This window comes from Leifsonia sp. NPDC056665 (assembly GCF_042791795.1).
Lineage (GTDB): Bacteria > Actinomycetota > Actinomycetes > Actinomycetales > Microbacteriaceae > Leifsonia.
In genome coordinates, this window is sequence record NZ_JBHTXK010000002.1 from 311,812 (window position 1) to 366,130 (window position 54,319).

At 70.3% G+C, this 54,319-nt stretch carries 66 protein-coding genes (1 of these 66 cut by a window edge); 53 read left to right on the forward strand and 13 right to left on the reverse strand.

The window, feature by feature from the left end:
- Positions 1-627 precede the first annotated feature (627 nt).
- Positions 628-2,001 (forward strand): replicative DNA helicase, encoded by a 1,374-nt coding sequence (gene dnaB, locus ACFQ9V_RS03815; RefSeq protein ID WP_370055388.1) that lies wholly within the window; start codon positions 628-630, stop codon positions 1,999-2,001.
- 36 nt (positions 2,002-2,037) lie between these two features.
- On the opposite strand, the gene ACFQ9V_RS03820 is transcribed toward dnaB, so the two are convergent.
- Complete coding sequence (locus ACFQ9V_RS03820) at positions 2,038-2,325, reverse strand: hypothetical protein (protein WP_382457836.1); 288 nt, start codon at positions 2,323-2,325, stop codon at positions 2,038-2,040.
- Positions 2,326-2,449: 124 nt separating this feature from the next.
- Positions 2,450-3,280 (reverse strand): type II CAAX prenyl endopeptidase Rce1 family protein, encoded by an 831-nt coding sequence (locus ACFQ9V_RS03825; protein ID WP_382457837.1) that lies wholly within the window; start codon positions 3,278-3,280, stop codon positions 2,450-2,452.
- A gap of 66 nt (positions 3,281-3,346) precedes the next feature.
- Here ACFQ9V_RS03825 and ACFQ9V_RS03830 point away from each other — a divergent pair, with 66 nt between their 5' ends.
- Both ACFQ9V_RS03830 and ACFQ9V_RS03835 read left to right on the forward strand, forming a co-directional pair.
- Positions 3,347-3,604 (forward strand): DUF4287 domain-containing protein, encoded by a 258-nt coding sequence (locus tag ACFQ9V_RS03830; RefSeq protein WP_382457838.1) that lies wholly within the window; start codon positions 3,347-3,349, stop codon positions 3,602-3,604.
- A gap of 108 nt (positions 3,605-3,712) precedes the next feature.
- Positions 3,713-4,219 carry a hypothetical protein gene (locus ACFQ9V_RS03835; RefSeq protein ID WP_382457839.1) on the forward strand — a complete coding sequence of 169 codons (507 nt, stop codon included), beginning with the start codon at positions 3,713-3,715 and terminating at the stop codon, positions 4,217-4,219.
- A gap of 24 nt (positions 4,220-4,243) precedes the next feature.
- On the opposite strand, the gene ACFQ9V_RS03840 is transcribed toward ACFQ9V_RS03835, so the two are convergent.
- The gene (locus ACFQ9V_RS03840; protein WP_382457840.1) at positions 4,244-4,942 is read right to left on the reverse strand and encodes a Pr6Pr family membrane protein; all 699 of its coding nucleotides are present in this window, start codon (positions 4,940-4,942) and stop codon (positions 4,244-4,246) included.
- A gap of 98 nt (positions 4,943-5,040) precedes the next feature.
- Here ACFQ9V_RS03840 and ACFQ9V_RS03845 point away from each other — a divergent pair, with 98 nt between their 5' ends.
- A complete protein-coding gene (locus ACFQ9V_RS03845; protein ID WP_382457841.1) occupies positions 5,041-5,640 on the forward strand; it encodes an HdeD family acid-resistance protein in 600 nt (199 codons plus the stop codon).
- A 26-nt stretch (positions 5,641-5,666) separates the two neighbouring features.
- Entirely contained in the window at positions 5,667-6,002 is a 336-nt protein-coding gene (locus ACFQ9V_RS03850; RefSeq protein ID WP_382457842.1) for a hypothetical protein, read from the forward strand.
- Positions 6,003-6,029: 27 nt separating this feature from the next.
- Here the strand turns inward: ACFQ9V_RS03850 and purB are convergent, their stop codons facing one another.
- Together purB and ACFQ9V_RS03860 are read right to left on the reverse strand one after the other, a co-directional pair.
- The gene (gene purB / locus ACFQ9V_RS03855; protein WP_382457843.1) at positions 6,030-7,409 is read right to left on the reverse strand and encodes an adenylosuccinate lyase; all 1,380 of its coding nucleotides are present in this window, start codon (positions 7,407-7,409) and stop codon (positions 6,030-6,032) included.
- A gap of 61 nt (positions 7,410-7,470) precedes the next feature.
- The gene (locus ACFQ9V_RS03860) at positions 7,471-7,860 is read right to left on the reverse strand and encodes a phage holin family protein (RefSeq protein WP_382457844.1); all 390 of its coding nucleotides are present in this window, start codon (positions 7,858-7,860) and stop codon (positions 7,471-7,473) included.
- A gap of 60 nt (positions 7,861-7,920) precedes the next feature.
- Here ACFQ9V_RS03860 and ACFQ9V_RS03865 point away from each other — a divergent pair, with 60 nt between their 5' ends.
- The 15 genes from ACFQ9V_RS03865 to ACFQ9V_RS03935 all read left to right on the forward strand — a co-directional run bounded on the left by ACFQ9V_RS03865 (position 7,921) and on the right by ACFQ9V_RS03935 (position 20,944).
- On the forward strand, positions 7,921-8,397 hold the full coding sequence (locus ACFQ9V_RS03865; RefSeq protein ID WP_382457845.1) for a hypothetical protein: 477 nt from the start codon (positions 7,921-7,923) through the stop codon (positions 8,395-8,397).
- Positions 8,398-8,445: 48 nt separating this feature from the next.
- On the forward strand, positions 8,446-9,555 hold the full coding sequence (locus ACFQ9V_RS03870; RefSeq protein WP_382457846.1) for a histidinol-phosphate transaminase: 1,110 nt from the start codon (positions 8,446-8,448) through the stop codon (positions 9,553-9,555).
- A gap of 4 nt (positions 9,556-9,559) precedes the next feature.
- On the forward strand, positions 9,560-10,699 hold the full coding sequence (locus tag ACFQ9V_RS03875) for a thiamine pyrophosphate-dependent dehydrogenase E1 component subunit alpha (protein WP_382457847.1): 1,140 nt from the start codon (positions 9,560-9,562) through the stop codon (positions 10,697-10,699).
- A gap of 326 nt (positions 10,700-11,025) precedes the next feature.
- Entirely contained in the window at positions 11,026-11,991 is a 966-nt protein-coding gene (locus tag ACFQ9V_RS03880; protein ID WP_382457932.1) for an alpha-ketoacid dehydrogenase subunit beta, read from the forward strand.
- Between the two features lie 26 nt (positions 11,992-12,017).
- Entirely contained in the window at positions 12,018-13,409 is a 1,392-nt protein-coding gene (locus tag ACFQ9V_RS03885) for a dihydrolipoamide acetyltransferase family protein (RefSeq protein WP_382457848.1), read from the forward strand.
- 145 nt (positions 13,410-13,554) lie between these two features.
- Positions 13,555-14,454: a metal ABC transporter solute-binding protein, Zn/Mn family gene (locus ACFQ9V_RS03890; RefSeq protein WP_382457849.1), complete on the forward strand. Its 900-nt coding sequence runs from the start codon at positions 13,555-13,557 to the stop codon at positions 14,452-14,454.
- Complete coding sequence (locus ACFQ9V_RS03895; protein WP_382457850.1) at positions 14,451-15,311, forward strand: metal ABC transporter ATP-binding protein; 861 nt, start codon at positions 14,451-14,453, stop codon at positions 15,309-15,311. The genes ACFQ9V_RS03890 and ACFQ9V_RS03895 overlap by 4 nt, the downstream gene beginning before the upstream one ends.
- A complete protein-coding gene (locus ACFQ9V_RS03900; protein ID WP_382457851.1) occupies positions 15,308-16,165 on the forward strand; it encodes a metal ABC transporter permease in 858 nt (285 codons plus the stop codon). Before ACFQ9V_RS03895 ends, ACFQ9V_RS03900 begins: the two co-directional genes overlap by 4 nt.
- A 9-nt stretch (positions 16,166-16,174) precedes the next feature.
- A complete protein-coding gene (locus ACFQ9V_RS03905) occupies positions 16,175-16,576 on the forward strand; it encodes a Fur family transcriptional regulator (RefSeq protein WP_382457852.1) in 402 nt (133 codons plus the stop codon).
- Positions 16,577-16,602: 26 nt separating this feature from the next.
- Positions 16,603-17,334, forward strand: a complete 732-nt coding sequence (locus tag ACFQ9V_RS03910; protein ID WP_382457853.1) for an NYN domain-containing protein — start codon at positions 16,603-16,605, stop codon at positions 17,332-17,334.
- Positions 17,335-17,588: 254 nt separating this feature from the next.
- Positions 17,589-17,825: a 50S ribosomal protein L28 gene (gene rpmB, locus ACFQ9V_RS03915; RefSeq protein ID WP_382457854.1), complete on the forward strand. Its 237-nt coding sequence runs from the start codon at positions 17,589-17,591 to the stop codon at positions 17,823-17,825.
- A complete protein-coding gene (rpmG, locus tag ACFQ9V_RS03920) occupies positions 17,825-17,992 on the forward strand; it encodes a 50S ribosomal protein L33 (protein ID WP_090039571.1) in 168 nt (55 codons plus the stop codon). The genes rpmB and rpmG overlap by 1 nt, the downstream gene beginning before the upstream one ends.
- Before the next feature lie 2 nt (positions 17,993-17,994).
- Positions 17,995-18,300 (forward strand): 30S ribosomal protein S14, encoded by a 306-nt coding sequence (rpsN, locus tag ACFQ9V_RS03925; RefSeq protein WP_382457855.1) that lies wholly within the window; start codon positions 17,995-17,997, stop codon positions 18,298-18,300.
- A gap of 258 nt (positions 18,301-18,558) precedes the next feature.
- A complete protein-coding gene (locus ACFQ9V_RS03930) occupies positions 18,559-18,843 on the forward strand; it encodes an HU family DNA-binding protein (RefSeq protein ID WP_308457987.1) in 285 nt (94 codons plus the stop codon).
- A 127-nt stretch (positions 18,844-18,970) separates the two neighbouring features.
- Positions 18,971-20,944, forward strand: coding sequence for a cytochrome c oxidase assembly protein (locus ACFQ9V_RS03935; RefSeq protein ID WP_382457856.1), 1,974 nt, complete (start codon positions 18,971-18,973; stop codon positions 20,942-20,944).
- A 3-nt stretch (positions 20,945-20,947) separates the two neighbouring features.
- Here the strand turns inward: ACFQ9V_RS03935 and ACFQ9V_RS03940 are convergent, their stop codons facing one another.
- Positions 20,948-21,988 (reverse strand): hypothetical protein, encoded by a 1,041-nt coding sequence (locus ACFQ9V_RS03940; protein ID WP_382457857.1) that lies wholly within the window; start codon positions 21,986-21,988, stop codon positions 20,948-20,950.
- A gap of 92 nt (positions 21,989-22,080) precedes the next feature.
- Between ACFQ9V_RS03940 and ACFQ9V_RS03945 the strand changes: the two genes are divergently transcribed.
- Together ACFQ9V_RS03945 and ACFQ9V_RS03950 are read left to right on the forward strand one after the other, a co-directional pair.
- Entirely contained in the window at positions 22,081-23,385 is a 1,305-nt protein-coding gene (locus tag ACFQ9V_RS03945) for an ATP-dependent RecD-like DNA helicase (protein ID WP_382457858.1), read from the forward strand.
- A 95-nt stretch (positions 23,386-23,480) separates the two neighbouring features.
- Entirely contained in the window at positions 23,481-23,837 is a 357-nt protein-coding gene (locus ACFQ9V_RS03950) for an FHA domain-containing protein (RefSeq protein WP_382457859.1), read from the forward strand.
- 41 nt (positions 23,838-23,878) lie between these two features.
- Here the strand turns inward: ACFQ9V_RS03950 and ACFQ9V_RS03955 are convergent, their stop codons facing one another.
- Both ACFQ9V_RS03955 and ACFQ9V_RS03960 read right to left on the reverse strand, forming a co-directional pair.
- Positions 23,879-24,388: a hypothetical protein gene (locus tag ACFQ9V_RS03955; RefSeq protein ID WP_382457860.1), complete on the reverse strand. Its 510-nt coding sequence runs from the start codon at positions 24,386-24,388 to the stop codon at positions 23,879-23,881.
- A 32-nt stretch (positions 24,389-24,420) separates the two neighbouring features.
- A complete protein-coding gene (locus ACFQ9V_RS03960) occupies positions 24,421-24,834 on the reverse strand; it encodes a DUF4383 domain-containing protein (protein WP_382457861.1) in 414 nt (137 codons plus the stop codon).
- A 181-nt stretch (positions 24,835-25,015) separates the two neighbouring features.
- Between ACFQ9V_RS03960 and ACFQ9V_RS03965 the strand changes: the two genes are divergently transcribed.
- Positions 25,016-26,263 (forward strand): serine hydrolase domain-containing protein, encoded by a 1,248-nt coding sequence (locus ACFQ9V_RS03965; RefSeq protein WP_382457862.1) that lies wholly within the window; start codon positions 25,016-25,018, stop codon positions 26,261-26,263.
- A 215-nt stretch (positions 26,264-26,478) separates the two neighbouring features.
- Entirely contained in the window at positions 26,479-27,270 is a 792-nt protein-coding gene (locus ACFQ9V_RS03970; RefSeq protein ID WP_382457863.1) for a sigma-70 family RNA polymerase sigma factor, read from the forward strand.
- 7 nt (positions 27,271-27,277) lie between these two features.
- Here the strand turns inward: ACFQ9V_RS03970 and ACFQ9V_RS03975 are convergent, their stop codons facing one another.
- The 5 genes from ACFQ9V_RS03975 to flgN all read right to left on the reverse strand — a co-directional run bounded on the left by ACFQ9V_RS03975 (position 27,278) and on the right by flgN (position 30,992).
- Entirely contained in the window at positions 27,278-27,709 is a 432-nt protein-coding gene (locus tag ACFQ9V_RS03975; RefSeq protein WP_382457864.1) for a flagellar protein FlgN, read from the reverse strand.
- 94 nt (positions 27,710-27,803) lie between these two features.
- Positions 27,804-28,160 carry a flagellar assembly protein FliW gene (locus tag ACFQ9V_RS03980; RefSeq protein ID WP_382457865.1) on the reverse strand — a complete coding sequence of 119 codons (357 nt, stop codon included), beginning with the start codon at positions 28,158-28,160 and terminating at the stop codon, positions 27,804-27,806.
- Complete coding sequence (gene flgL, locus ACFQ9V_RS03985) at positions 28,157-29,041, reverse strand: flagellar hook-associated protein FlgL (protein ID WP_382457866.1); 885 nt, start codon at positions 29,039-29,041, stop codon at positions 28,157-28,159. Before flgL ends, ACFQ9V_RS03980 begins: the two co-directional genes overlap by 4 nt.
- A gap of 7 nt (positions 29,042-29,048) precedes the next feature.
- Positions 29,049-30,479, reverse strand: coding sequence for a flagellar hook-associated protein FlgK (gene flgK, locus ACFQ9V_RS03990; protein WP_382457867.1), 1,431 nt, complete (start codon positions 30,477-30,479; stop codon positions 29,049-29,051).
- A 9-nt stretch (positions 30,480-30,488) separates the two neighbouring features.
- The gene (gene flgN, locus ACFQ9V_RS03995; RefSeq protein ID WP_382457868.1) at positions 30,489-30,992 is read right to left on the reverse strand and encodes a flagellar export chaperone FlgN; all 504 of its coding nucleotides are present in this window, start codon (positions 30,990-30,992) and stop codon (positions 30,489-30,491) included.
- A gap of 206 nt (positions 30,993-31,198) precedes the next feature.
- Between flgN and ACFQ9V_RS04000 the strand changes: the two genes are divergently transcribed.
- The 29 genes from ACFQ9V_RS04000 to ACFQ9V_RS04140 form a co-directional block, all read left to right on the forward strand.
- Positions 31,199-32,029, forward strand: a complete 831-nt coding sequence (locus ACFQ9V_RS04000; protein WP_382457869.1) for a flagellin — start codon at positions 31,199-31,201, stop codon at positions 32,027-32,029.
- An 82-nt stretch (positions 32,030-32,111) separates the two neighbouring features.
- Entirely contained in the window at positions 32,112-33,557 is a 1,446-nt protein-coding gene (gene fliD, locus ACFQ9V_RS04005; protein ID WP_382457870.1) for a flagellar filament capping protein FliD, read from the forward strand.
- A 31-nt stretch (positions 33,558-33,588) separates the two neighbouring features.
- Entirely contained in the window at positions 33,589-34,017 is a 429-nt protein-coding gene (gene fliS / locus ACFQ9V_RS04010; protein ID WP_370055349.1) for a flagellar export chaperone FliS, read from the forward strand.
- On the forward strand, positions 34,010-34,315 hold the full coding sequence (locus ACFQ9V_RS04015; RefSeq protein ID WP_382457871.1) for a hypothetical protein: 306 nt from the start codon (positions 34,010-34,012) through the stop codon (positions 34,313-34,315). The genes fliS and ACFQ9V_RS04015 overlap by 8 nt, the downstream gene beginning before the upstream one ends.
- Positions 34,316-34,446: 131 nt before the next feature.
- On the forward strand, positions 34,447-34,779 hold the full coding sequence (gene flgB / locus ACFQ9V_RS04020) for a flagellar basal body rod protein FlgB (protein ID WP_382457872.1): 333 nt from the start codon (positions 34,447-34,449) through the stop codon (positions 34,777-34,779).
- Positions 34,780-34,781: 2 nt separating this feature from the next.
- Positions 34,782-35,174, forward strand: a complete 393-nt coding sequence (locus ACFQ9V_RS04025; RefSeq protein ID WP_382457873.1) for a flagellar basal body rod protein FlgC — start codon at positions 34,782-34,784, stop codon at positions 35,172-35,174.
- A complete protein-coding gene (locus tag ACFQ9V_RS04030) occupies positions 35,174-35,482 on the forward strand; it encodes a flagellar hook-basal body complex protein FliE (RefSeq protein WP_382457874.1) in 309 nt (102 codons plus the stop codon). The genes ACFQ9V_RS04025 and ACFQ9V_RS04030 overlap by 1 nt, the downstream gene beginning before the upstream one ends.
- Entirely contained in the window at positions 35,483-37,081 is a 1,599-nt protein-coding gene (gene fliF / locus ACFQ9V_RS04035; protein WP_382457875.1) for a flagellar basal-body MS-ring/collar protein FliF, read from the forward strand. It abuts the gene before it with no gap.
- The gene (gene fliG, locus ACFQ9V_RS04040; RefSeq protein WP_382457876.1) at positions 37,078-38,103 is read left to right on the forward strand and encodes a flagellar motor switch protein FliG; all 1,026 of its coding nucleotides are present in this window, start codon (positions 37,078-37,080) and stop codon (positions 38,101-38,103) included. The genes fliF and fliG overlap by 4 nt, the downstream gene beginning before the upstream one ends.
- Positions 38,093-38,707 (forward strand): FliH/SctL family protein, encoded by a 615-nt coding sequence (locus ACFQ9V_RS04045; RefSeq protein ID WP_382457877.1) that lies wholly within the window; start codon positions 38,093-38,095, stop codon positions 38,705-38,707. The genes fliG and ACFQ9V_RS04045 overlap by 11 nt, the downstream gene beginning before the upstream one ends.
- On the forward strand, positions 38,704-40,032 hold the full coding sequence (locus ACFQ9V_RS04050) for a FliI/YscN family ATPase (RefSeq protein ID WP_382457878.1): 1,329 nt from the start codon (positions 38,704-38,706) through the stop codon (positions 40,030-40,032). The genes ACFQ9V_RS04045 and ACFQ9V_RS04050 overlap by 4 nt, the downstream gene beginning before the upstream one ends.
- On the forward strand, positions 40,029-40,457 hold the full coding sequence (locus ACFQ9V_RS04055; protein ID WP_382457879.1) for a flagellar export protein FliJ: 429 nt from the start codon (positions 40,029-40,031) through the stop codon (positions 40,455-40,457). The genes ACFQ9V_RS04050 and ACFQ9V_RS04055 overlap by 4 nt, the downstream gene beginning before the upstream one ends.
- On the forward strand, positions 40,454-41,311 hold the full coding sequence (locus ACFQ9V_RS04060) for a C40 family peptidase (protein ID WP_382457880.1): 858 nt from the start codon (positions 40,454-40,456) through the stop codon (positions 41,309-41,311). Before ACFQ9V_RS04055 ends, ACFQ9V_RS04060 begins: the two co-directional genes overlap by 4 nt.
- Positions 41,308-42,573, forward strand: coding sequence for a flagellar hook-length control protein FliK (locus ACFQ9V_RS04065; RefSeq protein ID WP_382457881.1), 1,266 nt, complete (start codon positions 41,308-41,310; stop codon positions 42,571-42,573). Before ACFQ9V_RS04060 ends, ACFQ9V_RS04065 begins: the two co-directional genes overlap by 4 nt.
- A 16-nt stretch (positions 42,574-42,589) precedes the next feature.
- Positions 42,590-43,027, forward strand: a complete 438-nt coding sequence (locus ACFQ9V_RS04070; protein ID WP_382457882.1) for a flagellar hook capping FlgD N-terminal domain-containing protein — start codon at positions 42,590-42,592, stop codon at positions 43,025-43,027.
- 26 nt (positions 43,028-43,053) lie between these two features.
- Positions 43,054-44,229 carry a flagellar hook protein FlgE gene (locus ACFQ9V_RS04075; protein ID WP_382457883.1) on the forward strand — a complete coding sequence of 392 codons (1,176 nt, stop codon included), beginning with the start codon at positions 43,054-43,056 and terminating at the stop codon, positions 44,227-44,229.
- A 113-nt stretch (positions 44,230-44,342) separates the two neighbouring features.
- On the forward strand, positions 44,343-44,570 hold the full coding sequence (locus ACFQ9V_RS04080) for a flagellar FlbD family protein (RefSeq protein WP_370055335.1): 228 nt from the start codon (positions 44,343-44,345) through the stop codon (positions 44,568-44,570).
- A 2-nt stretch (positions 44,571-44,572) separates the two neighbouring features.
- A complete protein-coding gene (locus ACFQ9V_RS04085; protein ID WP_382457884.1) occupies positions 44,573-45,394 on the forward strand; it encodes a motility protein A in 822 nt (273 codons plus the stop codon).
- Entirely contained in the window at positions 45,391-46,227 is an 837-nt protein-coding gene (locus ACFQ9V_RS04090; RefSeq protein ID WP_382457885.1) for a flagellar motor protein MotB, read from the forward strand. The genes ACFQ9V_RS04085 and ACFQ9V_RS04090 overlap by 4 nt, the downstream gene beginning before the upstream one ends.
- A complete protein-coding gene (locus ACFQ9V_RS04095; RefSeq protein WP_382457886.1) occupies positions 46,224-47,111 on the forward strand; it encodes a flagellar motor switch protein FliM in 888 nt (295 codons plus the stop codon). The genes ACFQ9V_RS04090 and ACFQ9V_RS04095 overlap by 4 nt, the downstream gene beginning before the upstream one ends.
- 14 nt (positions 47,112-47,125) lie before the next feature.
- The gene (gene fliN, locus ACFQ9V_RS04100; RefSeq protein WP_382457887.1) at positions 47,126-47,818 is read left to right on the forward strand and encodes a flagellar motor switch protein FliN; all 693 of its coding nucleotides are present in this window, start codon (positions 47,126-47,128) and stop codon (positions 47,816-47,818) included.
- A 3-nt stretch (positions 47,819-47,821) separates the two neighbouring features.
- Positions 47,822-48,256, forward strand: coding sequence for a FliO/MopB family protein (locus ACFQ9V_RS04105; RefSeq protein WP_382457888.1), 435 nt, complete (start codon positions 47,822-47,824; stop codon positions 48,254-48,256).
- Positions 48,253-49,098: a flagellar type III secretion system pore protein FliP gene (fliP, locus tag ACFQ9V_RS04110; protein WP_382457889.1), complete on the forward strand. Its 846-nt coding sequence runs from the start codon at positions 48,253-48,255 to the stop codon at positions 49,096-49,098. Before ACFQ9V_RS04105 ends, fliP begins: the two co-directional genes overlap by 4 nt.
- A gap of 9 nt (positions 49,099-49,107) precedes the next feature.
- On the forward strand, positions 49,108-49,380 hold the full coding sequence (locus ACFQ9V_RS04115; protein ID WP_185275712.1) for a flagellar biosynthetic protein FliQ: 273 nt from the start codon (positions 49,108-49,110) through the stop codon (positions 49,378-49,380).
- A 2-nt stretch (positions 49,381-49,382) separates the two neighbouring features.
- Positions 49,383-50,138 carry a flagellar biosynthetic protein FliR gene (locus ACFQ9V_RS04120; protein WP_382457890.1) on the forward strand — a complete coding sequence of 252 codons (756 nt, stop codon included), beginning with the start codon at positions 49,383-49,385 and terminating at the stop codon, positions 50,136-50,138.
- Positions 50,138-51,259, forward strand: coding sequence for a flagellar biosynthesis protein FlhB (locus ACFQ9V_RS04125; RefSeq protein WP_382457891.1), 1,122 nt, complete (start codon positions 50,138-50,140; stop codon positions 51,257-51,259). The genes ACFQ9V_RS04120 and ACFQ9V_RS04125 overlap by 1 nt, the downstream gene beginning before the upstream one ends.
- Positions 51,256-53,301, forward strand: a complete 2,046-nt coding sequence (locus ACFQ9V_RS04130) for a flagellar biosynthesis protein FlhA (RefSeq protein ID WP_382457892.1) — start codon at positions 51,256-51,258, stop codon at positions 53,299-53,301. The genes ACFQ9V_RS04125 and ACFQ9V_RS04130 overlap by 4 nt, the downstream gene beginning before the upstream one ends.
- Positions 53,276-54,058: a hypothetical protein gene (locus tag ACFQ9V_RS04135; protein WP_382457893.1), complete on the forward strand. Its 783-nt coding sequence runs from the start codon at positions 53,276-53,278 to the stop codon at positions 54,056-54,058. The genes ACFQ9V_RS04130 and ACFQ9V_RS04135 overlap by 26 nt, the downstream gene beginning before the upstream one ends.
- Before the next feature lie 242 nt (positions 54,059-54,300).
- A protein-coding gene (locus ACFQ9V_RS04140) for an ABC transporter permease (RefSeq protein ID WP_382457894.1) crosses the window boundary here: on the forward strand, positions 54,301-54,319 show its start. The gene runs 734 nt beyond the window's last position; only the first 19 of its 753 coding nucleotides appear in the window; its start codon is at positions 54,301-54,303; its stop codon lies off the right edge, out of view.

Genomic DNA, 54,319 nt, shown 5'->3' on the forward strand with positions numbered 1-54,319 from the left:
TCACCCCGCCCCCCCGAGCCCCCCCCCGACCCCCGGCGCGGCACACCTCGACTTGCTGGGGCCCCCCCCCCCGGCCCCGCCGACTTGCCCGGGGGGGGGGGGGGGGCCCCCCCCCCCCGCTACACCTCGTTAAGCGGAGTTTTCCCCGGCTCCATCCACAGTGCACAGGCCCCGCCCGACCGCGTCGACCACAGGCCGCAGGGAACTTTTTACACACAGCCTGTGGAAACAAAAAGCCCTGATCAAACCAGCGTTTCGTCGCAAAGAATTTCGGTTTTCCACAGCGTATCCCACACCTTCTGCACAGCCGCGTCGGCGTTTCGCCCAGATTCTCCCCAGAGTTATCCACAGGTGGAGTTGTGGGCGCGGCGAGCGGTTCGTAGGGTGGAGCGACATCGACGGAAGACCGCCGAGGATCGGCTCGCAGAAGGCTGCGGGGCGTTGTCGGTGGCCGTCCGTAGTCTGCGAGCGGACGCGCTTCGGCGCGGTCTCTCCGGCACGGTCGCGACGGCTGTGCGGGAGCGGCCGCGCTCGGCGTGCCCGCGTGCCGTCCGGACGTGGGCGGCGCAGGCTTGAGGGGGAGCATCGACCGGTGCGCGCCCGATGCAGGAGAACTGAGGAGAGCACGTGTCGATCGCCCATATCGGTCTCGCCGACAGCCGCGAGCCGGGCGAGGCCCGCTCCCCCGAGCGCACCCCTCCACACGACCTCCTCGCCGAGCAGAGCGCCCTCGGCGGCATGCTGCTCAGCAAGGACGCCGTCGCCGACGTCGTCGAGGTCGTGCGCGGCACGGACTTCTACATCCCGAAGCACGAGATCATCTACGACGCGATCCTCTCGCTGTACTCGCACGGCGAGCCGACCGACGTCATCACCGTCACCGACGAGCTGACCAAGCTGGGCGAGCTGTCCCGCGCCGGTGGCGCCGAGTACCTCCACACGCTCACGAGCCTCGTCCCCACGGCCGCGAACGCCGGCTACTACGCCAACATCGTCACCGAGAAGGCACTGCTGCGCCGCCTCGTGGAGGCCGGCACCCGCATCACGCAGATGGGCTACAAGGCGGAGGGCGAGGTCCTCGACCTCGTCAACAACGCGCAGGCCGAGATCTACTCCGTCACCGGCCACCAGGAGGTCGAGGACTACGTCCCCCTCACCGAGGCCGTGACGGTCGCCATCGACGAGATCGAGGCGGCCAAGCACAAGGACGGCTCGATGACCGGCGTGCCGACCGGCTTCGCCGAGCTCGACGAGCTGACCAACGGCCTCCACCCCGGTCAGATGGTCATCGTCGCCGCGCGCCCCGCCCTCGGCAAGTCGACGCTGGCGCTCGACTTCGCGCGCGCCGCCGCCATCAAGCACGACATGCCGACCATCTTCTTCTCGCTCGAGATGGGGCGCAGCGAGATCGCGATGCGCCTCCTCTCCGCTGAGGCCACCGTCCCGCTGCAGCACATGCGCAAGGGCACCGTCGACAACCGCGACTGGACGACCATCGCCTCCACACGCGGGCGCATCAACGACGCCCCGCTCTACATCGACGACAGCCCGAACATGACGCTGGTCGAGATCCGCGCCAAGTGCCGCCGCCTCAAGCAGCGCGTCGGCCTCAAGATGGTGATCATCGACTACCTCCAGCTCATGACGAGCGGCAAGCGCGTCGAGAGCCGCCAGCAGGAGGTCAGCGAGTTCTCCCGTGCGCTGAAGCTGCTCGCCAAGGAGCTGCAGGTCCCCGTGATCGCCCTCTCCCAGCTCAACCGTGGCCCGGAGCAGCGCGCCGACAAGCTCCCCGCCCTGAGCGACCTCCGCGAGTCGGGCTCGATCGAGCAGGACGCGGACGTCGTCATCCTCCTCCACCGCGAGTCCGCCTACGAGAAGGACAACCCCCGCGCGGGCGAGGCCGACCTGATCGTCGCCAAGCACCGCAACGGCCCGACCAAGACCGTCACGGTGGCGTTCCAGGGCATGTACTCCCGGTTCGCGGACATGGCGCCGATGTGATGCTGGTTCGGCTGTGGAAGTCGACGCCGCGCTGGTCTACATCGGGATGACTTCGCCCACCTCGACGCTGCCCCCGTAGGAGAGGCCGGGGCATCCTTCGGCCAGCGCGGTCGCCGCAGTCAGGTCAGCTGCATCGACAAGCGCGTAGCCGGACAATGCGTTGGCTCCGGCGGACGTTCCGAGCAGCTTGGTCGCCCCGACGCGGCTGCCCATGTCGGTCAGCGCCGAGTCGAGGTTCTGGAACCAGGCGCCCCAGGCAGCGACCTGCTCCTCGGTGGCGTTCACGGCGGGGTCGTTGCGGAAAGCAAAAACGAAAGCAGACATGGTGGACTCCTTCTGATTCTGGTCGACGTCAGATGTCGACTCAGCAGTACGACGGGCGAGCGCGTACAAAATCGACACGTCTCAGAAATGGTTCTGCTGCACGGAGAGGTGACACGCGGCCGGGTCAGACGCGTGACCCTCGGGCCGGCGCTTCGAGTCCTTCTGCGGTGCTCTGCGAGACCCTGCCGCGGATGAAGATGAGCAGGATGAGCCCTGTGACGATCACAGCGGGGTTTCCGAGCCCGGCGAAGGCGGCCACCGGGCCCTGTGTCGGATACAGCGTGGAGAGGAACGTCGATGGGTCGGTCGACGCGTGCAGGAGGATCGGCCAGACCAGGTTGCCGGTGACGCGCAGTGCCAGGTACATGAGGATGCCGAACGCGAAGGTGTAGAGCAACTGGAGCGCGGTGGCGAACACCGACTGGCCCGTCAGGAGGTTGCCCGCGTGGAGGGCGGCGAAGAGGGCGGCCGAGACGGAGGCTACGGCGATCTCGCGGTACCCGTGCTTGCGCATCAGGTTCACGACGAAGCCGCGGGTCAACGTCTCTTCGGCGAAGCCGACGCACAGTCCCGCCACCAGCCAGGCGACGACCACACCGGCCCCGGCCTTGGCGTAGTCCACGGCGGCGAATCGCAGGACGTTGAAGAGCAGGACCACAGCGACGGCGATCCACATCCAGCCGCGACCGCGGATCGGTTGAGGGCCGAACAGCTCGCGCAACCAGCCGAGCGACCACGCGAAGGCGACCAGCACGAGACCGCCGAAGGTGATCGGGATGATCGTGAAGAGCCAGATCGCGGCCGCAGGCCCGGGTGCGGTCGGGAAGAGTGGAGCGAACAGCAGCGGGACGCCCTGGTAGATGACGAAGTAGGCGACGACCACGAGCAGCGAGCGCCACCAGCCGCCTTTCTCCCAGAAGCGCCGCCAGGGCGAGGACGTCTCGTGTTCTGACATGGCCCGAACCTATTGGGGCGGGAGGCACCCGGTCGAGACCGCACTTTTCGGCGCTAGGATTCCCGCATGACCCAGCACCGCGTCGTCGCTCCCGTGATCGCACCCGGCGAGAAGGTCATGGGGCCGCCGTCGTACTTCCCGAGCATCGAGAAGAACTACGGGCGGCCGGTCCAGGAGTGGCTGGACCTCGTCGTCGAGCGGCTGGACACCGGGGCCACGCACATGGAGGCCGTCGGCTGGCTGAAGTCCGAGTACGGGATGGGGCACGGGCACGCCAACGCCCTCGTCGGCTACGCGAAGGGCAAGCTGGCCGAGCAGGCGTGACCGGCTCGCCGACGCTGGGCCACCCGAAAGCGTGCGCATAGCGTTCTCCAAGCGCGGATCATCCTCAGGGAGGACGCGCGGCTCCGCCCGGCGGAGTCGAATGCGAGAGTGAACACCATCCTCATCCCGTTGCTGCAAGGCGCAGGCGCCGTCGCCCTCGCTGTGGTGTCGTTCGCGCTCGCCTTCACCTGGCCCTCCCTGATCGAGCCGATCGCGCGGCTGCGGTCCGAGCGCGGGCGGCTGGTCGGCTTCGCGGCGGTCGGCGCCCTCCTCCTGCTCGCGGCGAGCATCGTCTACGTCGTGCCGGGCGTCCTGCTGAGCGACGACTTCGGCGCGGTCGTGGTGGCGCCGCTCGCCGTCACCTGGACCATCCTGGCCGCGGCGCTCGGCCTCCGCTCGCTCTTCCAGACCGGTCTCGCTCGCGTGGTCTCGGCGACGTTCTCGATCGTGACGGTCTTCGGGGCCGCGGCCGGCGTGCTCATCGCGCTGAGCTGGCACCACCCGATCAGCGCCACCGTCCTGCCGACCGGGGCGTTCGTGCTCATCGTCGGAGCCATCGCCGGGATCGTCGCCTGGGCACGTCCGGACGGCGACGAGCTCCCCGTCGTCGCCTAGCGGCCGGCCGACCGCGTCGAGCGATCAGGCCGTTGTGGCGTCGCCCGGGAGGGCGCGGTCGGCTCGCCAGCGTCGGGACACCCAGACCACGCCGTAGCCCGCGCACAGGATCACAGCAGCGATCAGCACGATGTAGAACGCGACAGACAGGTAGCCGTTCGCCGATGTCTGAGGGTTCAGGAAGGGATACGGGTACCACGGTTGCTTCCCGGTGACGGGGTCGGCCGCGAAGGGGCCGCGCAGCAGCGTGTAGCCGGCCCAGACGATCGGGAACGCCGCGATCCCCCACACCGTGCGGCGGCGCAGCGGGATCCGGCCGGGCGCGAGCAGCCAGTCCAGCACCAGATACAGCGGCGCAACGACATGCAGCACCTCGTTCGACCACGGGACGGTCGTGCCCTGCGGGAGCGGGATGTTCCGCAGCAGGAGGTTGTAGACGACCCCGGTGGTCAGCATGTACGTGACGACGGCGGCGCGCAGCCCGGCGAACCAGCTGGGATCGTCGGCTCGACGGGTGAGCAGCAGCACCGCGCCGATCCCGAGGACGACGACCGAGGCGACGTTGGACTCGATGGTGAAGAAGCTGAAGAAGTTCACGACGAAGCCTGCGACGTTGCCGCCCGTGTCCGCGATCAGCCGGACGCTCGTCGCGAACTGGGCCACGATCGCTGCGAGGACGAGTAGCGCGACGAGTGCGCGGAGCACCCCGAAACCGATCCGCATGGCGCGATCGTAGCGGCGGCGGGAGGCTGCCGCCCGGCAAACGCGCAGGTATCCCGCGACTAGACTGAGACCGAATCCTGACTGAGAGAGGTCGCCGAGTGGCACCCGCCGTTCCCCAGAATCAGGGCGATCCGAACTCGAGCCGTTATTGGGTCGTCCCCGCCGTGCGCGCGATCGTCGCGCTCGCCGCGGCCGCCGTCATCACCTTCACCCGCGACGCGCACACTCCGCAGTTCGGCCTCATCGTCTTCGGCGTCTTCGCGGTGGCCGACGGGCTCGCGACCAGCGTCCTCAGCCTCCTGTTCGCCCCGAAGCGCCTCAGCCGGACCCTCTTCGCCGTGCAGGGCTGCATCGGCATCCTCGCCGGAGTGTTCGCCATCGCCCTCAACACCAGCGGGATGGGCCTCTACCTCTACGTCGTGACCGTGTGGGCGGCGCTCACCGGCATCCTTGAGCTCTACAGCGGCGTGCGCGAGCGCCGGAACGACGCGGCCGCGCGCGACTGGCTCATCACCGGGGCGCTCACCGCGATCCTGGCCCTGGTGCTCGTCTTCGTGCCGGCCGACGCGGTGCTCGCCATCGGCCTGTTCGGGGCCTGGGCGGTGATCGTCGGCGTCTTCCAGGGCATCGGCGCGGCCTCCCTGCGATCGGCGGCCCGCTCCGCCACGGCTGCCCGCCGGACGGAGAGCGGAACGTGACGAAGCGCGACAAGAAAGACCCCAGCGTGACCAACAGTCTCCAGCCGACCCGCCGCGACCGCTTCCTGCCCGCCGAGCTGCTCGGCATCTCCGCGGGCCTCGGCGTCTTCGTCGGACTCATCGTCCTGATCGCGACGCGCGAGTTCATCCTCGCCGGCGTCGCCCTCGGGATCGCTTTCATCCTGTCGCTCGTGCTGATGGCACTGTTCGCCCTCGCGTTCAAGCCGACCGCGGCCGAAGTGGAGGACATCCACGAGCAGGACGTGGAGGCGGAGGAGAAGGCCGCCGGTCACGCTCCGCACGGTGACGCCGTGAAGCCGGACCAGACCGACGGCGACGACCGGGAGCCCCGGGGACACTGAGCCCCCTGGCGCCCGCCGTCTGCGTCCTCAGAGCCGGTCGACCAGCTCCGACGCCAGCCCCACGTACCCGGCCGGCGTGAGCGCCAGCAGGCGGTTCTTCGCCGCCTGACCGATCTCGAGGCCATCGACGAACGCCGTGAGAGCCTCGTGGTCGACGCGCTTGCCGCGGGTCAGCTCCTTGAGCAGCGCGTACGGGTCGGAGATCGTGGAGCGGCCGGCGGTGACCTCCGCGCGGATCACGGTCTGGATGGCCTCCGCCAGTACCTCCCAGTTGAGGTCGAGGTCGGTCGCCAGCGCCGTGCGGTCGAGCGAGATCTGGGCGAGGCCGCGCTGGATGTTGTCGAGCGCCAGGAGCGAGTGGCCGAGGCCCACGCCGATGTTGCGCTGCGTGGTCGAGTCGGTGAGGTCGCGCTGCAGGCGGCTGGTCACCAGCGTGGCGGCGAGCGAGTCGAGGACGGCGCTGGAGAGCTCGAGGTTGGCCTCCGCGTTCTCGAAGCGGATCGGGTTGACCTTGTGCGGCATGGTCGAGGAGCCGGTCGCGCCGGGCTCCGGGGTCTGCCGGAAGTAGCCGAGCGAGATGTACGTCCAGACGTCCGTGCACAGGTTGTGCAGGACGCGGTTGGCGTGCGAGATGCGGGAGTACAGCTCCGCCTGCCAGTCGTGCGACTCGATCTGCGTGGTGAGCGGGTTCCAGTCGAGGCCGAGGCTCTCCACGAACTCCTGCGAGATGCGCGGCCAGTCGGCGTCGGGGTCCGCGACGAGGTGCGCGGCGAAGGTGCCGGTCGCGCCGCTGAACTTGCCCAGGTACTCGGTGGCCTCCACCTGCGTGCGGATGCGGTCGAGGCGGTGCACGAAGACGGCGAGCTCCTTGCCCATCGTCGTCGGCGTCGCGGGCTGGCCGTGCGTGCGGGCGAGCATGGCGTCGTCGCGGTACTGGATCGCCTGCGCGCGCAGTTCGCCGATGACGGCGCGGAACGCGGGCAGCCACACCTGGGCGACGGCGGCGCTGACGGTGAGCGCGTAGGAGAGGTTGTTGATGTCCTCGCTGGTGGCGGCGAAGTGGGTGAGCTCGGCGATGTGGTCGAGGCCGAGGGCGTGCAGGCGCTCGCGGACCAGGTACTCGACGGCCTTCACGTCGTGCTTGGTGGTGGCCTCCAGCTCGGCGAGCCGGTCGATCTCGGGCTGGCCGAACCCGTCGGCGAGGGCGCGGAGCTGGCCGACCTGCTCGTCGGTGAGCGGGGAGGAGTCGAACATCCGGTGGCTCGTCAGGTAGATGAGCCACTCCACCTCGACCTGGACGCGCGCCCGGTTGAGGCCCGCCTCCGACAGGTGGTCGCCGAGGCCGAGAACCGCGGACCGGTAGCGGCCGTCCAGGGGGCTGAGCGGCTGGGGAGGCAGGGCGGTCATGAGGCTCCTCGCGGAATCGGCGTGGTGGGATCGCCTCTATTCTCCCGCACTCGCGAGGGGCTCAGCGCTCGCGCGTGAAGGGCCGGAAGATCAGGCCGATCAGCCAGGCGATGATCCCGAGCACCAGAGCGCCGAGGACGCCCCACCAGAAGCCGGCGACGTGGAGGCCGAACCCCATCAGACCGCTGATCCACGACACCAGGAGCAGCAGCAGGCCGTTCACGATGAACGAGATGAGCCCGAGCGTCAGGATGTAGATCGGGAAGGCGACGATGCGGATCGCCGTGCCGACGATCGCGTTGACCACGCCGAAGATGAGCGCGACGAGCAGGTAGGTCAGGACGGTCGCCGTGGTGCCGGGGGCGTAGGGGACGACGGTGATGCCGCTGACGAGGAGGGTCGTCAGCCACAGGGCCACCGCGTTGATGATCACCTTGAGCAGGAATCGCATGGGCACATCCTCCCAAACGGGAGGCGCGGGGGACAGGGGCTCGCCGCTAGAGTCGCGAGCGTGCCCAATGGAGACGGCCTTGTGGAGCCGCAGCCCTACCCTGCCCAACGCGCGAAGAAGGCGTACCCGCCGCTGCAGTGGTGGCCGCTGCGGGTGATGAATCCGTGGCACAAGTTCGGGGTGTTCGTCGTGTACGTGGTGGCGAGCAATGTCGTCACCCGTTCGGCCGAACTGCTGATCCCGAAAACGGCGGTGGATAACGCCTGGGCGGTCCTGGGTACTGCGCTCATCGTCGCGATCGCCCGGTCATTCCGGGGATGGGACGAGCCTGTTGTCGCACCGCGCGCCTGGTGGAGGCTCACAGCCAGACCGCGCGCCGGGTGGTGGTTGGCAGCGATGTATCTGCTCGCGGCGTTCGTGCCTGTCGACCGTGGATGGCATCCGGAACTGCTGGTCGAGGGTGTCACCTCGCTCCTCCTCGGCCTCGCCTTCCTCAACTCCTCGATCCGCCTCACCATCCTGCGTCGTCGCCCCTAATAAAGAGGAATGCTCCCGCGGGTATGCGCCCGCGACTAAGTTGGGTCTGTGACTGACGAAGACGCGCTTGGCGTGCGGCTGCGGCCCGAGATCGTGGCGGTCCCCGCCTACAAGCAGGGGCGGCCCGCGCCGGCGGACGGCTTCAAGCTGTCCAGCAACGAGAACCCCTATCCCCCGCTCCCCTCGGTCGTGGAGGCCGTGGCCGGCACCCTGGCCGAGCTCAACCGGTACCCGAACGCGGGCGGCGCCGACCTCCGCGAGCGGCTCGCCGAGCGGCACGGCGTGGAGGTCGACCAGGTCCACCTCGGCAGCGGGTCGGTCGCGCTGCTCGCGCAGCTCATCTCCGCCGCCGCGGGCACGGGCGACGAGGTCGTCTACTCGTGGCGGTCGTTCGAGGCCTACCCGGGCCTGGTCACCGTCGCGGGCGCGACAAGTGTGCAGGTGCCGAACCGGGCGGACGGCGGACACGACCTGCCGGCGATGGCCGCGGCGATCACCGACCGCACGCGCGTCGTCATCGTCTGCACGCCCAACAACCCGACCGGCCCGGTCGTCTCGGCCGCCGAGTTCGAGGCGTTCATGGCCTCCGTGCCGCGCGACCTGCTGGTGCTGCTCGACGAGGCATACTACGAGTTCGTCACCGACGACGCCTCGGTGGACGGCATCCCGCTGCTCCCCCGCTACCCGAACCTCGTCGTGCTGCGCACGTTCTCGAAGGCCTACGGGCTCGCCGCGCTCCGGATCGGCTACGCGGTCGGGCCGGCGGCGGTGCTGAACGCGGCGCGGTCGGCGGCCATCCCGCTGTCGGTGACCGACGCCTCCCGGGTCGCAGCGCTCGCGTCGATCGACGCGGAGGACGAGCTCATGGAGCGCGTGGCGCGCATCGCCATGCGCCGCGACAAGCTGCGCAATGCCCTGGTCGACCAGGGCTGGAACGTCCCGCAGGCCAACGGCAACTTCGTCTGGCTGGTCACCGGCGAGGACACCGCCGCGGCCAACGACGCGTTCTTCGACGCGGGGCTCACGGTGCGGGCGTTCCCGCCGGAGGGCATCCGGATCAGCGTCGGGGAGCAGGAATCTGTGGAGAAACTCCTGGAGGTCACCGCCGATCTTGTGCGGAACCTACCAAATGGGCACCCCGGCAAGCGGTTAGGTTAGAACGGTGGTTGCGACGAACGATACCCCGCGCCCGGCGAACACCGTCCAGCTGCTGACCGCAGACGGCCGGTTCCAGCCGAGCGATCCGGCCGGAGAGTACCTCCCCTACCTCGAGCGACTCGGGGAGGAGGACTACCGCACCTTCTACCGCGACATGGTCCGCGTGCGGGCGGTCGACAACGAGGGGGCCAACCTCCAGCGCCAGGGCCAGCTCGGCCTGTGGGTGCCGAGCCGCGGCCAGGAGGGCGCCCAGGTGGGCTCCGCCCGGGCGGCCAAGCCGCAGGACAACCTCTTCCCGTCGTACCGGGAGCATGTGGTCGGCATGATTCGCGGCATCGACCCGGTCGGCATCATGGGCCTGCTGCGCGGCACCACGCACGGCGGCTGGGACCCGACCGACCCGGCGATCCACGGCTTCCACCTCTACACGCTCGTGATCGGCTCGCACACGCTGCACGCCACCGGCTACGCGATGGGCGTCAAGCTCGACGGCAAGGTCGGCACCGGCGACCCGGACGTGGATGAGGCGGTGATCGCCTACTTCGGCGACGGCGCGACCAGCCAGGGCGACGTCAGCGAGGCGTTCGTCTTCGCGGCCAGCTACCAGACTCCGCAGGTGTTCTTCCTGCAGAACAACCACTGGGCCATCTCGGTGCCGGTGAAGACGCAGTCGCGCACTCCGCTCTACCTGCGGTCGAGCGGCTTCGGGATCCCGGGCGTGCAGCTCGACGGCAACGACGTGCTCGCCGCCTACGCGGTGACCGCGAAGCACCTCGACGACGCGCGCAACGGCGAGGGCCCGAGCATGATCGAGGCGCTCACGTACCGGATGGGCGCGCACACGTCGAGCGACGACCCGACGAAGTACCGCACCGACGACGAGGTGGCGTACTGGGCCGAGCGCGACCCGATCCTGCGGTTCCGGGCGTTCTTGGAGAACCAGGGCGTCGGCCAGGCGTTCTTCGACGCGGCGGAGGAGGAGGCGGCCGATCTGGCCGCCGACGTCCGCCGGCGCACGCTCGCCCTCGAGGTTCCCCCAATCGAGAGCATGTTCGACAACGTCTACAGTGAGCCGCATCCCGTGATGGACGAGCAGCGACGCTGGCTGCAGGAGTACGAAGCGTCGTTCGGAGGTGACGCATGAGCGACCTGAGAGGCGAGACCGGATACGTGGAGGCCGAGCTGGTGGAGGACGAGACGCCGGACGGTGACAGCGCCGTGCACGACGAGCCGTTCGACGACACGCAGGCCATCGATGTGGTCGAGATCGTGGAGAGCGAGCCCGGCTCACTCGTGCTCGAAGAGCACGTGGCCGAGCAGGAGTGGACGCGCGAGTTCGTGGTCGAGGACGAGACGGTTCCGGAGCAGGCTGCCGCGATCGACGCGGAGTCGGAGGTCGGGGAGCCGCAGGAGCCCGCCGCCGCCGATACGGAGACCCCCGCCGAGCCCGAAGGCCCGCGCATCCAGTCGATGCCGATGGTGAAGGCGCTCAACGCCGGCCTCCGGCGCGCGCTCGCCGAGGACCCGAAGGTCCTGCTCATGGGCGAGGACATCGGCCCGCTGGGCGGCGTCTTCCGCGTCACCGAGGGCCTCCAGGCCGAGTTCGGCGCCAAGCGCGTGCTCGACACGCCCCTCGCGGAGGCGGGCATCATCGGCTCGGCCATCGGCCTGGCGATGCGCGGCTACCGTCCGGTGGTGGAGATTCAGTTCAACGGCTTCGTCTTCCCCGGCTTCGACCAGATCACGACGCAGCTCGCCAAGCTGACCAACCGGCACAGCGGCGCCGTCTCGATGCCGGTCGTCATCCGCATCCCGCACGGCGGCCACATCGGCGCCGTCGAGCACCACCAGGAGTCGCCGGAGGCGTACTTCGCGCACACCCCCGGCCTGCGGATCGTCGCGCCGTCGACGCCGAACGACGCCTACTGGATGATCCAGGAGGCCATCGCCTCCGACGACCCGGTGATCTTCTTCGAGCCGATGAGCCGCTACTGGCCGAAGGGCGACGTGGACACCGAGGAGAACCCGGTGCCGCTGCACTCCAGCCGTGTGGTCCGCACCGGCACGGACGCGACGATCGTCGCGTGGGCGGGCATGGTCCCGGTCGCGCTGCGCGCCGCCGAGGTCGCCGCCGAGGAGGGCCGCAGCCTGGAGGTCGTCGACCTGCGCTCGCTCGCGCCCATCGACTACGCGCCCGTGCTGCAGTCCGTACAGAAGACCGGCCGGCTCATCGTGGCGCAGGAGGCCCCCGGCACCGTGTCCGTCGCCTCCGAGGTCGCCGCGGTGGTCGCCGAGAAGGCCTTCTACTCGCTGGAGTCGCCCGTGCTCCGCGTCGCCGGCTTCGACACCCCCTTCCCGCCGGCCAAGCTGGAGGGCGTCTACCTGCCCGACGCCGACCGCATCCTCGAAGCCGTCGACCGCGCGCTCGCGTACTGAGCCCCGCCGAACGAAAGAAGCCGTACATGAGCGAGTCCCAGTTCCTGCTGCCCGACGTCGGCGAGGGTCTGACCGAGGCCGAGATCGTCTCGTGGAAGGTCGCGCCGGGTGAGCCTGTCGCGGTCAACCAGGTGATCGTGGAGATCGAGACGGCCAAGTCGCTCGTGGAGCTGCCGTCGCCGTTCGAGGGGACAGTCAGCGAGCTGCTCGTGTCCGAGGGCCAGACCGTGGAGGTCGGCACGCCGATCATCACCGTCACCGCCGGTTCAGCGCCCGCCGCCCCGGCCGAGCCGGTCGGCGAGGTCGAGGAGGCCGAGGCCGACGCCGCGCAGAGCGTCTCGCACGAGGTGGACGAGCCGAAGCCGGGCGCCGTGCTCGTCGGGTACGGCGCGGCCGGCCACGGGACCAGCCGCCGGCGCCGGGTGACGCACCCGGGCACCGCCTCCATCCCGGTGACGTTCACGCCGGCGCCCGCCGCGCCCGCGCCTTCGCAGGCTGCTGCGCCTGCCGCCGCTCCCGCACCGTCCGCCCCGGCCGGCGCCTCCCCCATCGGCAGCGCCCCCGTGATCGCCAAGCCGCCGATCCGCAAGCTGGCGAAGGACCTCGGCGTCGACCTCTCGCTGGTCACCCCGACCGGACCGATCGGCGACATCACCCGGGAGGACGTGCTCCGCGAGGCGACCCAGGCGAGCGTGTTCCGCAACATCCAGACGCCGGCCTGGCCGGACGACCGCGAGGACCGCATCCCGGTCAAGGGCGTGCGCAAGGCGATCGCCAACGCGATGACCACCAGCGCCTTCAGCGCCCCGCACGTCAGCCTGTTCGTCGACATCGACGCCACGCGCACGATGGAGTTCGTCAAGCGCCTCAAGACGTCGCCCGACTTCGTCGGGGTCAAGGTCTCGCCGCTGCTCATCGTCGCGAAGGCGATCATCTGGGCCGTGCGCCGCAACCCGACCGTGAACTCCACGTGGACCGACGAGGAGATCATCGTCCGGCACTACGTGAACCTCGGCATCGCCGCCGCGACGCCGCGCGGGCTGATCGTTCCGAACGTCAAGGAGGCGCAGGGGATGACGCTGCTCGAGCTCGCCAAGGCGCTCGAGGAGCTGACGCTGATCGCGCGCGAGGGCAAGACTCCCCCGGCCGACATGGCGGGCGGCACGATCACCATCACGAACATCGGCGTGTTCGGGATGGACACCGGAACGCCCATCCTGAACCCGGGCGAGGTCGGCATCGTCGCGCTGGGCACCATCAAGCAGAAGCCGTGGGTCGTGGACGGCGAGGTGCGCCCGCGCTACGTCACGACCGTGGGCGCCTCGTTCGACCACCGGGTGGTGGACGGGGATGTCGCCTCGCGGTTCCTGGCGGACGTGGCCTCCATCATCGAGGAGCCCGCGCTGCTGCTGGACTGAGCGCCGCACATTCGTGCCGAATGCAGCGTTTGACCGCGCCATTCGCGACATTCGGCACGAATCTGGGTCGCGGGCTTAGTGATTTTGACAATCGTTCTCAATTAGGGATAGATTCGTGGGACACCCACGAATTAGACAGGCCCCTATGTTGAAGCGCTCCGTCTTCACCCTCGCCCTCGCCGCCGCGACCGTCGCCGCCCTCACCGGCTGCTCGGCCGGCTCTGCCGCCGACGACGGGAAGGTCCGCGTCGTCGCCAGCACCAACGTCTACGGCGACATCGCCTCCACCATCGCCGGGAACGCCGTCGATGTGACCGCCCTGATGTCTGACCCGGCCCAAGACCCGCACTCGTTCGAGGCAAGCGCCCAGAGCCAGCTCGCCGTCTCGAAGGCCGACATCCTCATCGAGAACGGCGGCGGCTACGACGACTTCATGAACACCCTCCGCACCGGGTCGAAGAACACGAAGGCCACTGTGCTGAACGTGGTCGACCTCTCGGGCAAGAACGCCGCAGGAGGGGAGCTCAACGAGCACGTCTGGTACGACTTCCCGACCATCCAGAAGTTCACGAGCGCCCTGACCGACGCGCTGTCGAAGGCCGACCCGGCGCAGAAGGCGACCTTCGCGAAGAACGCCGCGGCCTTCTCCGGAAAGCTGGCCGCACTCCAGGCCCGGGAGGCCGAGCTGAAGTCGAAGTACGCCGGAGAAGGGGTCGCGATCACCGAGCCCGTTCCGCTCTACCTGCTGGAGTCCGCCGGGCTCGTGAACAAGACGCCGGAGAAGTTCAGTGCGGCCATCGAGGCGGGCACCGACGTGTCGCCGCTCGTGCTGCAGCAGACGCTCGCGCTGTTCAGCGGCCACCGCGTGAGGCTGCTCGCCTACAACGAGCAGACCAGCGGACCCGAGACCGACCGCGTGAGGGCGGCGGCCACAGCGGCGGACATCCCCGTCGTCCCCGTCACCGAGACGCTGCCGAAGGGCAAGGACTACGTGAGCTGGATGAACGCCAACCTCGACGCCGTGGGAGCGGCGCTGGCCAAGTGAGCGAGCCGATCGAACGCGTGGCCGCGCCGGCGGAGCGCGACGTCGTGCTCAGCCTGCGCGACGCGGCCCTCGGCTTCGGGGACCGCACGCTGTGGAGCGGGCTCGACCTGGATGTGCACGCCGGCGAGTTCGTCGCCGTGCTCGGGCCGAACGGCTCGGGCAAGACCAGCCTGCTCAAGACGATCCTCGGCCAGCAGTCGCTGGACTCCGGGAGCATCGTGCTCGACGGCCGCGCGGTGCGGCGCGGCGACCGGCGCATCGGCTACATCCCGCAGCAGAAGCTCATCCCGGCCGGCACCCCGATGCGCGCACGCGACCTCGTCGCGCTCGGCGTCAACGGGCACCGCTGGGGCCTCCCGATCCCGAACCGCGCCGACCGCGCGCAGGTGGATCAGCTCATCGACTCCGTCGGGGCGCGCCGCTATGCGGACACCCCGGTCGGATCGCTGTCCGGCGGCGAGCAGCAGCGTCTGCGTGTCGCGCAGGCGCTCGCCGGGGACCCGGCACTGCTGCTCTGCGACGAGCCGCTGCTGTCGCTCGACCTCCAGCACCAGCGCGGGGTCAGCGAGCTCATCGACCGCCGCAGGCGCGACCACGGCAGTGCGGTGGTCTTCGTCACGCACGACGTGAACCCGGTGCTCGGGATGGTCGACCGCGTGCTCTACCTGGCCGGCGGCCGGTTCCGCACCGGCACCCCCGACGAGGTGCTGCGCAGCGAGGTGCTCACCGACCTGTACGGGACTCCCGTGGACGTCATCCGCAGCCGCGGGCGTATCGTCGTCGTCGGCATCCCGGACGCCGAGACCCACGAGCACCACGACCACACCCGCACCTCGCACCCGGAGCCGGCCGCATGAACGATCTCTGGTCGCAGCTCTTCAACTTCACCGACTACGGCGAGCTGCTCGCGCTGGTGCGCAACTCGATCTTCGCGGGCGCGGTGCTCGGCGTCGTCGGCGGCCTGATCGGCGTCTTCGTGATGCAGCGGGACATGGCGTTCGCCGTGCACGGGATCAGCGAGCTCTCGTTCGCGGGGGCGGCCGTCGCGCTGCTGTTCGGCGTGAACGTCGTCGCCGGGTCGCTCGTCGGATCGCTGATCGCCGCCATCCTGATCGGCCTCCTCGGCGCCAAGGCGCGGGACCGCAACTCGATCATCGCGGTGTTGATGCCCTTCGGGCTGGGGCTCGGGATCCTCGCGCTTGCGCTCTATCCCGGCCGCAGCGCCAACAAGTTCGGCCTGCTGACCGGCCAGATCGTGTCGGTCGACGACCCGCAGCTCGGATCGCTGCTCGTCATCGGGGCGCTGGTGCTGATCGGCCTCCTGCTGATGTGGCGCCCGCTCATGTTCGACAGCCTGGACGCCGACGTCGCCGCCTCCCGCGGCGTCCCGACGCGCTTCGTCGCGCTCGCCTTCATGGTGCTGCTCGGCCTCGCGGTCGCGGTGTCGGTGCAGATCGTCGGCGCACTCCTGGTGCTGTCGCTGCTCGTGACGCCCGCGGCCGCGGCGATGCGCATCTCGTCGTCGCCGCTGCTGGTGCCGCTGCTGAGCGTGGGCTTCGCCCTTCTCTCGATCGTGGGCGGCATCCTGCTGGCGCTCGGCAGCTCCCTGCCGATCAGCCCGTACGTGACGACGATCTCGTTCCTGATCTACGTGGTCTGCCGGCTCGTGGGCGCCCGGAGTTCCCGGCGACTCGTGAGCCAGAGAGGCTAGCCTGGAACCGTGAAGCGCAACACCTGGCAGCGGGAGGCCGTCCGAGAGGCCCTGTCCTCGACGGAGGGCTTCATCAGCGCGCAGGGGCTCCACCTGACGCTGCACGAGACGGGCTCCCCGATCGGCCTGGCGACCGTGTACCGGGCGCTCGCCGACCTCGCGGCGGAAGGCGACGCGGACTCTCTGCAGTCGCCGGAGGGCGAGAGCCTCTACCGCGCGTGCACGACGGGACACCATCACCACCTGATCTGCCGCAAGTGCGGGCTGACGGTGGAGATCGAGGCCGACGAGGTCGAGCAGTGGGCGCGCGCGGCGGCGGCGTCGCACGGGTTCACGCAGGCGCAGCACGTGGTGGATGTGTTCGGGTTGTGCGCGGGGTGCACGGCGAAGGCTGCGGAATCTAACGCCTGACATACGTGTTTCGCTAGAGTGGGTCGATGCGGATCGGGGTCTACGTCGACGGGTACAACCTCTACTACGGCGCGAGGAAGCACTGCGGTCGTTCGACCGCGGGCTGGCGATGGCTGGATGTGCGCGCCCTCGTGGAGCCGCTCGCCGGCTGGCCCGATGCGCGGATCTCGCGGGTGGTCTACTGCACCGCTCGTGTCGATCCCCTGGACAGCCCGGATGCACGGCTCGACCAGTCCATCTACCTCGATGCCCTGCTGGCGTCGCAGTCGGTCGATCTGATCGCCGAGGGGCGCTATGTCTCGTGGGCGAAGGCCGAACCGCTGGTGGCCGAACCGCCGGGCACCTATCGCCCGAGCGTGTACCGGCACGACGATGAGTCGTGGGACAGTCGCCTGCCATTGCGTGCGATCCCGTCCGGCGACGATCGGCTCGTAATGGCGACGGTCAGGAAGCGCGAAGAGAAGGGGTCCGACGTGAATGTCGCATCCCATCTGCTCTTCGATGTGCTCACGGCTGCGGTGGATGGGGCCATCGTCGTGTCGAACGACTCGGACCTGGAGTTGCCGCTGCGGCTCGCGCGCGAACGCGTGCCCGTCGGAACGGTCAACCCATCGACGAATCCGACGGCCGGCGCATTGAAAGGCGAGCCGGAGGACGGTGTGGGCCGGCACTGGTGGCGACGACTCACGGCGGCGGACTACCGGCGGAGCCAGCTACCTGACCCCGTTGAGAACCTACGGAAGCCGACCGGGTGGTGACAAAGAAAAGACCCGCTCTCACGTGGAGGAGCGGGTTGGTGGTTAAAGCATACACAAAAACGTGGTTGTTGTCCCACGAATCGCGATTTGGCTGCGCGCGGCCCCATGCCGTAGCATGGATGTTTGGCTGAGTGGGCTCCTCCCGCTCTGCAGCCGTGTACGAAACCCCACCCCATAAAACGGATGGGAAGTCGTGCGCCGACAAGTGACCTTGGGTGGTGCCGGATGGCATCACGGTATTGGAGAAGAAAGCAATGGCAGCAGTGTGCCAGGTGACTGGAGCCGTTCCCGGCTTCGGTCACAACATCTCGCACTCGCACCGTCGCACGAAGCGCCGGTTCGACCCGAACATCCAGAAGAAGACGTACTACGTCCCGTCTCTTCGTCGTAACGTCACCCTGACGCTGAGCGCCAAGGGCATCAAGGTCATCGACGCCCGTGGCATCGAGTCCGTGGTCAAGGACATCCTGGCCCGTGGGGAGAAGATCTAATGGCGAAGCAGCAGGACATCCGTCCGATCATCAAGCTCCGTTCGACGGCGGGCACCGGTTACACCTACGTGACCAAGAAGAACCGTCGCAACGACCCCGACCGCCTCGTGCTCAAGAAGTACGACCCTGTCGTGCGCAAGCACGTCGACTTCCGAGAGGAGCGCTAAACATGGCCAAGACGTCCAAGATCGCCAAGAACGAGCAGCGTAAGGTCATCGTCGAGCGCTGGGCCGCGAAGCGTGCCGAGCTGAAGAAGCAGCTCGTCGACCCGAACGGCACCGACGAGTCCCGTGAGGCCGCTCGCCTGGGCCTCCAGAAGCTCCCCCGTGACGCCTCCCCCATCCGCGTGCGCAACCGCGACGCGGTGGACGGCCGTCCCCGTGGAAACCTCAGCAAGTTCGGCATCTCGCGTGTCCGCTTCCGCGACATGGCGCACCGAGGCGAGCTGCCCGGCATCACCAAGTCGAGCTGGTAACACCCAGCGTCGGCTGCTGAGAAAGCAGCGAACGACACCCTTTGGAGGGGCGTCCGGCATCCGCCGGGCGCCCCTTCGTCGTCCCCGGGGCTGAACACGCCCTGGCAACAGGCGAAAAATCCGCGAGAATCCGCGTAATTCCGCGGGATTCTGATACATTCGAGGCGGTCAACCGACCAAAACGTTATGGCCCACTGTGGCCTCAACCGTTCCACAAGACAGCTGAACTACCAGCACAAGGTCCGAGGAGGACACTCAATGGCTGACAACCTGAACAAGACCGAGCTCGTTGCTGCCGTCGCCGCGGCGTCGGGTCAGAGCCAGGCCACCGTCTCGAGCGTCGTCGACGCGTTCTTCGCCACGATCAGCGAGACCGTCAAGGGTGGCGGCAAGGTCACCATCCCGGGCTGGCTCGCCGCCGAGCGCACCGAGACTGCCGCTCGCACCGGCCGCAACCCGCAGACGGGCGCCGAGATCTCGATCCCGGCCGGCCACCGCGTCAAGCTGACCGCGGGCTCCAAGCTCAAGGCTGCCGTCAAGTAACAGCCTGAACAGGCTCCACGGGGGCGGCGTCGCGACTGCGGCGCCGCCCCCGTTCCGTTGTGCCGACAGGGATCCGCGCCGCTGTGCTGTGGGCAGGCGCACAGCAGCGGAGACGTAGGCTTGACGGGTGCCCAGACTTCTCCGTGTGATCGGTCCCGCCGTGCTCCTGGCGGCCGCTCTGGTGTCGGTCGTCGCGGCGCTCTCCTTCGGCGGAGGGGCAGCCGCGCCCCTGCTGCTCGACCCCGGCGCGCTGGTGCGCTGGGGCCTCCCGATCTCGACGCTCGTCGTCAACCTCAGCCTCTCCGGGACGGTCGGCGCGCTGGTCCTGGCCTGCTTCGCGTTCAAGGCGGACAGGGACGAGTACGGCACGGCCCTCGACTTCGCCGCCGCCTGCGCCGCGATCATGACGGTGGCCTCCGCAGTGTCCGGCCTGTTCACGTTCGTCAGCGTCGCCAACGTGCCCTGGTCGTTCGACCAGACCTTCACCAACGGGCTGAGCTCGTTCGTCACCAGCGTGTCGCTCGGTCAGGCCTGGCTGGGCATCACGCTGATCGCCGCCGCCGTCACGGTGCTCTGCTTCGCGGTGCGCAACCAGACGGCGATCGTCTTCGTCACGCTGCTGGCGATGGCCGCGGTCGTGCCGATGGCGCAGCAGGGGCACAGCTCGGAGGCCGCCGGCCACGACGCCGCGGTGACCTCCTTCGGGCTGCACGTGCTGTTCGCCGCGATCTGGCTGGGCGGCCTCCTGACCCTCATCGTCATCAAGCGCACGCTGGGCGACGGGCGGCTGGTGACGGTGCTGGAGCGGTACTCCAGCATCGCGCTCATCTGCTTCATCGTGGTGGCCCTGTCGGGGTACGTGAACGCCGAGCTGCGCGTCGGGACACTGGCCGAGCTGGCGACGCCGTACGGCATCCTGGTGCTCGTCAAGGTCGCTGCGCTCGTCGTCCTCGGGCTGTTCGGGCTCATGCAGCGCCGCGTCCTCATCGAACGGCTGAAGCGGCTGGGCGAGGGCCGGACGTTCTGGTGGATCGTCACCGCCGAGCTGGCCTTCATGGGCATCGCGTCGGGCGTGGCCGCTGCGCTCGCCCGCACCGTGACGCCGGTGCCGCAGACGCGGGCGGCGGTGCCGACGCCCGCGGAGATCCTCACCGGCGAGAAGCTCCCGCCGGAGCTCACCTGGGGCCGGCTCTTCACGACGTGGAACTTCGACCTGCTCTGGGTGCTCGCCTGCGGCTTCGCCCTGTTCTTCTACCTGGCCGGCGTGTGGAGGCTGCACAAGCGCGGCGACAAGTGGCCGATCTACCGCACGGTGCTCTGGACGCTCGGCATCGTCCTGCTCTTCTACATCACCAATGGCGGCGTGAACGTCTACGAGAAGTACCTGTTCTCGGCGCACATGTCGGCGCACATGGTCCTCACGATGGCGGTCCCGCTGCTGCTGGTTCCCGGCGCGCCGGTGACGCTCGCCGTCCGGGCGATCCGCAAACGCCAGGACGGCACGCGCGGCGGCCGCGAGTGGATCCTGCTCGCGGTGCACTCCCGGTTCGCGGGGATCATCTCGCATCCGCTGGTCGCGGCAGGGCTGTTCGCCGGGTCGCTCTGGGCGTTCTACTACACGCCGCTCATCCGCTGGGCGACGACCGACCACATCGGGCACGAGTGGATGGTCGTGCACTTCGTGATCACGGGCTACCTGTTCGTGCAATCGCTGATCGGCATCGACCCGGTCAAGTACCGGCTCCCGTACCCGTTCCGGTTGCTGCTGCTGCTCGGCACGATGGCGTTCCACGCGTTCTTCGGGCTGTCCATCATGCAGATGCACGGCCTCCTGCTGGCCGACTGGTTCGGCGCGATGGGCCGGACCTGGGGCGCGACGCCGCTGGTCGACCAGCAGACGGGCGGCGGGATCGCGTGGAGCATCGGCGAGATCCCGACGGTGATCCTGGCGATCGTGGTGGCCATCCAGTGGAGCCGCAGCGACGAGCGCGATTCGAAGCGGCAGGACAGGAACGCCGACCGCACGAACGACGCGGAGCTGAGGGCGTACAACGAGCAGCTCGCCCGGCTGGCGGCGCGGGACGGCACGGTGCAGCGGTAGCCGCTACTCCCCCACGACGATGTCGAGGGATCCGTCCGGCCGGATGACGACGCTGGTCAGCGAGACGGCGAACTTCTCGTCGGACTCCCGGTGCTCGATGCTGCCGTCGAAGATGGACTGCACGGTCACGGAGAGGTGCGCGATCCCGACCGCCTGCAACATGGTCCAGGAGGTGTCGCCCGGCACGAGGTGGACCGCGGGGTACTGCGTGATCTTCCAGGTGGGCGCACCCTGCACGCGGTCGTCGATCACCACGCCGAACGGGCATCCCGCCGGCTGGAGGACCTGCTGCTTCGCGCACTCGTCGAGGAAGCCGTTCAGCTCCTTCTGCACGGCCGCCGTGAAGGCGTCGTTCGGCTGTGCGTCGACCGTCGCCGCCACGGTGGCGGCCGGCGCGGTCGCCACGTTCACCGGAGCGGCGTGCGTGTACCTGTCGGAGTGGCCCAGCACGTAGAGCGACGGCGCGGGGACCAGATACCCGGCGCTCACGCTGAACGCGGTCGCCGGCTGCGACGGGGCGGCGGCGCGCGGGCTCACGGTGTGGCCGCCGACGGTGAAGTTCTGCGCGTGGGCGACGGTGATGTGCGCGACGCCGACGGGCGTGCGCGCGAACTCCCAGGTCCGCAGGAGGCCGAGGACGGCGCCGGTCTGGCGGAGCTCGAACGCGGCGGTGACCGGGTGGCCGTCGACGACGACGTGCACCGTGACCGTGCGGCGCCCGTCAGGGCCGGCCGTGTCGGAGACGACGCGGGTGTCGGTGTAGTCCGGGAGCAGGTCGGAGCGCAGCAGCTCGCTGGAGGCGTCCCCCTGCAGTCCCGCGGCGGCCAGGGCCTGCTTCGTCGGCGCCGCGCCCGGCATGGCGAGCGCGCTGGTCAGGTCGTGCGAGGCGAGCGCGCCGACGTAGGCGGAGACGAACCCCTCCGGGCTGTAGAAGGCCCGCTGGACGGCGCCGAGCGCGGCGATGAACGCGGCGACGAGGAGGACGCCGACGCCCGCCCAGAGCAGCACCGGCCGGAGTCCGCCGACCCTGCCGTCCCCACCCATAGCTGCCATCCTATGGGCCTGTGGATAAGCCGCCCTGGCGCTGCGCGCGGGGTTAGAGTAGTTCGGCAGGTCGCGCGAGGGAAGGGATCCGGATGGGCGGACTCTCGCTCTCGTCCGAGCAGCGGGCGGTGTTCGAGCTGATCGAGCACACGCGCGACCATGTGTTCGTGACGGGCAGAGCCGGAACCGGCAAGTCCACGCTGCTGAACCACCTGTCGTGGAACACCGAGAAGTCGATCGTCATCGCCGCGCCGACCGGCGTCGCCGCGCTGAACGTCGGCGGCCAGACCATCCACTCGCTGTTCAAGCTGCCGATCGGGGTCATCGCGGACCACGACATCGACCAGACCAGCGAGCTGCGCAAGCTGCTGAACAGCATCGACACCTTGGTGATCGACGAGGTCTCGATGGTGAACGCCGACCTGATGGACGCGGTCGACCGGAGCCTCCGTCAGGCCAGGCAGCGGCCGAAGGAGGTGTTCGGTGGCGTCCAGATCGTGCTGTTCGGCGACCCGTACCAGCTCGCCCCCGTGCCCGGCGACCACGAGGAGCGCGCCTACTTCGCCGACACCTACCGCTCGATGTGGTTCTTCGACGCGAAGGTGTGGCGGGAGGCGGACCTCCAGATCGTCGAGCTGCTGCAGGTGCACCGGCAGCACGAGTCCGACTTCCGCTACATGCTCAACGCGGTGCGGCACGGGCAGGTGACGAAGGAGATCGCCGACCGACTGAACGAGGTCGGCGCGCGCCCGGCGCCGCGGGACGGCACGATCACGCTCGCGACGCGCAACGACACGGTGAACCGCATCAACGCGCAGGCGCTGGAACAGCTGCCCGGCCGGCCGCTGACGGCCAAGGCCGAGGTCAGCGGCGACTTCGGCGGCCGCAACTACCCGGCCGACGAGGTGCTGGAGCTGAAGGTCGGCGCGCAGGTGATGTTCCTGCGCAACGACGTCGGCCAGGGCGACGGGCCGCGCTGGGTGAACGGCACCATCGGCACCGTGACCCGCATCGACTCCAACGTCTACGTGGACGTCGACGGCGAGGTGCACGAGGTCGAGCCGGCGATCTGGGAGAAGTACCGCTACAACTACTCCCCCGAGACCAAGAAGCTCACCAAGGACGTGGTCGCGGAGTTCACGCAGTTCCCGCTGCGGCTCGCGTGGGCGGTCACCATCCACAAGTCGCAGGGCAAGACGTACGACGCGGCGATCGTCGACCTCGGCGCCCGCGCGTTCACCTCGGGCCAGACCTACGTCGCGCTGAGCCGGATCACCAGCCTGGAGGGTCTCTACCTGACCCGCCCGCTGCGCCCGAGCGACATCACGGTGGACCCGGACGTGGAGCGCTTCATGCGCGACGCCCGGTCGATGCGGGTGCCGATCGCGGCGGAATGACCGGGCGGGCTCCGACCTGATCCCTAGGGAGCGCAGCCTTCGTCATGGCATGCTGGGCGGGGCGCTTTCGGGTGCGCCGACGAGAGGAGACACCGATGGCGGTCATGTTCGCACTGGATCTGAGTGACGGGCAGCACGTCGAGACGGCGGGCAACGGCGTGATCGGGCGCAACCCGGCCTCCTACACGCCGGGCACGGAGTTCGACGACACCGCGAACGTCGAGATGGTGACGGTGGCGGACGACGCCAAGTCGGTCTCCCGCGCGCACCTCGCGTTCGGGCAGTACGACGGGATCTTCTGGGTGATGGACCTCGGCTCCGCCAACGGGACGACGATCACCTACCCGGGCGAGGGCACCTTCGCGTGCGACCCGAACACGCGGCACGAGGTCGATCCCGGATCGATCGTGCGGTTCGGGAACGCGTCGTTCGCGCTGAGCCGCCGGAGCTGAGCCGGCGCGGCTGAGCAGCCGGAGCGGAGCAGAGCCCGCACTCAGTGGTGGTGGTGCACCGTCACCGCCGCGACCCCGGCGTCGGTGGCCCCGAGCGCGGGAATGGTCACCGCGCAGACCGCGCACGCGCTGACCAGGAGCGCCGAGACGAACCGCAGTGCGCTGGCCGCGTGCCGCACAGGCCGGCCGCGCCGCAGGATGACCGCGGCGACCCCCGCAACAGCGACGTCGAGCAGCGATGCCGCGCCCATCGGCAGGAGAGGGAGCGTGAGCACCGTGCCCGACGTCGCCGTGGCGCCGGCCGTGGCGAGCGCGGCCCAGATCCCGAGCGGCGCCAGCGCCAGTGCCGGGATCAGGCCGAACAGGGGAGGTCGCTCGCGGGCCAGCGTGAGGACTGCCCAGGTCAGCTCCGCGGCGGCGACCGCCACGAAGAGCGCGAGCAGCGGGAGAGGTGCGCTGGGGGCGAGGGCGGCGTGAAGCAGCCCTGCCCCCAGCGCGGCCACGGCGAGGAAGGCCCTGGTCGCCGGGGCGACCGGGGCTGACCCCTTCATCCTGCTCATGGGAAGCGCCGTGGCCTGGTCGGTCAGGCGGCGACCGAAGAGGAGCGCACAGTCCGCTCGGCGCCGAGACCGACACCGAGGAGCACGATGGCGCTCACCAAGTGGAGGAAGTGGTCGGGGGTGTTCAGGGCGAGGATGTTCGCCCCGGTCCCGACCAGGAAGAAGCCGACGATGCCCAGGAGCAGGTAGACCGCTCCCACGGTGGTGTTGACGGCCTTCGCCGCGGCTGCCCTGGTGAGGCCGGCGATGAGCAGCGCCGCGCCGATGAGCAGGTGGGCGATGTTGTGCAGCGGGTTGACCTCGAAGATGCCGAGGATCAGGCCACCCTTGGTGGCGACGAAGCCGACGCCGCCGGTGAAGGCGAAGCCGAGCAGGCCGACGAGCAGGTAGACGGCGCCGAAGATAGTGGCGACGAGGCGGTTCGGTGATGTGCGCATGTGTCGTTCCTCCTTGGAAGACGGCGCGCGGCGTGCGCGCCTCATCCAGGAATTCGGCGCAGTGGGCCGATCGGATTGGACACGGGATCGCGGGACTCCGCGCGGACGTCGCCGCAGGCTACAATCGCTGCCACAGGAGCGTCGGGGGGATGCGATGGGACGAGGGACGAGTCTCCGCAGAATGGTACTCGCGGCGTCCGCCGCCACGCTCGCCCTCACCCTCGTCGCGTGCGGCAACACCGGCGCGAACCCCGACTTCCCGCCGCAGCAGCAGGGCGCCCTCCCGGCCGCCACGGTGACGCAGCTCACCACGGCGGTGACGGACGCGATCCAGCTCTCCGGAGGGTCGGCCGCCCTCGTCGGAGTCTGGGCGCCGTGGGCGGGGAGCTGGACGACCGCGATCGGGACCACGAGACGCGGCGGGTCCGTGCCGGTCACTCCCGCCATGACGTTCCGCGCGGGCCAGGTCACCACCGCGATGACGTGCACCGTGCTCCTCGAACTGGTCGACGAGGGCACGGTGAAGCTCGACGACCCGGTCGCCCAGTGGATCCCGGGTCTCGTGGGCGTCGGAGGGGTGACACTGCGCGAGCTGTGCCAGGACACCTCCGGCTTCGGCGACTACGCGACGGTCCTGCACCGCGAGTTCCTGGCCAACCCGGAGCGCTACTGGCCGCCGCTCGAGCTCGTGAGCGACGGCGTCGCGATGGCGCGCACCGGGAACCCTGGCGAGAAGTACAGCCCGTCGCAGACGAACGCGCTGCTGCTCGGGATGGCGCTCCAGAACGCGGCCGGCCGCAACTGGGAGCAGCTCTACCAGAGCTACGTGTTCGGCCGGCTCGGGATGTCGGCGAGCGCCCTCCCCGACGACGGCGTCTTCACCGTCCCCGGCCCGCATCCCGCGGGTTACGTCGCGCCGCTCGACGCCAGCGGCGCTCCCGTGTGCGACAAGCCGCAGGACATCACCGCGCTGTCGCCGTCGCTGGGCTGGACGGCGGCGGGAGTGGTCTCGAACGTCGCGGACCTGAAGGTGTTCGCGCAGGCGCTCGCCAGCGGCTCGCTGCTGAGCAGCAGCTCGGCGGACGCGCAGGCGAAGACGGTCGGCGCCGGCGCGTCCTGGCTGGGCTACGGGCTCGGCGTGCAGGTCGTCGGGCCGCTCCGCGGCGCGTCGGGGGCCGTCCCAGGCTACCTGTCGGCGGCGTACGCCGACCCGTCGTCCGGGCTGACCGTCGTCGTGGCGCTCAACGACTCGACGCCGGGCGCGGGGTTCGCGCAGGCGCTGGCCGAGCGGCTGGCGTCGATCGCGTCGAAGGTGCCGGCGGTGCAGAAGGGCGCGAAGGTCGTGGCGACGCTCCCTTGGTCGGAGGACCAGGCCGCGGCCGCCATGAAGGCCGCGGCGCCCTGCCCGGCGAAGCCCGCTGCGGGTTGACGGCCGGAGCATAGCGGATGGCTCCGCGATTGCAATGCATTCATTTGTCACCCGACTTGGGTCGTTACAGGATGCAGGTCAGCCCGCTAATTTCAAGAGTGCCGAAGCGTCTACCCCTAATCGGGCGCGGAGGCGAAGTGCGCACCCGAGCGTGATTTACACCCACCGAAACCCGCCGTGGTCCTGCCCTAAGACCGCGAACGACAGAGGAACACGTGAACACACACTCGCGCGATCAGCTCGTCATCGAGCATCTGCCGCTCGTCGGCTACATCGTCTCCGACCTGTGCAACCGCGGCACCCATCTCGACAGGGATGAGCTGGCCTCCGCAGGCCAGTTCGCTCTGTTCCAGGCGTCCCGCTCCTTCGACCCCGACCGCGGCGTGCCGTTCGGCGCCTACGCCCGCACCCGCATCTCCGGCGCGCTGGCGGACGAGCTGCGCTCGCAGGACTGGGTCTCCCGCGGGACCCGCAAGACGATCAAGGAGACGCTGGCGATCCGGGACGGGCTCTACCAGACGCTCGGCCGGACGCCCACCATCGACGAGATGGCCGTCTCCCTCGGCGTCGACCGCGCGACGGTCGTCGCCACCCTCCGCGAGTCCGCGACCGGACCGGTCGCGATCGAGGAGCGCTCCGAGGAGCTGGTCTCGGCGATCCTCGGCCCGGAGGAGTCCGCCGAGACGTCGGAGCGCGAGACGTTCCTCCGCGCGGCCGTCGAGGCGCTCCCCGAGCGGTTGCACCTGATCGTCACCCGGCTCTTCTTCGAAGACCGGCAGGTCAAGGACGTGGCCGCCGAGCTCGGCGTCACGCACGCGGCCGTGTCGCTGGCGCGGAGCGAGGCGATGAAGCTGCTGCACGAGGGCTGGCTCCTGCACTTCGACCGGGACTCCGGAGTGCTCCCGCTGCCCGACAGGAACCCCCGCACGAAGCGGTCGGCCTACCTCGCCAAGCTCGCGGAGTTCACCGCGCACCCGGCCGCGGTCACCCAGCGGGTCACCGCCTGACCGATCGTCAGAGGACCGTGTCGATCAGGCGCGCGCTCTGCTCGGTGTGGTCGATCTCGCCGTTCGCGCGGTAGGTCGCGGTCGTCTGCGCCCGCACCTCGCGGATCTCGGTGATGACCTCCACCAGGGCACGCAGGTGGTCGGTGAAGATCTCGGCCCACATCGGGCTCGGCGCGCCCTCGGCGAGGTCGCGCAGGAGGGCGCCGTGCGTCAGTCCCCAGGACTCGCCAAGGCTCGAGATGGCGACGGCGGTCGAGAGGCTGGACTTTCCGAGGCGTCCGGTGACGACGTCGATCTCGCGGGAGGCGTGCGCGAGCCACCGGGTCATCCCGGCCGTGCGCAGCAGCCGCTCCTCCTCGTACTTGAAGAGCAGCATCTCCAGGAGCTCCCGCTGCCGCCAGAGCTGTGCCGTCAGCTCGTTGGCCTCGTTCGTCGTCATCAGCGGTTCCATTCGTGAAGCGCACTCGGGTGTGCGGACCGTAGCCCGCGTTGCGTACACAATACTTGCCGTCCCGGCGCGAACCGAGGGTCTGTCAGGCCGTCCGGCGCAGCGGCACCTGCACCCGGTCGAGGTCGTCCGTGGCGATCACCTGCTCGCCGGTGCGCGTGACCGGGTCGATGAGGATGGGCGCGAGGAGGTTGACCGTCACCTCGTCGGCGTGCGGTGTCACGACCAGGAAGACGCCGGACTCCCGGTCGGCCGGCCGGTCCAGCTCCCCCACGAAGTCCGGCAGGTAGGCGGCCGCGTCGACCAGGAACAGCCGGATCGCCGGCTGCGCGCTCGCCCGGAGCGTGTAGGTGTCGCGTGCGCCGTCGAGCGGCGCGAAGTCGTACTCGGTGAACGACCCGAGGCCGGCGAGTGGTTCCTGGAAGCTGATCTGCACTGTCATCTGAGGTAGTCCATCAAGGTCGGCTGGATGCTTTTGGCTGTGACGGCCAGGGCGGTCTGGTACGCGACCTGCTGCGTCTGCATCTCCAGGATGGCATGCGCGGCGTCCACGTTCTGGATTCCGTTCTGGGTGGTCTGCAGCGTGGTGGCCTGCGTGGTGAGCGCCGAGGTCGCGCCGGTGAGCTGGTTCTGCGCGCTGCCGACGGTCGCCTCCGCGCCCCGGATGTTGGCGGCCACGGCGTCGATCGCGGTGAGCTGCCCGCCCACGTTCCCTCCGCTGCTCACGGTGCTCGCGATCGAGTCGATCAGCGCGAAGACCGAGGACGCACCGGCGCCGAGCACCGACGACCCGTCGACGTCGACCCGGACCGTCGTGTCCGTGCCCACGCGCCGGTTCACCGACGAGCCGGCCGTCCCGTTGAAGGTGTAGTCGGCGTTGAACGCGCTGCCCGCGTCGGAGGTGCCGGCGAAGACGCTCCTGCCCTGGTACTGCGTGTTCGCCAGCGTCAGCAGCGTCTGCCTCAGGGACTGGAGCTGGGTGGCGATGGCCGTGCGCGAGCTCGGGGTCTGGGTGGCCGTGTTGGCGGCCTGCACCGTCAGGTCGCGGACCTGGTTGAGGGTGTCGTTCATCGACGTGAGGGCCGTGCCCGCTGTCGCGAGCCAGGCCGTCCCATCTCCGGCGTTCCGCTGGTACTGCGTGTTCTGCGCGAGCTGCCGTTGCAGGTCGAGCAGGGTCGCGGCTCCCGCGGGGTCGTCGGAGGTCTTGCTGATGGCGAGCCCGCTCGCGACCTGCTCGTTGAGCTGGTTGAGCCGTTGGGCGCTGAGCTGGAGGTTGCGCTGGGCCGACGCGAGCTGCGTCGACTCGGTGACACGGAATGACATGTTCGGCCTATCCCAATCCGACGAGTCCGGTGTGGTTGATGAGCTGATCGAGGACGGAGTCGAGTGCGGTCATGACGCGTGCAGAGCCCTGGTAGGCGTGCTGGTACGCGATCAGGTTCATGTTCTCCTCGTCCAGGCTCACCGACTCCTGCGAGGACTGCGCGCCTGTCGCGGCGGCCTGGGCGCTCTGATCGAGCGTGGACTGCTGCGTCGCGTTGCTGGTCGCAGTGCCGAGCGCGATGACGCCCGTCGACCAGGCGACGTCGGGTGAGCCAGATCCGGTGCCGAGCTGGCCGATCGCGTCGGCGATCGACCCGTCGGACGCGCCGGCGCCGGGCGCCGCAACGGCGACACCGGAGGGGTCGGTCGCGAGCACGCTCAGGCCGAGCGCCGCCGGGCCGGTCGCCGACATCCCGAAGAATGCGACGTTCGTGGCGCCGGTGGAGGTCGTCCCTGTGACGCTCACGGCGTTCACCTGCTGGGCGAGGGAGGTCGCGAGGCCGTTGAGCTTCGCGGCGGTCTCCGCAATCGCGCCGCCGTTGCCGGAGGCGGTGGCGGGCGCCAGGAGCGCGAGGTCGCCGGCGAGCTTGCCGGAGCTGAGCGAGACGGGGCCGGCGCCGTCGGTCCACTGCACTCCGGCCGGCGACCCTGCGGCGCCCTCCAGAGCCGTCGATCCGGTGACCGACAGGGACCGGGCGACGGCGCCCTGCACCAGGCTCGCTCCGCCGATGTTCACCGTCACGGTCTGGTCGGCGTTGTTCACGACGGAGGCGCCGGAGAGCGAGGCGAGCTCGGTCAGGATGTTGCTGCGCTGGGTGACGAGCGCGTTGACGTCGCCGCCCGACGCGGCCAACGAGCGGATCTGCCCGTTGAGCTGGGCGACCTTGGACGCGTCGGAGTTCACCTGCGCGGTCGTGGTGGCCAGATCCTGCTGGGTCTGCGACCACTGCGACTGCACCGAGCGGTAGGCGGTGGCGATCTGACCGACCAGGGAGCCCGCCTTGCCGAGCAGTGCGGCGACCGGGGCGGCAGCGCCCGGCTGGTTGGACACGTCCTGCCAGGACGACCAGAACTTCGAGAGCGAGCCGGAGATGGCGTCGCCGCTGGGCTCGCCGAGCGTCGACTCCAGCGCGCTCAGCCCCGAGGCCGTCGCGCCGCTGTAGCCGGCGGCGGCGCCGGCGGACCGGGCCTGGGCGTCCAGCAGGGACGAGCCGAGCTGGACGATGCCGGCCACGCGCACGCCCTGGCCGGCGGTGGCCGCCTGCGCGAAGGGGCCGACCCGGGCGGGGCCGCCGACGGCCTCCAGGTCGACCTGCTGGCGGACGTAGCCGGGGGTGGTCGCGTTGGCGATGTTGTCGCCGGTGACCTCGATGCCGGCCTGAGCGGCGGCGAGGCCGGAGAAGGCGGTGTTGAGGGAACCGAGAAGGTTGCCGGACACGGTCGTCTCCTACAGGGTCGCGTCGACGAGGCGGGCGCGTGCAGAAGGCAGGTCCGTCGTCCCGTCGGAGGTGTAGACCGACGAGCCGTCCGAGACGGCGTCGAAGGTGTCCTGGGCGGCGCGGAGCGCGTTCCGCAGCAGGCGGTCGTTGCCGGCGCGCACGGTCCGGATCTCCCGGGTCAGGGTGACGAGCGCCTCCAGGTGGGCCGCGAAGATGCCCTGCCAGGCTCCCTCCGGGGCGCCGGCCGCGAGCTCGCGCAGCCGGGTGTCGGCGGGGAGGCTCCACTCGATCGCCAGGGCGGACGCGGAGACGCTCATCGAGAGCGTTGCGGTCCTCAGCCGCTCGATCACGACCTCCGCCTCGCGGGTCGCGTGCGGAACCCAGCGCGCCTTGCCGGAGGCGAGGAGCAGCTGCTCGACCTCGAATTTGTAGAGCAGCAGCTCCAGGAGCTCCCTCTGACGCCAGAGCTCGTTCGACAGTTCGTTGGCGCCCACCGCGCTCCACGCTCCCATCAGCCATCCATAGCAAAGGGCACACACGTTGTCTGCCGTACCTTCCGCTATCGGCAGGAACGGGGCGCTTGTAAGCATTTCGGGGGCCACGGAACGCATTTCGGTCGGGTGCTTACATCCGTGGCCGACCTGCCGATAGGTCCATTCGTCGGCCCACGGATGGACCGGCTCTGCACACTCTCACGGAGGAATCGAACATCATGGCTATGACCATCAACACCAACCTGAGCGCTCTCTCGGTCACGAACGCGCTCAACTCCAACCAGGCCGCTCTGCAGAGCAGCATGAACAAGCTGTCCTCGGGCTCGCAGCTCAACACCGCTGCCGACAACCCGGCCGGCCTCGCGATCTCGCAGGGCCTGCAGGCGCAGATCGGCGGCCTCAACGCGGCTGCGCAGAACACCGCCAGCGGCATCAACCTGATCCAGACCGCCTCCGGCGCGCTGTCCCAGGTGTCCAACATCCTGCAGACGATCAACAGCCTCGCCGTCCAGGCCGCGAACGACACGAACAGCACCGCATCGCGCTCGGACATCCAGACGCAGGTCACCGCTCTGGCCGCCCAGCTCACCTCGATCGGCTCGTCGACGAACTTCAACGGTGTCAAGCTGCTCGACGGCTCGGCCACGGGCGCTGCGGCGCTGAACTTCCAGACCGGCTCCAACGCCACCGACAAGGTCACCCTCGACCTCAGCTCGGCCAACGTGACCACCATCGCCACGGCGGTGTCCGCGCTGGACTTCACGACCACGGCAGGCGCGCAGGCCGCGATCACCAACATCCAGGGCCAGATCCAGTCCGTCTCGACCGCTCAGGCCACCCTCGGCGCGACCCAGAACGTTCTGACGGCGACCGCGCAGAGCATCGCGGTCAACTCGCAGAACCTGACCGCCGCCAACTCGCAGATCGCGGACACCGACATGGCGTCCGAGATGGCGAAGTACAGCAAGGAGAACGTGCTCATGCAGGCCGGCACCGCGATGCTCTCGCAGGCCAACCAGCAGAGCCAGCTCATCCTCAAGCTGCTCCAGGGCTGACACCCTCAGGCGGGCGGCGACTGATTCGGGTTCAGTCGCCGCCCGCACCCCTTCAACCTGATCGCGGATCGGAGGAACTCGGATGAGCTCAGTCGGAACCATCTCCCTGCCCTCCCTCACCGTGGGCAGCAACGGCCAGGTCACGGTCTCCAACCTGGTCAACAACCTCGACCCGACGGCCATCGTGAACGCGCTGATGACCGCGGAGTCCATCCCGCAGACCCAGCTCCAGGCCAAGGTCAAGACGGAGCAGACCGCCCTCTCGGCGTTCCAGAACCTCAACGTGACGCTTCAGGCGCTCCAGACGAGCGCGACGGGAGCAGCGGCCACGAACGGCCTCAACCTCCTCACCGTCGCGAGCACGGACTCGTCCGTCACGGCGACCGCGACCACCGCCGCGTCGCCGACCTCCTTCTCACTGCAGGTGAACCAGGTAGCGCAGGCGCAGGTGTCCGTCACCGGTGTCATGACGACCTGGCCGGACGCGAGCGGCGCCATCACGATCGTCGACTCGACCGGCGCGGCGCACGACATCACGGCCGCGTCCTCGAGCATCTCCGACGTGGTCTCCGCCATCAACGCCGCCGGCGCCGGCGTCACCGCCGCGCAGGTCGCCTCGGGCACAGACGCCTCCGGCAACCCGCAGTACCGGCTCCAGCTCACCTCGACGCAGACCGGCGCAGCGTCGGCGTTCCAGATCTACGCGGGCACCAGCGCCGCCTACTCGGCCGGCACCGCCACGGACCTCCTCACCCAGACCGGCGCCGCCACCGTCACCGCCGCGCAGGACGCGACGGTCACCCTCTGGCCGGGCACCGCGGCGGCGCAGACGGTCTCGTCGTCCACCGACACCTTCGCGAACCTCGTCCAGGGCGTCACGGTCACGGTCGCGAAGCCCACCGCCGCGCCGGTGACGCTCACGTCCACGATGGACAGCGCCAGCATCACCTCGACCGCGTCCTCCCTGGTCTCCGGCGTGAACACGCTGCTCTCGTACATCACGCAGCAGTCCGCCGTCTCGACGACGCAGAACACGGACGGCTCCAGCACGACCACCGCCGGGACGTTCACGGGCAGCCTGCTCATCCAGGGCGTCTATCGCAACCTGCAGTCGGCGGTGTCCGCCCCGGTCGGGCCCGGCGGCACCGTCTCCCCCGCCACCTACGGCATCGCGATCCAGTCGGACGGGTCGATCAAGTTCGACAGCGCGAAGTTCCAGGCCGCCCTCGCGAGCGACCCCGCGGGGACCATCGCCGCCGTGCAGACGATCGCCTCGCGCGTGCAGGCCGTCAGCGCCACGGCCTCCGACCCGGTGACCGGCACCGTGACGGCCTCGATCACGTCGCAGCAGACCCAGATCTCCAACGACCAGTCGGGCGTGAGCAACTGGACGACGATGCTCGCGGCCAAGCGCAAGCTGCTGACCGCGCAGTACACGGCCCTCGTGACGACGCTCGGCCAGCTCCAGAACGAGCAGAACTACCTGACCCAGCAGATCAACGCGATGAACCCCTCGTCGTCGAACTGACGCGGCCCCCAGAGAAAGCACAAGGATCGACATGCCATCTGCGGCGCAGACCTACCGCGACAACGCCATCCTCTCCGCGTCGCCGTCGCGGCTGCTCACCATGCTGTACGACCGGCTGTTGCTCGACCTGAACTGCGCGAAGGACGCGCTCGACGCCGGCGACCTCGCGGTCGCCGACTACCGGCTCACCCACGCGGTCGACATCCTCACCGCGCTGGCGGGCTCGCTGCGCGTGGACGTCTGGAACGCGGCGGAGAGCCTCCTGGGCCTCTACATCTACGTCTCGAACGCGCTCATCCACTGCCGCGTGACCCGGGATGTCGCCCTGGTCATCGAGGCGATCGCGCTGCTGGAGCCGCTGCGCCAGGCCTGGCACCAGGCGGCGGACTCGCTGTCGGCGGGGACCTCGTGGGAGGTCGACGGCGCTGACGACAACAGCGAGGTCGTGGCGATTGCCTGAGCTCCTGGACGGCGCCGCGGCCGACAGCGCGTGGGCCGAGGCCCTCGACGAGCTGGAGGCGCGCGCACAGGCGGCCGGCCCGGCGGGACTCGGCGCCTGGCGTCCCGGAGCGCCGCTGCCCGCGCTGCCGGAGGAGCTCGCCGAGCGCGCCCGTGAAGTGCAGGCCGCGCAGCAGCGCGCGATCGACGGGCTGCGCGACCAGCAGGAGCGGATCCGCGCCGAGCTGGAGTCGCTGGGCAGCGTGCAGACGCCGCGCCCGGACGCAGAACCTCCGGTCTACCTCGATCTGATCGGCTGAGGACGCTAACGCGTGAGCCGTTCCTGCCGATAGGCCACTACGAGCACGGATAGCTCACTGCGGGCCACGGATCGGCCTCCTCCCCTGGAATACCACCATTCATGAGGTGAGCCTTGCTCGAATCCGTGACGATGAACGCGATGTCCGCCGCCCTCGACGGCTATGCCGCGGCGCAGACCGCGATCTCCAACAACATCGCGAACATCAATACGCCCGGCTACCACGCCCAGGTCGTCGACTTCGCGTCGGCCCTCGAGAAGTCGGTGGCGGCGCACAGCGGTGCACTGCCGGCCTCCGCCATCGCGCCGACGACGAGCATGGACCCGACCCGCCTGAACGGCAACAACGTCTCGCTGGAGCAGGAGACGCTCGCCCAGGTCACCAACGGGCTCAAGTTCCAGGCGGCCTCGCAGGCGATGTCCCAGCAGTTCAGTGAGATCCGAGCCGCTGCGACGGTGAACTGACCATGAGCTACGACGCCATCGGCATCTCCGGCACGGGTATGACGCTCAACCAGACCTGGCTGGACTCGATCAGCGACAACCTCGCGAACATCAACGACACCACCTCCCCGAACAACCCCGCCTTCCAGGAGCGCTACGTCCAGGCGCAGGCCAACCCCGGCATGAACGGGGTCTCGATCGGCGGCATCGTCTACGGCTCGGCCGCGGGCCAGCTCGTGTACTCCCCCGGCGACCCGAATGCGAACGCGCAGGGCTACGTGAAGCAGACGACCATCGACATGGCGAGCCAGATGACCGACCTGATCGAGGCGCAGCGCGCGTACCAGGCGAACTCGAACGCGGTGACCGCCGCGAAGGACATGTACCAGTCGGCACTGCAGATCGGAGCCAAGTGATGAGCATCCCGGCCATCGGAGCACTCTCGCTCGGAAACGTGCAGCAGGCGGCTCCGGCCGTCACCGCCCCGTCCTCCGGAGCGGGCGCCGGCGGCTTCGGCGCCGCCCTCACGGGAGCGGTGGACAACCTCCAGCAGCTGCAGAGCACGTCCGACGCCGCCAACGTGAAGGCGGTCACCGGCAACCTCAACGACATCCAGGACGCGACCGTCGCCGCGGCCCGCGCGCAGACGACCGTGCAGCTCATGGCGACGCTGCGCAACCAGGCTGTGGACGCTTTCAACACCATCATGCGGATGGGGGGCTAGGTGCCGGCCCGGCTCCAGGCGGTCCTCAAGCGCATCGGCGCTACGATCGCCGGCTTCAGCTTCGCGCAGAAGACCGTCTCGGTCCTCGCGCTGCTCGTGCTCGCCCTGGGCGTGACCGGCCTCTCGCTCTGGCTGAGCCAGCCGCAGTACGTGCCGCTGTTCAGCGGGATCTCCGCCTCCGACGCCTCGGCCATCACCACCCAGCTCCACACCGACAACGTGCCGTACCAGCTCACCGACGGCGGGGCCACGATCCTCGTCCCGCAGGCGCAGGTCTACCAGGAGCGGCTGAAGGCGGCAGCGGCCAACCTCCCGGCGAGCAGCAACCAGGGCTACTCCCTGCTCGACAACATGGGCGTCACGACCTCCGAGTTCCAGCAGGACGTCACCTACAAGCGCGCGATGGAGGGCGAGCTCGCCAGCACGATCGACGCGATGCAGGGGGTCAAGACCGCCTCGGTCAAGCTGGCGATCCCGCAGCCGACGGTGTTCACCGACCAGGCGCAGGACCCGACCGCCAGCGTCTTCGTCGACGAGAGCGCCGGCACCACGCTGACGCCGGCACAGGTGCAGGCCATCGTCCACCTCGTCTCGTCGTCGACCGTTGGCATGAAGCCCACCGACGTCTCCGTCATCGACGCCGCGGGCAACGTGCTCTCGGCCACCGGCGGGGCCACCGCAGGCTCGACCGGCGACCAGGCGAAGGCCTACGACAGCGCCGTGCAGTCCAGCGTGCAGTCGATGCTCGACAAGGTGCTCGGCTCGGGCAACTCCACGGTCGTCGTGAGCGCGGTGATGGACAACTCGACGTCCACCAAGACGACCGACAGCTACAGCATCCCGACCGGGGCGCCGCAGACCAGTTCGTCGTCGCAGAAGGAGACCTACACCGGCACCGGCGCTGCGGCGCAGTCCGGCGTGCTCGGCACCAGCTCCACCACGAACGGCGTCTCCAACACCGCTGCGAACAGCGGGGGCAATGGCAGCTACAGCTCCGACAACACGACGAGCGACAACGCGCTGAACAAGACCAGCGTCACCCAGCAGATCCCGGCGGGCGGAGTCCAGCGTCAGACGGTGTCCGTCGCGGTCGACAGCGCGGCGGCGAGCAAGGCCGGGGTGAGCACGGGCCAGCTCCAGACGATGGTGGCCAACGCCTCCGGCGTCGACACGACGCGCGGCGACGCGGTGGGCGTGCAGCTCGTCAACTTCTCGCAGGCGAACGCTCAGGCCGCGAAGCAGGCGCTCGCGCAGGCCGCGGCGCAGACCCAGCAGGCGCAGCTCGACTCCTGGGTCCGCACCGGCCTGATCGCCGCGGGCATCGTGGTCGCGATGATCATCGCTCTCATCGTCTTCCGTCGCCGTCGCCGCAACGCGGAGGTCGACGGCGACGACCGCTACGACGAGCTGGCCGCGCCGACGCTCGCCTTCACGCAGGTCACCGCTCCGACCGCGCCGCTGAAGACCCCTCCGCCGACCCCGCTCTCGATCGAGTCGGAGCAGCGCAGGGCCGAGATCGAGCAGCTCGCCGTGGACGACCCGCGCCGGGCGGCCGACTTCCTGCTCAGCCTGATGGGTGAGAAGGAGACGACGCCGTGACCGACACCAAGGCCGCCGCTCCGCTGACGGGCGCGCAGAAGGCCGCCCTGATCCTGATGAACCTGGATCAGGCGGCCGCCGCGCGCGTCATGCAGCAGTTCAGCGAGTCGGAGTCCGAGGAGATCGCGGCCGAGATCGTCGCGCTCAAGCGCGTCGACCGGCAACAGGCCGAGGCGGCGCTGGTGGAGTTCCACGAGCTCGCCCTCCAGCCGGCGGCGCGGGTCAGCGGGGGCCGGAGCGCGGCCATCGGGCTGCTGGAGGCCTCGTTCGGCACCGAGCGGGCCGCCGGAGTGATGTCCCGCGTGGCGTCCTCGCTCGCCGGGCGCGCCTTCGAGTTCCTGGACACCGCCGACCCCACGCAGGTCGCACTGCTGCTCGACGGCGAGCTGTCGCAGACGATGGCCACCGTGCTGGCCCACCTGCGGGCCGACCAGGCCTCGCGGGTCCTCGCGGCGCTCAAGCCCGAGATCCGCACCGACGTCGCGCACTGCATCGCGACGATGGGCAGCGTGAGCCCCGAGGTGGCCCGCACCGTCGCCGACACGCTGCGCAGCCGCGCCGGATCGGTCGTCAAGACCAAGGACCAGCAGGACGCCGTCGGCGGAGTGCAGCCCCTGGTGGACATCATCAACCGGTCCAGCGTCGCCAACGAGCGCGCGCTGCTGGACGAGCTGGACCAGCGCGATCCCGAGCTCGCCGCCGAGGTGCGCTCGCGGATGCTGACCTTCGCCGACATCGTGAAGCTGGAGCCGCGCGACGTCCAGCAGGTGCTCCGCGGCATCGACGTCTCGATGCTGGCCATCGCGATGAAGGGCTCCCCGGAGGCGACCAGGGACGTCATCCGCGCCAACCTCTCCGAGCGCAACCTCGAGGTGCTCGACGAGGAGTCGTCGGTGCTCGGCTCGATCCGGCTCTCCCGCGTCGAGGAGGCCAGGGCGGAGATCGTCCGCGCGATCCGCGACCTCGAAGCGGAGGGCACGATCACGGTGCACCGCTCGGACGAGGACGAATATGTCGAATAGCGCGTTCGCCCCTGTGCGGTATCCCGAGGTCGGCTCGTCCGGCACGGTCGTCGCGGCCGACGCCGGGGGCGCCTCCAGCGCGCGGGCCCGCGGGTTCGCGGCCGGCTACAGCGAGGGACTGCGCCGCGCGGAGGCCGAGCACGAGGCGGCCGAGCGCGCCCGGCTCCAGCACTGGCAGGCGGCGGAGGCGGAGTCCGCCGCAGCGACCCGGCGCGCCCTTGCGGCGCTCGCCGCAGCCGCCGAGGGGGTGCGCGCGCTCGCCGTCCCTGTCGTCGCCACCGCCGACGACGCCCTAGTGGAGGCGGCGCTCGCGCTCGCCGAGGCCGTGCTCCAGCGCGAGGTGGCCGACGGGCATGTCGACGCGGCCGACACGCTGCGCCGCGTCATCGCCGCCACGCCGGCCGGAGAGCTGGTCTCGGTGCGGATGCACCCGGACGACGCCCGCGCGGTCGCGCAGGAGACCGGCGCCTTCCCAGAGATCGTGCCCGATCCGTCCATCGCGCCGAGCGACGCCATCGCGGTTCTGCGTGACGGCTGGCTGGACGCCCGGATCGAGGCGGGGCTCGCGCGGGCGCGCACCGTCCTGACGGGAGACCGCGCATGAGCGGGTACGCGCCGGGAGGCGCCCGGTTGGCGGTCGCCGTCCGGTCCGCGGCGCCGGAGCGGATCGGCCGCGTGGCCTCCGTCGTCGGCCTGGGCATCGAGGTGGCCGGGCTGGAGGGCGCGGTCGGCGACCTCGTGGCGATCGGCGAGCCCGGCGTGGACACCGCGGCCCAGGTCGTCGCCGTGCGACCGGGCCTGCTCACCTGCATGGTGCTGTCCGGCTCGGCGGCCCACCCCATCGGCACGCCCGTGCACTCCGCTCCGGCGGCTCCCGCCGTCCCCGTGGGCGACGCGCTGCTCGGCCGGGTCATCGACGGCCTCGGCCGTCCCATCGACGGCAAGGGGCCGCTCCCGCCGACGCAGCACGTCGGCCTGGCCAAGACTGCGCCCGGCCCGCTGGAGCGCGCGCGGATCACGTCGCCCCTGCAGCTCGGGGTGCGCGCCCTCGACACCCTGGTGTCCACCGGCCGCGGGCAGCGGCTGGGCCTCTTCGCCGGCTCGGGCGTCGGCAAGTCGTCGCTGCTGTCGATGATCGCCCGCGGGACCGACGCCGAGGTGTCGGTGATCGCCCTGATCGGCGAGCGCGGCCGCGAGGTGCGGGAGTTCATCGAGGACGACCTCGGCGCCGAGGGGCTGGCCCGCTCGATCGTCGTCGTCTCCACCTCCGACGAGCCCGCGCTGATGCGGCTGCGGGCCTCCCTCGTCGCCACCCGGATCGCGGAGTGGCACCGCGACCGCGGCCAGCACGTCGTGCTGATGATGGACTCGCTGACCCGCGTGGCGATGGCGCAGCGCGAGATCGGCCTGTCGGCGGGGGAGCCGCCGGCGACCCGCGGCTACCCGCCGTCGACCTTCTCCACGCTGGCGTCGCTCCTGGAGCGCGCCGGCGCCGCGGCCACCGGATCGATCACCGGGCTCTACACCGTCCTGGTCGACGGCGACGACCACAACGAGCCGATCGCCGACGCTGCGCGGTCGATCCTCGACGGGCACGTCGTCCTCGACCGCGCGCTCGCGATCACGGGCCACTTCCCCTCGATCGACGTGCTGGGCTCAATCTCCCGGCTCGCCTCCAAGATCACCCCGCAGGATCGGCTGGCCGACGCGACGGCGCTCCGTTCGGTGCTGTCCGCGCGCCGGAGCGCTCAGGACCTGCTCGACGTCGGCGCGTACAAGCCGGGGGCCAACGCCCGGGTGGACGCCGCCGTGCGGTTCGAGGAGGCCATCGACGGCTTCCTCCGGCAGGGCATGGATCAGCGGTCCACCGCGGACGGGGCGTGGGATTCGCTCCGCGAGCTGACTCGAGCGTTCGGAGCTGCAGCATGAAGCGTTTCGGATTGGCCGGCCTCCTGCGCGTGCGCGACCTGGAGGAGCAGCGGGCGGCGGCGGAGCTCGCCGACGCGAACCGGGCGGTGGACGCGGTCCGCGCCCGCGGAGCCAGGACGCGCGCGTCGCTGGCGGGGGTCCGCTCGGACGCCGTCGACTCCGCGACCCTCTCGGCCGTGGTCGCGGCCCGGTCGAGCGCACAGGTGCTGCTCGGCGAGCTGTCCGCGCTGCACGAGCTCGCCTCCCGGGAGGCCGGGGATGCCCGATCGGCGCACGGCGCCGCGCGTGCGTCCGCCGTCTCGCTCGAGAAGCTCCGCCGGCGGCACACCGAGGCCGAGGTCGCCCGCGAGCTGCGCGAGGAGCAGTCGGCGCTCGACGAGGTCGCCATCCAGGGCTGGCGCGAGAGCAGGAGAGACGCCGTATGAGCATCACGGAGGCCGTGGGCCGCATCCAGCAGATCGAGTCCCAGATGGTCCAGCTCGCCGGTGGCCAGCCGACGCAGACCCAGGCGGCGCAGACGACCAGCGCGTCCGCATTCGCGACGAGCCTGGCCGCGGCGACCGGCACGACCGGCGCGCAGGTCACCCCGGCGGCCGGCCAGCAGGCGAACAACGGGACCACCGGCGCGGACATCGTGGCCGACGCCCGCAAGTACATCGGCGTCCCGTACGTCTTCGGCGGTACGACGAGCGCGGGCCTGGACTGCTCTGGCCTCGTGCAGCGCGTCTACGGGGACATGGGCATCTCGCTGCCGCGGCTGGTCTCCGGCCAGGGGACGATCGGGCAGAGCGTGCCGTCGCTGGCGGACGCGCAGCCGGGCGACCTCATCGTCTGCAACGGCGGCGAGCACATCGTCATCTACGCCGGGAACGGGAAGATCATCCAGGCGCCCAAGCCGGGCGGCTCGGTCGAAGAGATGGACAACTGGATCTCGCCCTCGAACGTGGTGACCATCCGCCGAATCGTGCCGACCGCGACTGCGGCGGCACCGGCGGCCTCCGGCACGGCGTCGGCCTCGGCACTGGCGGCGTTGCTCGGCACCGGAGGCACGTCGTCGCTGGCGGGGCTGCTGGGCTCGGGAGGCACGTCGTCCCTGGCGACACTGCTCGGGTCGAGCGGAGGGGCGTCGTTGGCCGGGTTGCTCGGGTCGAACGGAGGGTCGTCGCTGCTCGGGCTGCTCGGATCCAGCGGTGGGTCGTCGCTCTCCGGCCTCCTGGGGTCCGGGGGCGGCAGCGCACTGGCGGCGCTTCTCGGTCAGAGCTCGGGGACGAACTCGTGAGCGCCGTCGTCACGGGGTTCGCGGGCGCCGCGGCCCTGCTCGCGCCCGCCTCGCCGTCCGATGCCTCGTCGAACGGCAGTGGGACCGCGTTCGGAACCGCCCTCCTCTCCGCGCTGGCCGGCGACGCCGCAGCGCCGACGCCTCCGGCGGCTCCGGCCGACCCGGCGGCGTCCGCCGACGCCGCAGCGCCCGCGCCGACGACACCGCAGACCGCGCCGCCCGCGCCGACTCCTGCCCCGTTCCTCGGTCTGGCGACACCCGCCCCGGCGCCGCTCGCGGACGCCGCGACGACGACCTCCCCGTCGGCTCCGGACGAGGGGCCCCACGGCAAGAGCGGGTCCACGCGATCGGCCGACGCGGATCAGCACCATGATGCCCCCTCCCCTGCGGTCGCCGATGTGTTCGCAGCCGGTCAGCTCGCGGTGCAGCAAGCGCTCGCCGCCGCGCCGGTCCTTCCCGCGACGCCGACGCCCGCGCCTCCGGTGCAGACCCCAGCGTCGTCCGCTCCCGGCGCGCCCGCGTCGGCGCCGCCGGTGACCGCGCCCGCTCCCGCCCCCGTCCAGGAGGCGAGTGCCCAGCCGATCGTGACGGCCGGTCCTGCCGCCGCTGCACAGCCCTTCGTGCGCACTCCGGTCGCCGCGCCCGCCCGCCCGGCCTCCAAGGCACCGTCCGCACCGTCGACGCCGATCGCAGGCGACGCGCAGCCGACGGCACCCGCCGCGGCGACCCCCGTGCCTGCACAGGCCCCGACTTTCGCGGCCGCGCTCGCCTCGGCTGCCCCAGCCGCCGCCTCCACCGCGCCGACCCCGGCGCCGCCACTGCAACAGCAGCTCGCCCAGCCGGTGATGACGCTCGCGCGGCAGCCCGACGGCGACCACGTCGTGGTCGTGCGGGTCGCCCCCGACGACCTCGGTCCCGTCACGGTGCACGCGCGGGTCAGCGACACCGGAGTCCACATCGAGCTGTTCGCGCCGAACGACGCCGGGCGCGACGCCATCCGGCAGATCCTCACGGACCTGCGACGCGACCTCAACGCGACCACCGCGAACTCGTCGGTCTCCGTGTCCGACCAGAACGCGCCGGGCGCCGAGGGCGGCGGCGGCGACCGGTCGCCGTGGGCCTCCGCCGAGGAGCGCGGGACGACCGCGCGGGCAGACCTGTCGGAAGAGCCGGCCGAAGCGGCCGCCCGGAGCGTCGTTCCGGACCTCCCGAACCCGACCGTCGCCCTCCCCGGCGCCCGAACCCTCGACATCGTCGTCTGACCACGAAGGAGAACACATGGTCACCCCCATCTCGACCGATCCCACCTCGACCCCCTCGACGACCTCGCTCTGGTCGACGCCGCCCACCCGGGCGCCGCACCAGACGCTGACCGCCGACGACTTCATGCAGTTGCTCGTCACGCAGCTCAAGAACCAGGACCCCAGCTCGCCGATGGACTCGGCCGCGATGGTCCAGCAGACGACGCAGCTCGGGATGATGCAGCAGATGACCGCGCTGGGCTCCAGCAGCAACACCGCCCTCAACCTGCAGATGCAGACCGCGGCCGCCGACCTCATCGGCAAGACCGTGAGCTACAACGACCTCGCGGGCAAGCCTCAGACGGGCATCGTCACGGGCGTCTCGTTCTCGGGGGCGACCCCGACCGTGTCCGTCAACGGCGGCACCTTCCCCCTCTCCGGCATCCTCGGCGTCCAGCAGACTCCGGCCTCCTAGTCCCCACCACCGAAAGGCACACTCCCATGCTCCGTTCTCTCGACTCCGGCGTCTCGGGCCTCCAGGCGCAGCAGACCATGCTCGACGTGGTCGGCAACAACATCGCCAACGTCAACACCACCGGCTACAAGTCCTCCTCCGTCGAGTTCGAGGACACCCTCTCCCAGATGATCGGGACGGCCTCGGCGCCGACGGGCAACCAGGGCGGCACGTCGCCGGCCCAGGTCGGCCTCGGCGTGCGGGTCGCGGCGACCGCGACCAACTTCACGGAGGGTGCGGCGCAGACCACCGGCGTCGGCACCAACCTGATGATCAACGGCGACGGCTTCTTCATCGTCAACAACGGAGGCCAGACCCAGTACACGCGCTCCGGCGCGTTCACCACGGACGCCTCCGGCAACCTGGTCAGCCCGGACGGCGCGATCGTGCAGGGCTGGCCCGCCGTCAACGGCGTCGTCAACTCGTCCGCGCCGGTCTCCAACCTCACGCTGTCGACGAGCGGGCTGTCCGCGGCGCGCGCGACCTCGAACGCCACGATGTCCGGCAACCTGGCCGACGACGCGGCCGCGGGCTCCACGCTCAACGGCCAGGTGACCGTCTACGACGCCACCGGGGCGCAGCGCAACCTGACCACGACCTTCACCCGCACCGCCGCCGGCTGGGACGTCACCGCGACCGACGCCTCCGGCGCCACCGCCACCGGTTCGATCACGTTCACGAACGGCGCGATGACCAGCGGGCAGACCCTCACGGTCGGCGGCGTCACGATCGACATGTCCAAGGTCACCGGCTTCGCGGGCTCGGGAGGCGTCAACTTCGCCTCGCAGGACGGGACGGCCGCCGGCTCCCTGCAGTCCTTCTCTCTCGAAGGCGACGGGACGATCATGGGGTCGTTCTCCAACGGTCAGAAGCAGGCCATCGGCCGCGTCGCCCTGGCCAACTTCACCAACCCGGGCGGCCTGCAGAAGGCCGGCAACTCCAACTTCGTCGCCACCCCGAACTCCGGGCTCCCCCAGGTGGGCGTGGCGGGGAGCGGCAGCCTCGGCACACTGACGAGCGGGGCGATCGAAGGCTCCAACGTCGACCTGGCGCGGGAGTTCACCAACCTCATCGTGGCGCAGCGCGCATTCCAGGCCTCCGCCCGGGTGATCACGACCTCCGACGACGTGCTGCAGGAGCTCCTGCAGCTCAAGACGCAGTGACCCTGAGCGAGTAGCGCCGCCGGGCTAACGGAACCGCCCGATCTGCCGATAGGGGAAGGCGAGCACCTCCTTCACGGAGGCGATCGATCCCTTCCCCTCTCTGCGGAGTCCTCATGATCACGGTGACCAGGCTGAACCACGTGCCGTTCGCCGTGAACCCGGACCTCATCGAGCGCATCAACGCCGACCCCGACACCACCCTGACGATGGTCGACGGCGTGCGCTACGTGGTGACCGAGACGATGGCGGAGGTCATCGACCGCATCGCGGACTACCGCGCGGATGTGCTCGACCGCGCATACCGGCTGGGACGGCCGGCCGACTCGGGCGAAGGGAGCTGAGCATGGATCTGGCATTGATCATCGGGATCGTCGCAGCCTTCGGCTCGCTGGCGACGATGGTGACGATCGAGGGGGCGAGCTTCGCGTCGCTCCTGCTGGTGGGCCCCGTCGTCTTCGTGCTCGGCGCCACCGTCTCCGTCGGCATCGCCGGCGCGACCGTGAAGGACGCACTCGACTCGTTCAAGGCGGTCCCCGGGGCGTTCAAGGGCAAGAAGCCGGACTTCGCCGGCACGGTCGCCACGCTGCTCGACCTCGCCGACGTCGCCCGCCAGCGCGGCCTGCTCTCGCTGGAGTCGTCGGCGGAGGAGGTCAAGGACCCGTTCCTCTCCAGCGCGCTGCAGGGCGTCGCCGACGGCGCCGACTCCGAGGACCTCCGCATCCTGCTCGAGGACCAGATCGCGACCTGGTCGAAGGCCACCCGCGTCTCCTCGTCGTTCTTCTCGGCGCTCGGCGGCTACGCGCCGACCATCGGCATCGTCGGCACGGTCGTCTCGCTCACCCACGTGCTCGGCAACCTCTCCACCCCGGACAAGCTCGGCCCGATGATCGCGAGCGCGTTCGTCGCCACGCTCTGGGGCCTGCTCTCCGCCAACTTCATCTGGCTCCCGCTCGGCACGCGTCTGCGCCGGCTCGCCGAGCTCGAAGCGGAGCGCAGGCAGATCGTCGTGGAGGGCGTGCTCGCCATCCAGTCCGGCACCTCCTCGCGCGCGCTCTCCGAGCGCCTCACCGCGATGGTCCCCTACAGCCCCAAGCCGAAGCGCAGCAAGGCCAGGAACGACGCGTCCACCCCGGTCTCCGAGGCTGCGTCCGCGGTCGGGCCGTGAGCCGCGGACGTCGCAGGCCGGCCGCCGATGCCCACGGCGAGGGTCACGCCAACGACGAGCGCTGGATGGCCTCCTACATGGACATGGTCACGGTGCTGATGTGCACGTTCATCGTCCTGTTCTCGATGTCGTCGATCGACGCGCACAAGTTCAACGAGCTGAAGAACTCGCTCCAGACCGGCTTCGGCGAGAAGGTGAGCCAGAAGATCGACACGGCCAAGGGCGTGATCGTCGCGGAGAAGGACGCCGAACCCACGCCGGTGCCGTCCTCGGCCTCCACCGCTCCCCCGCTGTCTCCTCTCGAGGAGGCCAAGGTCGAGGTCGCCGACCTGCGCGCGATCGAGGCGGCGATCAACGCCCGCCTGACCTCCCAGGGCCTGCAGGGCTCGGTCTCGTACACGATCGACGCCCGCGGCCTGTCGATCGGCCTGATCGGCGGGAACGCGTTCTTCGACTCCAACCTCGCGTCGCTCACCCCGCTGGCGGTGCAGATCATCGACAACGTCGGGCCGGTCCTGTACCCGACGACGTACACGATCTCGGTCGAGGGGCACGCCGACGCGCGGCCGTCCGGTCCGCCCTACGCCACCAACTGGGACCTCGCCGCGGCGCGCGCGATCTCGGTGCTGCGCCGGCTCACCGACGTCTCCGGCATCCAGGCGACCCGCATCTACGCGGTCAGCGACGGCTCCGCGACCGCAACGGCCACCGGGTCGGATTCGGCCCAGCTCGCCCAGGACCGCCGGGTCGACATCGTGGTCCGGTCGTCGAAGTCGCAGGAGGTGCGCGACCTCATCCCGGGGATCGTCGCGGCGAAGGGAGCAGGCGGATGAGCACGACCATGACCCAGCCGGCAGAGCGCGAGGTGCGGGCGTACGACTTCCGCCGCCCGACCACCCTTGCCCGCGAGCACTCCCGCGTGCTGGAGCTCGCCTTCGCGACCTTCGCGCGCCAGTGGGGCACGCAGCTCACCGCGAAGGTCCGCGTGCTGTCCCAGGTGACGTGCGAGCAGGTCACCATGCACACGTACGACGAGTACGCGGCGGCGCTTCCGTCCAGCACCGCGATGGTGCTGTGCTCGATCAGCGACGTGGAGCCCCGCGGCGTCATCCAGCTCCCCACCGGGGCGGCGCTGCGCTGGGTGAACGCGATGCTCGGCGGCAACCGCCCGCTCCCCCTGCTCGACCGCACCTTCACCCCGATCGAGCACGCGCTGGTCGTCGGCCTGATGAACGACGCGCTCGAAGACCTGCAGTACTCGCTCGGCCCGCTGTTCACCAACGCGGTGCGGATCGACGCCATCCAGTACAACTCGCAGTTCGCCCAGGCGGCGCCCACCAGCGAGCTGATGATCGTGGCGCGGTTCGCCGCTCGCGTCGGAGAGGACGTCGCAGAAGCGACCATCGCCCTCCCGGCCCGGGTGCTGCTGGAGCGGCTGGGCGAGACGAACCCGACCGTGCAGGTCGACAACGCCAAGCAGCTCCTGCACGCCCAGCTCGCGCAGGTCCCTGTCGAGGTGAGCGCCCGGCTCGCCTCCGCGTACGTCACCCCCGCCTCCGTGCTCGGGATGGTGGTGGGCGACGTCATCCGCCTGCCCCACCCGGTCAGCAGGCCGATCCAGGTCGCGGCGGGCGGCGAGCCGGTCGGCACCGCCGCCATCGGCGCCGCCGGGTCGCGCCTCGCCGTCGTCGTCACCACCGCTGAGGACAAGAACTGATGGAGAACCCCTCGATGCCCCAGAACGCATATGCCGCTGCCGCCCAGACCCTGACGCATGCCCCGTTGGGCATAGGCGAGCTCACCGTCTCGGCCGCCGCCGATCCGGCCGAGGCGCCCGCGACCGCCGCGCACGCGGTCGTCGCGACCTTCATCGGCTCGCCGTCCGCTGAGCTCGCGCTCGCGGTCCGTGACCAGGAGGTCGTCCTCGCCGAGACCGGCGGCCAGCTCGGAGTCGGCCTCGCCGACGTCCTCCAGCCCACCCTGGCGGCCGCGGCCGAGCACCTCGGGTCGGGCGTGCTCGGCGACTCCCGGGTCGAGGACGCCACGCACCTGTTCTCCGACGCCGCCGCGCACCGGTTCACGGTGACCGACCGGTCGGGCCAGGAGGTCGCCTGGTTCGCCATCCGCGGCGACGCCGTGCGCGCGTCGTCCTCCGGGGCCCCGTCGGACGTCGCCGGGCGGCTCGGCCGCATCTCCAACGTCGAGATGGCGCTCACGGTCGAGATCGGCCGCACCCGGATGTCGGTGCGCGACGTCCTCGGGGTCGAGCCGGGCACGGTGATCGAGCTCGACCGCTCGGCCGGGTCTCCCGCTGACATCCTGCTCAACGGCCGCCTGATCGCGCACGGCGAGATCGTCGTCGTCGACCAGGACTACGCCGTGCGCGTCACCCAGATCCTCGACACCGCCGACGCCCTGGTCTGACCCGTGGACACCCTCTTCACCGCCCTCCGCGTCGCCGTCTCCCTCGCGCTGATCATCGGACTCATCTGGTTCGTGCAGCGCCGGAGCGCGAAGTGGAGCAAGAAGAGGACCAAGCGCGCGGTCACCGTCATCGGCCGCCAGTCGCTGGGCGGCAAGTCCCGCGTCGTGATCGTGGAGGCCGACGGCACCCACTTCGTGCTCGGCGTGACCGACAGCTCCGTCGTCGTGCTGAAGTCGCGCGAGCTCGACACGTTCGCGGATGCGCTCGCGGCCGAGGAGGCGATCGAGGTCCCCGATGACCTCCATGAGCTGGACTCCGCGCCGGCACTCGCACCCTCGCCGGCCCCTGAGCCCGTCCCGACGCCGACCTTCGCGCAGGCGATCACCTCCCCCGACACCTGGCGGAGGGCTGCCCAGTCGCTCCGAACTCCGCGGTGACCGCCGCTGCGCTCACGGGCACACGCCGCAACTACGCGCGCCCGATCATCCTCGCGCTCCTCGTACTGGCTGCGGTGGCCGGCATCGTGCTTCTCACCGCGGGCAGCGCGCACGCGGTCCCCACGCCGTCCCCGTCGCCCACCCCTCCGGCCGGGCCGTCCGGGCCTGCGGCGGGCACCGGCGGGCCGACCATCTCGATCAACGGCATCAACGGCACCCCCGCCGACACCATCGTCACCCTGCTCGGCGTCACGCTCATCTCCGTCGCGCCCGGCCTGCTCGTCATGGTCTCGTCGTTCACCAAGGTGTTCGTGGTGCTCTCGATGGCCCGTAACGCCCTGGGCCTCCAGTCGGTGCCGCCGAACCAGGTGCTGGCCGGACTCGCGCTCTTCCTGAGCCTGTTCATCATGGCGCCGACCATCACCGACATCAACGTCCACGCCGTGCAGCCGTATCTGGCCGGGCACCTCGACTTCGGCGGCGCGCTCCAGGCCGCGGAGGCGCCGCTCAAAGCCTTCCTCGGCGCGCACACCCGGCAGGAGGACATCGCCCTGATGACCCGCGCCGCCGGCCGTGCCAACCCGGCGAACCTCCACGCCGTCCCGTTGACCACCCTCGTCCCGGCGTTCGTCATCTCGGAGCTCCGGGCCGCCTTCATCATCGGCTTCGTGATCTACGTGCCGTTCCTGGTGATCGACCTCGTGGTCTCCGCCGGCCTGATGTCGCTCGGCATGATGATGCTCCCGCCGGTCATGGTGTCGCTGCCGTTCAAGATCCTGCTCTTCGTCCTGGTGGACGGCTGGGGCCTGATCATCCAGTCCCTCGTCGCGAGCTACAAGTAGGGGGGCGCCGTGAACTCCGCCGCCGTCCTCAAGATCGCCACGCAGGCCCTCCTGCTGATGGCGCAGCTTGCCGCGCCGATGGTGCTGACCGCGCTCGCCATCGGCTTCGCCGTCTCGCTCATCCAGTCGATCACCCAGATCCAGGAGGTCACGCTCTCGTTCGTGCCGAAGGCGATCGGCGTCTCCATCGCGCTGATCGTGTGCGGCAACTGGATGATCGAGCAGCTCGTGACGTTCACCCAGTACCTGTTCCAGCAGATCCCCACGCTGCTGGGAGGCTGACGATGAACATCCCCATCGACCTGAGCACGATCGAGGCCACAGCGCTGGTCTCGGTGCGCATCCTGCTGTTCGTGCTGATCGCGCCGCCGTTCTCGTACCAGGCGTTCCCGCTGCAGATCAAAGGGATGCTCGCCGTCCTGCTCGGGATCGTCGTCGCGCCCCAGGCGGCGCAGCACTACGCCCCCGGCTCGACCGGCCAGTTCCTGCTCGACTTCGTCGCCGAGGCGACGACGGGCGCCGTCCTCGGCTTCCTCGTCTACCTCGTGTTCTCCGCGATCGAGTCCGCCGGGGGGATGCTGGACTTCTCCAGCGGCCTGCAGGCGGCGCAGCAGTACGACCCGGCCGCCGACATCAACGCCGCCCAGTTCTCCCGGCTCTTCCAGATGACCGCACTGGCGCTGCTGTTCGTCAGCGACGGCTACCAGCTCGTGCTCGGCGGCCTGGTCCGCTCGTTCACGGCGGTGCCGCTGACGATGTCGGTCGACTGGAGATCGATCACGCAGACCCTGTCCGGCTCGGTCACCCAGATGCTGCTCGCCGCGCTGCAGATCGCCGGCCCGATCATGGCCGTGCTCTTCGTCGCGAACGCCGCGCTCGGTCTGCTCTCCCGGGTCGCGCCCGCACTCAACGTGTACTCGCTCGGGCCGCCCGCGCTCGTCCTCCTCGCCGTCGTGCTGTGCGCGCTCGGGATCGTCGCCCTCCCGATGATCGTCCAGGCGCTCGCCGGGCAGGCCGTCCACGCGATGGGAGGCCCGTGATGTCCGCGCAGGAACGCACCGAGCAGGCCACGGAGAAGCACCTCAAGTCGGTGCGCTCGAAGGGACAGCTGCAGAAGGCCCGCGACCTCCCCGCGTGGCTCTCGGTCGGCGTCGCGACGGCGCTGATCCCGATGATCATCGCCAGCGCCCAGCAGGCGGCCGAGTCGCAGATCTTCGCGTTCCGCGACATCATCCGCGACCCGACGCCCGCGAGCGCGCTCGCGTCGCTGGGCACGGGTCTCCTCTCGGTGCTCGGCACGGTGTGGCCGCTGCTCGTCGTCGTCGCGCTCACAGTCATCGCCGCGACGGCCGCGCAGGGCGGCATCCACCTCAAGAAGCTCAAACCGCACTTCGAGCAGTTCGACCTGCTCAAGGGAATCCGCAACATGTTCGGCGCGCGCAGCGCGTGGGAGCTGGGCAAGACCCTCGGGAAGGCCGCCCTCGTCGGGATCGGCCTGTACGTGGTCATCCAGGGACTGATCCCGCTCGTCCTCCAGACCGGAGGGCTCTCCGTCCCCGCGCTCGTCGCGACCGCGCAGGGCGCGATGGGCTCCCTGCTCCAGCTCGCCATCGGCGGCGGCCTGCTCTTCGCGGCCATCGACCTCGTCGTGGTGCTGCGCCGCAACCGCACGGCGTCCCGGATGACCAAGCGCGAGGTCAAGGACGAGCACAAGAGCGCAGAGGGCGACCCGATGATCCGGGCGCAGCGCCGCAGCAGGCAGCTCGCGATGAGCCGCAACCGCATGATCGCCGCGGTCGCGGACTCCAGCGTCGTGCTGGTCAACCCGACGCATGTCGCCGTCGCGCTGAAGTACGAGCCGGGAGCGTCGGCGCCGAAAGTGGTCGCGAAGGGAGCGGATCTGATCGCGGCCCGGATCCGCGAGGAGGCCCTGGCGAAGGGTGTGCCGATGGTCTCCGACGTGCCCCTCGCCCGGGCCCTGCACGCCGCCTGCGACCTCGGTCAGGAGATCCCGGCCGAGTTCTTCACCCCGGTCGCCCATGTGCTTGCGTTCGTCATGGCGCTGAAGCGGCGCGGCGGATCGCTCACCGACATCCACACCCTGCCCGCAGCCACGCGGGCGCGCACTCCGATCGACAGCAGGAGGCTGGCCCACTCGTGAAGAACAAGAACCTGTCGCTCCTGGCCGTGCCGGTCGGCGTCGTCGGCATCGTGCTTCTGCTCGTCGTCTCGATCCCGGCCTGGCTGCTCGACGCGTTGATCGTGGTCAACATCGCCTTCGCCCTCGTCGTGCTGCTGACCACGATGTTCGCGCGCAAGCCGCTCGACTTCTCGGTCTTCCCCTCGCTGCTGCTCATCGCGACCCTCTTCCGGCTCGGGCTCAACGTCGCCTCCACCCGGCTCGTGCTCGGCCAGGGCTACGCCGGCCAGGTGATCGAGACGTTCGGCAACGTCGCGGTCGGCGGCAACATCATCATCGGCGCCGTCGTCTTCCTCATCCTCGTCGTCATCCAGTTCGTGGTCATCACGAAGGGCGCCGAGCGCGTCGCAGAGGTCGGCGCGCGGTTCACGCTCGACGCGATGCCCGGCAAGCAGATGGCGATCGACGCCGACCTCAACGCCGGCCTGATCACCAACGCCCAGGCCAGGGAGCGCCGGGCGGAGGTCGCGGCCGAGTCGGACTTCTACGGCGCGATGGACGGTGCCTCCAAGTTCGTCAAGGGCGACGCGATCGCGGGCATCCTCATCATCGTCATCAACGTGATCGGCGGCATCGGCATCGGGATGCTGCAGAACGGCATGCAGATCACCGACGCGCTGAACAAGTACACGCTGCTCACCATCGGCGACGGACTCACGGCGCAGATCCCCGCGCTGCTCATGGCGGTGTCCACCGGCATGATCGTCACGCGGTCCGGCGCGGACTCCGACATGGGCTCGCAGGCCGGCGCGCAGCTCGCGCAGTCCCGGGTCGCGCTGGCGATCGCCGCCGCCGCCTCGATCGCGCTCTCGCTGATCCCCGGCATGCCGATGATCCCGTTCCTCGTGGTCGGCGGCATCCTGATCTGGGCCGCGCAGCGCATCAAGGCGCGCGCGACCAAGGCCGCGGCCGAGGAGCGTGCGAAGGCGGTCGCGGCGAAGACCACGGGTGCGAGCGACACCACGGACGACCTGCTGGAGCACATGCGCGTGCACCCGCTGGAGATCCAGCTCGCCACCGACCTGATCGACATCGTCTCCGGAGGCTCGGACGATCTGCTCGGCCGGGTGCGCGCGCTGCGGCGCAAGCTGGCGATCGAGCTCGGCATCGTCGTCCCCCCGGTGCGCACGCGCGACAACGGCGAGCTGCCGTCCGCCACGTACTGCATCACGGTGGCCGGCGTGGAGGTCGGCCGCGGCCAGGCGCCGCGCGGCAAGGTGCTCGCGCTCGGCGACGACCTCACTGCGCTCGCCGGAGTGGACACGATCGAGCCGGTGTTCGGCCTCCCCGCCAAGTGGATCGCGGCCGAACTGCGCTACACCGCCGAGCTGTCCGGCGCGACGGTCATCGACCGCGTCTCCGTCGTCGTCACGCACCTCTCAGCGGCGGTCACCGCCAACGCCGCACGACTGCTGTCCCGCGAGGACGTCCGCGTGCTCACCGAGGGCGTGAAGCGGGTGAACCCCTCCGCTGTCGAGGAGCTCGTGCCCGCGCTGCTCAGCCTCGCGGAGGTGCAGCGCGTGCTCCAGGGGCTGCTCTCCGAGCGGGTGCCGATCAACGACCTCGCGCGCATCTACGAGGCGCTCACGCTGCGCGCGAAGGTCTCGCTCGAACCGGAGGGCCTGGTCGAGGCTGCCCGGCTGGCCCTCGGCGCCGCGCTCTCCAACCCGTACGTGGACGACGGCACCCTCCGCGTCATCACCCTCGAGCCGATGCTGGAGCAGGCGATGCTGGAGGGCCAGCGCCAGACCGAGTACGGCTCGCAGCTCGTCCTCGATCCCCCGGTGCTCGAGCAGGTCCTCACGGAAGTCCGCTCCGCCGCCACCGAGCACGAAGGCGCGGTGCTCGTCTGCGCGCCGCAGTTGCGCCCCGCCGTCCGCCGGCTCATCGCCGCGCAGGCGCCCGCCCTCCCCGTCCTGTCCTACAACGAGGCCACCACCTCCCCGGCGCCCATCGAAACGATCGGAGTAATTCGAATTGTCACCCCGACTCTGGCCTCATAACGCCTGGCGTCCGAAGAAGGACCTCCACGAGCTGGCGCCGTCCGACGTCATCGCCGGCCTGCTGGCCGACGCCGACGAGCAGGAGGTCCGCCTCCAGCACGCGAGCACCTCCTCGCAGTTCGAGGAGGTCATGGAGGAGATCATCGCCGAGACCGATCCTGAGGCGCTCGTCCCGACCCGGTACCTGCCCGTGCCGGTGGAGCCGACGACCATCGTCATCGACCCCGCGCCGGCCCTCTCCCCCGCTCCCGCCCGGCGTCCTGAGCGCTTCGAGGAACCGACCCGCCCGGCCCCCCGGCTGGCGACGAACCCCGGCGACCTCGTCTTCGTCTTCGGCCTCCGGGAGGACGCGCTGACCGTCGCGAAGGCGATGGCGCTGGCCACCCCGGTGATCGAGGTGGCCGTGGCCGGCACGGTCGGCCGCACAGGCGCACGTCACGTCGGCGGCCGCCGGGAGGCCCTGCAGGCGCGCGCGGACGGCGTGCGGCGCAACGGCTCGACGATCGTCGCGATCGGTGTCGGCGAAGCCCCCTCCGACGCGGCCCGTTACGCCGGCATCCTCCACGACGTGGTCCCCGACCAGGTCTGGATCGCCGTCGACGTCACCCGCAAGCCCGAGGACACCCGGGTCTGGGCGAACCTCGTGGCCGAGGCGGGCGGCGGCGTCGACGCCATCGCCGCGATCGGCGTCGCGCACACGACGACGCCGGACTCGACCTCCTTTTTGGGGGTACCGGTCGGGTGGAGCGACCGCTGAGTTTCTCCACCTGTGGATAACTCTGTTGAAAACGGGTGGAACAACTGCCCTCAGGTGTGGAGGACACGCCCGAGATTAGAGGGCTCTCAGATTGTCTTTCAGGATGATTCAGGCTCTGACCTGCATTTTCATCGAAACCATCGGGAATTCGAAGAGACCTTCGAAATTACATCTGCGTAATTCACATGGTGTGCAACCCTGTGGATGATCATGTGCGAAACGCCCCCGGATTAGGGTGGGACGTGCCCATTTTCGCCGAGC

Coding starts and splice junctions, on each gene's coding strand:
- ACFQ9V_RS03820 (WP_382457836.1), bottom strand. CDS start 2,325: ATGTCTGCTTTCGTTTTTGCTTTCCGCAACGACCCCGCCGTGAACGCC.
- ACFQ9V_RS03825 (WP_382457837.1), bottom strand. CDS start 3,280: ATGTCAGAACACGAGACGTCCTCGCCCTGGCGGCGCTTCTGGGAGAAA.
- ACFQ9V_RS03830 (WP_382457838.1), top strand. CDS start 3,347: ATGACCCAGCACCGCGTCGTCGCTCCCGTGATCGCACCCGGCGAGAAG.
- ACFQ9V_RS03840 (WP_382457840.1), bottom strand. CDS start 4,942: ATGCGGATCGGTTTCGGGGTGCTCCGCGCACTCGTCGCGCTACTCGTC.
- purB (WP_382457843.1), bottom strand. CDS start 7,409: ATGACCGCCCTGCCTCCCCAGCCGCTCAGCCCCCTGGACGGCCGCTAC.
- ACFQ9V_RS03860 (WP_382457844.1), bottom strand. CDS start 7,860: ATGCGATTCCTGCTCAAGGTGATCATCAACGCGGTGGCCCTGTGGCTG.
- ACFQ9V_RS03880 (WP_382457932.1), top strand. CDS start 11,026: ATGCCGATGGTGAAGGCGCTCAACGCCGGCCTCCGGCGCGCGCTCGCC.
- ACFQ9V_RS03885 (WP_382457848.1), top strand. CDS start 12,018: ATGAGCGAGTCCCAGTTCCTGCTGCCCGACGTCGGCGAGGGTCTGACC.
- ACFQ9V_RS03890 (WP_382457849.1), top strand. CDS start 13,555: ATGTTGAAGCGCTCCGTCTTCACCCTCGCCCTCGCCGCCGCGACCGTC.
- ACFQ9V_RS03900 (WP_382457851.1), top strand. CDS start 15,308: ATGAACGATCTCTGGTCGCAGCTCTTCAACTTCACCGACTACGGCGAG.
- ACFQ9V_RS03910 (WP_382457853.1), top strand. CDS start 16,603: ATGCGGATCGGGGTCTACGTCGACGGGTACAACCTCTACTACGGCGCG.
- rpmB (WP_382457854.1), top strand. CDS start 17,589: ATGGCAGCAGTGTGCCAGGTGACTGGAGCCGTTCCCGGCTTCGGTCAC.
- rpmG (WP_090039571.1), top strand. CDS start 17,825: ATGGCGAAGCAGCAGGACATCCGTCCGATCATCAAGCTCCGTTCGACG.
- rpsN (WP_382457855.1), top strand. CDS start 17,995: ATGGCCAAGACGTCCAAGATCGCCAAGAACGAGCAGCGTAAGGTCATC.
- ACFQ9V_RS03930 (WP_308457987.1), top strand. CDS start 18,559: ATGGCTGACAACCTGAACAAGACCGAGCTCGTTGCTGCCGTCGCCGCG.
- ACFQ9V_RS03940 (WP_382457857.1), bottom strand. CDS start 21,988: ATGGGTGGGGACGGCAGGGTCGGCGGACTCCGGCCGGTGCTGCTCTGG.
- ACFQ9V_RS03945 (WP_382457858.1), top strand. CDS start 22,081: ATGGGCGGACTCTCGCTCTCGTCCGAGCAGCGGGCGGTGTTCGAGCTG.
- ACFQ9V_RS03950 (WP_382457859.1), top strand. CDS start 23,481: ATGGCGGTCATGTTCGCACTGGATCTGAGTGACGGGCAGCACGTCGAG.
- ACFQ9V_RS03955 (WP_382457860.1), bottom strand. CDS start 24,388: ATGAAGGGGTCAGCCCCGGTCGCCCCGGCGACCAGGGCCTTCCTCGCC.
- ACFQ9V_RS03960 (WP_382457861.1), bottom strand. CDS start 24,834: ATGCGCACATCACCGAACCGCCTCGTCGCCACTATCTTCGGCGCCGTC.
- ACFQ9V_RS03965 (WP_382457862.1), top strand. CDS start 25,016: ATGGTACTCGCGGCGTCCGCCGCCACGCTCGCCCTCACCCTCGTCGCG.
- ACFQ9V_RS03975 (WP_382457864.1), bottom strand. CDS start 27,709: ATGACGACGAACGAGGCCAACGAGCTGACGGCACAGCTCTGGCGGCAG.
- ACFQ9V_RS03980 (WP_382457865.1), bottom strand. CDS start 28,160: ATGACAGTGCAGATCAGCTTCCAGGAACCACTCGCCGGCCTCGGGTCG.
- flgL (WP_382457866.1), bottom strand. CDS start 29,041: ATGTCATTCCGTGTCACCGAGTCGACGCAGCTCGCGTCGGCCCAGCGC.
- flgN (WP_382457868.1), bottom strand. CDS start 30,992: ATGGGAGCGTGGAGCGCGGTGGGCGCCAACGAACTGTCGAACGAGCTC.
- ACFQ9V_RS04000 (WP_382457869.1), top strand. CDS start 31,199: ATGACCATCAACACCAACCTGAGCGCTCTCTCGGTCACGAACGCGCTC.
- fliD (WP_382457870.1), top strand. CDS start 32,112: ATGAGCTCAGTCGGAACCATCTCCCTGCCCTCCCTCACCGTGGGCAGC.
- fliS (WP_370055349.1), top strand. CDS start 33,589: ATGCCATCTGCGGCGCAGACCTACCGCGACAACGCCATCCTCTCCGCG.
- flgB (WP_382457872.1), top strand. CDS start 34,447: ATGAACGCGATGTCCGCCGCCCTCGACGGCTATGCCGCGGCGCAGACC.
- ACFQ9V_RS04025 (WP_382457873.1), top strand. CDS start 34,782: ATGAGCTACGACGCCATCGGCATCTCCGGCACGGGTATGACGCTCAAC.
- ACFQ9V_RS04030 (WP_382457874.1), top strand. CDS start 35,174: ATGAGCATCCCGGCCATCGGAGCACTCTCGCTCGGAAACGTGCAGCAG.
- ACFQ9V_RS04045 (WP_382457877.1), top strand. CDS start 38,093: ATGTCGAATAGCGCGTTCGCCCCTGTGCGGTATCCCGAGGTCGGCTCG.
- ACFQ9V_RS04050 (WP_382457878.1), top strand. CDS start 38,704: ATGAGCGGGTACGCGCCGGGAGGCGCCCGGTTGGCGGTCGCCGTCCGG.
- ACFQ9V_RS04055 (WP_382457879.1), top strand. CDS start 40,029: ATGAAGCGTTTCGGATTGGCCGGCCTCCTGCGCGTGCGCGACCTGGAG.
- ACFQ9V_RS04060 (WP_382457880.1), top strand. CDS start 40,454: ATGAGCATCACGGAGGCCGTGGGCCGCATCCAGCAGATCGAGTCCCAG.
- ACFQ9V_RS04070 (WP_382457882.1), top strand. CDS start 42,590: ATGGTCACCCCCATCTCGACCGATCCCACCTCGACCCCCTCGACGACC.
- ACFQ9V_RS04075 (WP_382457883.1), top strand. CDS start 43,054: ATGCTCCGTTCTCTCGACTCCGGCGTCTCGGGCCTCCAGGCGCAGCAG.
- ACFQ9V_RS04080 (WP_370055335.1), top strand. CDS start 44,343: ATGATCACGGTGACCAGGCTGAACCACGTGCCGTTCGCCGTGAACCCG.
- ACFQ9V_RS04085 (WP_382457884.1), top strand. CDS start 44,573: ATGGATCTGGCATTGATCATCGGGATCGTCGCAGCCTTCGGCTCGCTG.
- ACFQ9V_RS04095 (WP_382457886.1), top strand. CDS start 46,224: ATGAGCACGACCATGACCCAGCCGGCAGAGCGCGAGGTGCGGGCGTAC.
- fliN (WP_382457887.1), top strand. CDS start 47,126: ATGCCCCAGAACGCATATGCCGCTGCCGCCCAGACCCTGACGCATGCC.
- ACFQ9V_RS04120 (WP_382457890.1), top strand. CDS start 49,383: ATGAACATCCCCATCGACCTGAGCACGATCGAGGCCACAGCGCTGGTC.
- ACFQ9V_RS04125 (WP_382457891.1), top strand. CDS start 50,138: ATGTCCGCGCAGGAACGCACCGAGCAGGCCACGGAGAAGCACCTCAAG.